This window comes from Chitinophaga sp. (assembly GCF_039596155.1).
In the GTDB taxonomy this organism is placed as follows: Bacteria; Bacteroidota; Bacteroidia; order Chitinophagales; family Chitinophagaceae; genus Chitinophaga.
This window is the reverse complement of the sequence record NZ_JBCNKF010000042.1, coordinates 1-57,671: the sequence shown is the minus strand read 5'-3', so window position 1 is coordinate 57,671 and position 57,671 is coordinate 1. Positions and strand designations below refer to the sequence as shown.

The window sequence follows — 57,671 nt, the reverse complement described above, 5'->3', positions numbered from 1 at the left end:
GGTGTTTAGAAAATTGACACTCAAAAGATTGCCCTTTTAGTCTAATTCCCTTAGGTTTGCACACCCTGCCGCATAAGCGAAAGGAGTGCAAAAATATTGAAAAAGTCAGAATGGCGAAGAATTACTGAAAAGCCGCTCCCAACTTCATCCTCATTGTCTGAATAGCCCCCCAGAAAGAATTTACTACTGCTGTTAAAGCATAAGCCCGGCACATGAAGAAGGTTAAATACTTTTATAATACTCAGACGCTCAAGTACGAAAAACTCGTAGTATCGCTGCGCGTCAAGGTATTACGTATCCTAGGATTTGTTTCAGCCGCCATTGTCACAGGATTTATTTTTCTATCCATATCTTATAAAGTCTTGGACTCCCCCAAAGAGAAAAACCTGCGCCGTGATCTGGAAGTGATGAACGAAAAATATGAGGAAATGCAAGGCCGCATGAAGGAAGTCAAATCCCAGCTGGCCGAACTGGAACACCGCGACAATGAGATTTACCGCGTCATATTTGAAGCCTCCCCGATCCCGGATAGTACCAGGGCCGGCAATATGGCAAAGGAAGAAGAACTCACCCAGATGGCCTCTTTCTCCAGCAGCGAAATCATTGCCAGTACCGGGTCCCTGCTCCAGGAACTGGTACATCGTATTAGCATTCAGGCTAAATCTTACGAAAAGATCGATGACCTGGTGAAGAATAAACAAAAAATGCTCGCGTCTATCCCGGCCATTCAGCCAGTGTCCAACAAGGACCTGAAGCGTATCGCTTCCGGTTTCGGATACCGGATCGATCCTATTTACAAAACTGTAAAGTATCACTCGGGACTTGACTTCGCCGCGCCCGCAGGTACCCCCATCTACGCCACCGGCGATGGTGTGGTGGAAGAAGCCAGCATGAGCGACGTAGGATATGGTAACCATGTAGTTGTAAATCATGGCTATGGGTACAAAACCCGCTATGGTCATATGCTCAGGATAAAAGTTAAGGCAGGCACCACCGTAAAACGCGGCGATGTACTCGGTTGGGTGGGAAGTACAGGTAAATCTACAGGCCCTCACTGCCACTACGAAGTGGAAAAGAACGGAGATAAGGTAGATCCCGTGTATTTCTTCTTCAACGACCTGTCTCCGGAAGAGTTTGACAGAATGCTGAAGATAGCAAGGTCCGGCAACCAATCATTCGACTAATAAATCCAATTCTTTCGAACAGATACCTGGAAAATCCGCCTCTGCTTCAGACAGGGGCGGATTTTTTAAGTATTACATACAGTCTCTTATTTTCGCATGCAATGCCGGAAAAATTCCCAGATACTTCACTAATGCCGGGAATGAATGGCTTGTAGCCGGTTTTAATTTCGAAATGAGTCACTGCCACTCCCCCGGAATTTTGTAATTTGGTATCCATATAATGGATATGATGCAACAGCTGGATCTATTTTCTAACCTGGAACCTAAAAAACCAGACCCTGCGCCCCCGCCAGTTCCTGAAAAGGAACCCGAGCCGGTGCCGCAGCAGAAACCAGTTGTGGAGCGACCTAAGATGGCAGAGATCAACGACTTACCAAACATGCCCAGCAGGATACAGGTACAGCTACCTCCTGATATACCACCACCCCTGGCGGTATCCAGCCAGTCTGTGACTGCTTCCCAGCCTCCCCAGAAGAAACGGGGACGCAAATCACTGAAAGAAGTGTCCGACGACCCCGATCTGATCAAGACATTGGAAACAGTGCCGCTGGATAAACAATACTACTCCATTAGTGAAGTAGCAACGATGTTCAAAGTAAATACATCGCTGATACGCTATTGGGAAAACGAATTCGATATACTACAACCCAAAAAGAATAGAAAAGGTGATCGCTTGTTCCGACAGGAAGATATCCAACACCTGAAACTGATCTACCATCTCTTGCGTGAGCGTAAGTACACGATCGAAGGCGCAAAGCAAAAGTTAAAAGAAGATCGTAAATTGGCAGCCCGTAATTTTGAAATGGTACAGGCTTTGCTGAAAGTAAAGGGATTTTTAACCGAACTGAAGGAACAATTATAAAAAAAAGTTATGCGATTGAAATTAATTCTCATGGGGGCATGCCTCCTGCTCGCCACAACATTATCTTATGCACAATCCACTGCTTCTAATGGAAGGAAGATTTTGAAAGGCAAGATTGAAATGAAAACATTGATGAATGATAGCGATATGGCATGGTTCTACGCTGGTGTAAACAAGTATCAGCCGAACGACAGAATGCTTGCTTATATCAAGGATAACCGCGGCAAATTCAATGTAGTAGCGATAATAGGTACCTTCGACGATGATAGCCGTCGCCTGTTGCCCGCCCTCTATAAGATCATGATACTGGCAGGTAGCCCCGATGAACAAATCCTCACTTATGGCGCTGACGAGAAATTGCAAACCGGTGCACAGGTAGGTTACCAGGCCAAAAAACTGCCTACCTTCATCATAGTGCGTGACGGTAAAGAACTGGGACGCATATCCGGAGATCTGGAAGATACACTCGAAGGTGATATCGCTAAAATCCTGCTCAAAGCAAACAGAAAAGATAAAGATTGATATAGACTGAAATAATAAAAAAGCCGTCTCGTTAATTTGAGACGGCTTTTTTTATGCACAGTGGATAACTTATTTCTCGTTAATTTCCACCTTCGTACTGGATAATTTAACACCGTGCTTTTCCAATATATTGATAAACCCAAGGTTCAATTCGCTACGCAACTGATTGTAAGGTACCCCCTCTATCACATTGGTGAGATATATCACCTGGATCACGAAAGTATCCTTCGTAAAATCATTGAGGTTGACAATAAAACCATCCGCTACCTTTTCCTGCTGTTGCAACAAAGCTTTGATATCCTGCAATACTTTCAGCAAACTATCCGCAGGGGTATCACCCGCTACCTCCAGCCTGAACGCTGCCCTCTGCTGCGTACGCAGCGAAATATTGTCCAGGATACTATCCACCATTTTCTTATTAGGCACCGTTACAAAAGTCTTGTCCTGCGTGCGGATACGGGTACTGCGCAAACCAATCTTTTCTACCGCACCCTGATAAGCATCCACCTTCACCGTATCTCCCACACGGAAAGGCTTGTCAAAAAAGATAATGAAAGAACAGATCAGGTTCTCGATACTCTCCTTGGCTGCCAGGGCAAGGGCCGCTGCACCTATTCCAAGACCCGCAATTATTTTGTTGACAAGCACCGCTCCAAATAGTATGCGGATAAAGGCAATCGCGCCAAAAATAAAAACGATCGCTTTGAAGAAATCCCGGAAAAAGACAATAAACTGGTTGTCCGTCTTGTCGTGTAGCAGATCCGCACTCTTACTGATCATCAGCGATACAAAATCGATCACACGCAGAATGATCCAGATAATAGATACAGTGAGCGCAAGCTCCAGCAATGTACCCAACACCGACTTCAGGCTAAATCCATTGTAAATCGTGATGTTTAGCTCCGGCGGAAAGTTCAGGTGGTCAATAGTCAGCATGAAGGCAACCAACAGGAAGAAATACTCCAATGGCCGCAACAGCATGTGGGAAAATTCCTGTTGACCAATATCAGGCGCCCACTTCCTGACTTCTTTGAAAAGGAGGTTGGCCAGCCATTGTGAAAGATACCGCTTGATCATGGACACAAACAGTAACACAAAAGCCAGAATAAAGTAATTCTGTATAGGGTTGCCAAGGATAACCTTGTCGAGCATGTTGTTCATATTATGCGAAATTACAATATTAGTGTATTCTTCGGCTTCCCTTATCAGTAATAACTATTACACCCGGTTGTTTTCCCTTTTCAAAACTACCATATCGGGCATTGATCCCCAATGCCCTGGCCCCGTTCAGCGTGGCCCATTGCAGTATTTCCTCCAATGGGATCTCCGGAAAATGCGTGCGTATGGCCTGTATCTCTTCCCAGATAGATAACTGGTGATTGGATGCCAGGCTATCCGTACCCAGGGCGATCGTACAGCCTTCACTGCGTAGCAACCCAATATCCGGCAAACGGTTTTCTATATACAGGTTGGCCAATGGGCATAAACACCAGTAGGCTGCAGGGGCATGCAGTTTTGTAAATTGTACATCCTCTTTCGTAGAAAAAGTGTTGTGTACAAGTATGACCGGCAGGTGCTTGAAATAGGGTAACCATGCAGGTAAACTGGTACCTCCTGTTGGCTCAAATGCAGATGCATCCATGCCGAAATGCTGGTAAAAATCCAGAAAGGCCCCGGTTTTATTCTTATATAATTGATTTTCAGCTGCGGTTTCCTGGTTGTGAATACTGATAGGCATATTGTCCGGCATCACGGAAAGCAATGAAAAAAGTGCCTTGCTCACCGAATAAGGAGCATGTGGTACTACAGAACAGGCATGCATATGATCATTCAAACGCCTGAACTGCTCCAGTACAGAAAGGCTGTAATCCAGCCTGCTCTGCGCTGCCCCTGGTACAAAGCCCATTGTTTCTACAAACGAATGGTAATAAATAGGTGCCCCCTGTTTTTGTTCGAGCGTGGCTGTGCCATTACAAATATCTCCAATTGCGGAAATCCCGCTCTCCCACATCGCCTCCGCAGCCGTTTTCATCGCTTCGGCATCCTGTGCCCCTCTTTTTTCCATTACCTGTGTCAGGAAAGCAGGCAAACCCGTGCCTTCCGGAATCACCCCTTTCATATGAGACAGTTCCAGGTGACAATGGGTGTTGACAAACCCCGGGCTGATGATTCCTTCCAATTCCTGTACACCGTCCCCGGCGAGTTCTGCGGGCACTATATCCACTACAGTGCCGTCTTCAGACAGGATCAGCACATTGTTCCCAGGTAATATTTTCCGCCCGTCAAAGACGGCTGTTCCTTTAAATTTTAGCTGTTGGGTCATAATTATCCTAAAGATGTTAATTTTGCCGGCAATTGATAAGTCGACAAGTCACCGACCATTCAACAAAGATAATTATGATAGATAAACTAGAAGCGATTAAAGGCCGGTTTGAACAGGTCTCCCTTGCACTTACCAACCCCGAAGTAGTGAGCGACAACAAGCAGTTCAGCAAACTGAGCAAGGAGTACCGTCAGCTGGAAAAGATCGTGAAAGCCTACGATACTTACATGAAACTGCTGGACAGCATTGCCTTTAACAAGGAAGTGCTGGAAAGCGGAGATGAAGAAATGAGGGAACTCGCCAAAGAAGAAACCGAAGCGCTGGCCAATCAGAAAATTGAGCAGGAGGAAAACATCCGCAACCTGCTGATACCAAAAGATCCACAGGATGAAAAGAATGCGATTCTTGAAATCCGTGGTGGTACAGGTGGTGATGAAGCAGCCCTCTTTGCCGGAGACCTACTGCGTATGTACCTGCGCTTTTGTGAACTAAAAGGCTGGACCACTAACATTATGAGTGAAACCCCTGGTTCTGTGGGTGGATATAAAGAGGTCGTTGTGGAAGTGAATGGGGACGACGTATATGGTACCCTGAAATTCGAATCAGGCGTACACCGCGTACAACGCGTTCCTGCTACAGAAACTTCCGGCCGTGTCCATACTTCTGCTGCTACAGTGGCGATCCTGCCCGAAGCTGAGGAAGTGGATGTGGATGTAAGAGAAGCAGACATCAAGATGGATACATTCCGTTCATCTGGTGCGGGTGGTCAGCACGTAAACAAAACTGAATCTGCAGTACGTTTAACACACATTCCTACCGGGGTGGTCGTAGAATGCCAGGAAGGACGCAGTCAACACTCTAACCGCGATATCGCTATGAAGATGTTGCGTACCCGTATCTACGAAGCAGCAGTACGTAAGCACGAAGACGCCATTGCTTCACAACGTAAGAGCCTTGTATCTACAGGTGACCGCTCCGCCAAGATCAGGACTTACAACTACCCACAAGGTAGGGTAACAGATCACCGTATCGGGATGACCGTGTATAACCTGGACGCTTTTACGAACGGCGATATCGAGGAGATGCTGAAAGCGTTACAGTTTGCGGAAAACGTAGAAAAAATGAAGATGGGTAGCTAAGCTACAGGTAATAATCATTCAACATGAGGAACGCTTTTGCCAGGTTGGTAAAAGCGTTTCCATTTGTACTGGAGCGCAGTCATTTTTTCACCGGCCCTGCTCTGCCATGTGTAACCTTTTTACCAGTAGCTGAAGTTTTAAACATTGGTAATTAGTCTTACATTTGTTTTTTCAATAATACTTATAGTCATGTCTGCCTTGGTTTACCAAATCTGGCAGCATATTTGCCTCGTATCTTTCAGTAATAAATATTCGTACAATGAAAAGAATCAGTCCTATCGTAGCAGTAGTATTGTCTGCCACCATGTTATTTAGCTGTAGCACCTGGAATGGAATGAACAACACCCAAAAAGGCGCGGCCATCGGTGTAGGTGGTGGTGCAGCCACAGGTGCAGTAATCGGTAAAGCCGCAGGTAACACTGCCCTTGGCGCTATCATCGGTGCTGCCGTAGGTGGTGGAGCTGGTGTACTGATCGGGAAAAAAATGGATAAACAGGCACAGGAAATCAAAACAACCGTACCAAATGCTACCGTTGAGCGTGTTGGTGAAGGTATCAATGTAACTTTCAACTCAGGTGTTCTCTTTGGATTTGATAAATCCGACCTGACCCCCGCTGCTCAATCAAACATCCAGCAGCTGGCTACCATCCTCAATAAGTATCCTGACACCTACGTACGTGTAGAAGGTCACACAGATACTACCGGTACAGATGCCTACAACTATGCACTCTCCGAAAGACGTGCAACCGCTGTAGCTAACTACCTGAAAACTCAGAATGTAGCTGCCAACCGTATCCAGACTTATTGGTATGGTTCTAAACAACCTGTAGTACCTAATACAACAGATGCTAACAGAGCCAAGAACCGTCGTGTGGAATTCGCAATCTATGCGAACGATAAGATGAAGCAGGATGCACAGAAAGAGTCAGGACAATAATAGGATTTCCTTCATACACATATAAATGAAGAGAGCCTGTATCTTATCCAGATACAGGCTCTCTTCATTTAGTAAATTACATTACTTTTTCAACCACCACTTCCGTACAAATAAGAAAGCAATAATTCCGCATATTGCACCGATTGAATCAGCTAAAGCATCCATCATATCAAAGCTGCGTTCAACCGCCCAGTATTTCTGAATGAATTCTATTGCAAGGCCATAAAATGAAGCCACCAGCCAAAATAGCGTCAGTGTCAGTATGGATATATGCCCCTTGCTTCTGTAATAGCCTATACATAATAAAAGCACTGTACAGCCAAACAATCCCAGGTGAACGATCTTATCCATATGTATCTTTTCAAAGAAGGGATTACTGGGAATATCTCTTCCGGGTAAAGTACATAAATAAAGTACCAGCAATATCCATAATATAGCAGGCCAATAGTATCTGATAATCCTCATCGCTGGCACGTCTGAATGTTTTTAAGGTGAATATTAATAATCATAAAGGTATAAGGTTCAAAAGTCGTTCCCAACTTTAGCACCTTATACCTTTACTTTTTTAAGCTTTTATTAAGTATTGTACTTATTCGCCAACAAGTGCACTATAGGCAGCTGCATCCAGCAGACCAGCTACATCTGCAGGATTCTTAACTGTCATCTTGATCATCCAGCCATCGCCGTATGGATCAGAGTTCACCAGATCCGGAGATGCATCCAGCTCTGCGTTGATTTCATTTACAGTACCAGCTACTGGCAGGAACAGGTCAGACACTGTCTTTACTGCTTCCACAGTACCGAATACTTCTTCTGCATCCAGTGATTTACCAACAGTAGGAATGTCTACAAATACGATATCTCCCAGTTCACGCTGAGCGAATTCAGTGATACCGATAATCGCTGTATTACCTTCCAGTAACACCCATTCGTGATCTTTGGTGTAACGCAGATTTGACGGAAAATTCATGGCAAGTTTGATTTTAGGGGGTAAAATTAAGGAAAACCTAAAAGAACAAAAATTTCTTCACCACTCTTATCTTCATCGGCACATCTTCCAGTGGCCTGTCATTTCCATCTGTCTTCATTCCTGCAATCTTATCAATCACCTCTAATCCTTCCACAACCTGTCCGAATACTGTGTAGCTTTGGTCCAACTGTGGCGTACCTCCATACTTCTTGTAGTACTCCCGCTGGTCTACAGGGATCTTCCTCCCTCCCAGCCGGCCTCTCTCCAGTTTATCCAATTCTTCATCTGTCCACACTTTTCCCTGCACAATGTAGAACTGACAACCAGAACTGGCCTTCGCCGGATTGTTATCTCTCGCTGCCGCCAGCGCACCTTTTTTATGGAACAGGTTCAGCTGAAACTCAGCCGGGATGGTATAATTCACATCTCCATTACCCAGCATCGCTCCCTTTGCCGCATGCTTTGACTCAGGATCGCCACCCTGTATCATAAAGCCCCTGATCACTCTGTGAAATAACGTGCTGTCATAAAAGTGATGCCTGGCCAGCCTGATAAAATTATCTCTATGCCTGGGAGTAACGTTATACAGTTCTATCACCATGGTACCATAGGGTGTAATGATCTTTACCTTCCGGTTTTTAGCAGCCATAGCGGGTAGTGTGAGTATTAAACACACAAAGAGGAGCCATCGTTTCATGGGGGGGTATGATTATTTTAGAGTTGTTTGCGCATCAGCCAGTCAGTATCTTCCTGATTACCCATCATGAAGATATGACTGCCAAATTTCTCAAAGCCGTTCTTCTCGTAGAAATGATAAGCTTTTGTATTGTACTCCCAAACCCCGAGCCAGATCGTCTTTATGCCATGCCGGACCGCTACTTCCTGTGCATAATCTAATAAGAACTGTCCGGCCTTCATACCCTGAAATGCTTTCAGTACATAGATCTTTTCAAGCTCCATTACCGGATCAGGGGCAAGGGGACCATTATGATCCGGCTGCTTGTGTAAGTTGAGTTTCAGGAAACCCGCCGGAGAAGTACCTTCGTACAGAATGTAATATAAACAGCCAGGGGCCGCCATTTCAGCTGTCAATGCCTTTTTGGACTTTTTCTCCTCCATAAAAGCGTTAAAATCCGCCGGGTTGTATTGATGAACAAATGTTTCAGTAAACGTCCGCTGCTCAAGCATCACCAGCAAATCAAGCAACTCAGTAGAAACGGGCACAACGTGTAATGATGTATCCATAGCCAGGGTGTGTAGTTTATATCAGGAAGGATTTTATCGTCCCTCCTGATCATCAAAGTATGCAATAATATGCTCCTGCAAAAATCTTTCCTGTTCCGGCATACTCATTTTGGGTACAGACTGTGCTTCTTTGAAGTGAGGCCAACCATCTTTGTCGTATCCCTCCAGTTCAAAATATCCACTTTGACTCAATAAAGTACATGTCGCCACATGCATCAGGTCCTGCTTCTGTTCCTTGGTGAACTTCTTTTTCATGTGCCCCAGTTCCTGTATGCCTATCAAAAATAGTATTGCTTCCATATTAGGAGTCTTCCCAAAACGCGCTGTGAGCATATCCAGCACCCTTTTCCATTGCTGCTCAAATTCCTCCGCCATTTTATAATGATTTAATTATGAACCTTCTATCCCTGCAAATGTACGTTATAAAAAAAGATGATATAAATATGCTGCGGCTTTATTAATTTGGGGCTCACATACGTGATTTATAGTGCAAGGATTACAGATTAAGAAATGTATGTATTTGAGAACCATATCGTAATTTCTAAATTTTAATTTGTAATCCTATTCTTAACAGCATTTTAACGGCCATATCAGCTTGTCTGACAGTGTTTTCCTGGCAGAAAGTTTTACTTTAGCAAACTTGTAAATTATAAATAAGCATGGAGAATACTTCGTATGATATCCGTCAACTAAATGAAAAAATCCATCAGGCGAGTGCATTTGTAGACCTGCTGAACCTGGAATTGGGCAAAGTCATTGTAGGACAGCGTTACATGGTGGAAAGATTATTGATTGGACTGCTGGCTCAAGGCCACGTATTGTTGGAAGGTGTACCCGGTCTGGCAAAAACCCTGTCCATCAAATCCCTGTCTTCTGCCATTAATGGTAAATTCAGCCGTATCCAGTTTACACCGGATCTGCTACCTGCAGATGTGATCGGTACTATGATATACAACCAGCAAAAGAATGAATTTGTGGTAAGACGCGGTCCTATCTTCGCCAACTTTATCCTGGCAGATGAGATCAACCGTGCCCCCGCAAAGGTGCAGAGTGCCCTGCTGGAAGCCATGCAGGAAAAACAGATCACCATCGGTGATAATACGTTCAAACTGGAAGAACCCTTCCTGGTACTGGCCACCCAGAACCCTATCGAACAGGAAGGTACTTACACACTGCCTGAAGCACAGGTAGACCGTTTCATGCTCAAAGTGGTGATCGGCTATCCTACCAAGGAAGAAGAACGCATGATCATCCGCCAGAACCTGAATCCTCAGCCTTCTCAGAAGATCAACCCTATCATTCAGCCTGCCGACATCATGAAGGCACGTGACCTGGTACGTGAAGTGTACATGGATGAAAAGATCGAACGCTATATCCTCGATATCGTATTCGCTACCCGTAATCCGGAAGAATATAAACTGCAGAAACTGAAACCACTCATCGCTTATGGTGGCTCTCCAAGAGCGAGCATCAACCTGGCGATGGCTGCCAAAGCTTACGCTTTCATGAAGCGCCGTGGTTATGTTATTCCTGAAGACGTTCGTAGCATTTGCTTTGACGTAATGCGTCATCGTGTAGGACTTACCTACGAAGCAGAAGCTGAAAACGTGACCAGCGAGAACATCCTGAGCGAAATTCTGAATGCTGTAGAAGTACCTTAATCGGCCCCCCTGTAGCAAACAGTTTTGTTAAAAGTTAATGTACAACCGGTGGATACTGCAGAAATACTTAAGAAGGTTAGACAGATAGAGATCAAGACCAAAGGTCTCTCCAATCACATCTTTGCAGGCGAATATCACAGCGCCTTCAAAGGTCGTGGTATGTCTTTCAGTGAAGTGCGCGATTACCAGGTGGGCGATGATGTGCGGGCGATCGACTGGAACGTAACCGCCCGTTTAAATCACCCCTTCATCAAGGTTTTTGAGGAAGAACGCGAGCTCACCGTAATGCTGCTGGTCGATGTGAGCGAAAGCTCCCTGTTCGGTACCGTACGGCAGAACAAACGGAGTATGATGACGGAGCTCTGCGCTGTACTGGCCTTCTCCGCTATCAAGAACAATGATAAAGTAGGTGTGATCTTCTTCAGCGACGGTATGGAAAAATATATCCCGCCTAAGAAAGGTAAATCCCATATCCTGTTTATCATCCGCGAGCTGCTGTCCTTTACACCAACCCGCAAAGGCACTAATATCAGGGAAACCCTGCGTTTCTTCAACAACGCTGCTAAGAAAAAAAGCATCGTATTCATGCTGAGCGACTTCCTGACCGGCGACTACCAGGATGCACTGAACATCGCCGCCAAACGCCACGATGTGGTAGGAGTACATGTGTATGACCAGCGTGACAAAGAACTGCCACCTGTAGGACTCATACAGATGCAGGATTCTGAAACGGGTGCACGCCAATGGGTAGATGCTGCTGACAAACAGGTGCAGCAGTATTACACCCAACAGTTTCAGCAGCACGTACAATATTGCCGCAATTCCTTCAAGAAAAGCGGTGCAGACCTGATCAGCATCCGTACAGATGAAGATTATGTAAAGGCGCTACGTGGCTTCTTTACAAACAGGTGATCGTTCAAAGATGAGCAAATTAACATGGGTAAACAGATCATAGTTAAAACACTTATTTTATTTGTAATGCTGGGTTGTGGGCTTGCTGCGCAGGCCCAGGTGCAGGTGAGCGCACGTGCAGACACCGATAGGATACTGATAGGTGAGCAGATTAAACTCGTATTGTCAGCTACTATACCTAACCAGGGTGCCGGCAATGTAGTCTTCCCTCAGTTACCCGATTCCTTCACCCACTGGGAAGTCGTAAGCCGTACCGGCCTGGATACTGCTGTATCCAATGGTAACAAGGTACTACAGCAAACCCTTGTGCTTACCAGCTTTGACAGTGGTGGATGGTACATCCCTTCCCTGAAATTTGATGTGTTGAATAACGGTGGGGTCACTGACTCTGCCTTCACCGATTCGCTGCGCATAGAAGTAGGTACCGTTGAGGTAGATACTACCAAAGCTTTCAAACCTATTAAAGGAATACGCACTGTCGCCTGGAACTTCTGGGATTACTGGCTGTACTTCGCTATCGGAATCACAGTGCTTATTATAGGTATTGGTGTAGGGGTTTACCTCCGCAGCCGTCCTAAAAAAGATGTGGTAAAACCAGCGCCTCCCGCTGTGCCTCCTTACGAGGCAGCCTTGCTGGCACTGAAACAACTGAAAGAAGAGAAGCTGTGGCAACAGGGAGATGTGAAGCAGTATTATACCCGCATCACCGATATCCTCCGCGCTTACTTCGAACAGCAATTCAATATCCCTGCCCTGGAGCAAACCAGCGAAGAATTGTTACAACATATCAAACCCGTGACGATCCTGAACCAGCAGCGCGACAGGTTGAGAGACCTGCTCAATGTAGCTGACCTGGCAAAGTTTGCTAAGCTGACCCCGACACCTGAAGAGCATGAAAGGGCACTGTCACAGGCATTTGAAATTTTGGAGTGGACAAAGCCCGCTGCAGAGAGAGCAAAAGAGGTCGAGAAGGGAAATGATGCAGGGAAAACTGAAGGAGCAGGCAACTAACTTGAACCAGGAAATTATTATTGATACATGGATTTTTCAGTCTGGAAAAATATTGAATTTGCCCACCCTGCCTACTTTGGCTTGCTGGTGCTGGTGCCTGTAATGATCTACTGGCATTACGCTAAGCAGCAAAAGCAACAGGTGGCTATGGATATGTCTTCCCTTCAGGGATTGAAGGGACTGCCGGTATCCTGGAAGGTGCGGTTCCGCCCCCTCCTGCTGATACTGCGCCTGCTGGCGTTTAGTGCGCTGGTAGTGGCATTGGCAAGACCACAGACAAGCAATACTTCTGAAAGTATAGACAGCGAAGGGATCGACATCGTGTTGGGTATAGATATCTCAGGTAGTATGCTGGCCGAAGACTTACAGCCAAACAGGTTGGAAGCGGCCAAAAAAGTAGCCAACGATTTCGTGGATCGCCGCATCAGCGACCGTATCGGCCTGGTGATCTTTTCCGGTGAAAGCTTTACACAATGCCCCATCACCACAGACCACGCTGTATTAAAAAACCAGATCGCTGCTATCAAAAGTGGTATGCTGCAGGATGGTACAGCCATCGGCATGGGTTTGGCTACAGCCGTAGACCGTCTTCGTAACTCCAAAGCAAAGAGCAAGGTGATCATCCTCCTCACAGATGGTGTGAATAACGTAGGGCTGATCGATCCGCTCACTGCCCTGGAAATCGCAAAAGCCTTCAAGACCAGGGTGTATACTGTGGGAGTAGGTACCATTGGAAAGGCGCCTTTTCCAATGACAATGCCGGACGGCAGTATACAGATGGCCATGCAGGATGTACAGCTGGACGAACCTCTCATGAAAAAGATCTCTACAGAGACCGGTGGTAAATACTTCCGGGCTACGAACAACAAAGACCTGGAAGGCATTTACAACGAGATTGACAAATTGGAAAAAACCAAAGTGGAAATCACTTCCTATAAAAGATTTGCAGAGCATTTCTTCCCGTTTGCCATGCTGGCGCTCGCTTGCATGCTGCTGGAAGTAGTATGCCGGTATACCATATTCAGGAGCCTGCCGTAAAGCAAGGCCTATCAAAAGAGCTGTCTGCGGCCCGTGCTATAGACAACTCCCTGCAAAAAACTCGCTTCAGCCAAGGGTAGAAGCGAGTTTTTTGTATTTTTACACCCTCTTAATTTCAAAACTTAGCATTTGCAGGCATTAATCTACAGATCTACCGGTAGCTGGTATACCGTAAAAACCACCGATACCGGCGAAACTTTTCAGGCGCGCATCAAAGGTGTACTGAAGCTGGATGAGGATATTACCTCTACCAATCCCATAGCCGTAGGCGATATCGTAGAGATCGTTCCTGAAGAGGGCGATGCCAATGCAAAGAATGCGATGATCACGGATATCGCTCAGCGACGTAACTATATTGTACGTAGCTCCCCACATAAAAAAGGAAATGCGAAACACATTGTGGCAGCAAACCTGGATCAGGCCATGCTCATCTGCACGGTAAAAGAACCAAGAACCTCCAATGGCTTCATGGACCGTTTCCTGGTGACAGCGGCAGCCTATCACATTCCGGTAACGCTGGTGTTTAATAAAAGAGATATTTACAAAGAAAAGGAGATTGACAGGTTCGCTGAATTAGCGGCCCTGTACGAAGATATTGGCTATACCGTGAAGCTGGTGTCTGCTGCCACCGGAGATGGCGTAGAAGAACTGGAGGCGATGATGAAAGATAAAACTACCCTGATGTCCGGGCATTCCGGTGTAGGAAAATCGTCATTGATCAACCGGTTGTTGCCCGGCCTGGACTTACGTACAAAAGCGGTGAGCGGCTGGAGCGGGAAAGGGTTACATACCACTACCTATGCGGAAATGTATGATCTGCCTATAGGTGGTAAATTGATCGATACCCCCGGCGTAAGGGAGTTTGGAATTGTAGATATTGAAAAGCCGGAACTGTCGCATTACTTCCTGGAGATGCAGCCTTATCTGTCACAGTGCCAGTTTAATAACTGCTTACATATCAATGAACCTGGTTGTGCGGTGAAAGCGGCCGTGCAGGCGGGAGAAATAGATCCGGAAAGGTATATCAGCTATGCTACCATCCTGGAATCCATACAGGACGACGATTACTGATCTAGTGCCTGTTCTTTTTATGATGCTTCCCCTGCATCTCATCCAGTATCTTCTCAGCACCCCAGTTACTCCTGGGCTGCGGACAGCCTGTCTTCCTTGTTCTACAGGAACTAAACCCCATCAGGACCAGCACGAACATGCAAGTAAAGTATGTACGTATCATTAGAATACCCTGTTAGACATTTGTTTGGAAGAATGCTTATTCTGCTTCACATTCCTGTTAGAATAGTAATTGCTGCTGGGACAGCCTTTTTGCTCTGACTGACAGCTGATAGCCATAATGCTACCCAGCACAAGGAGTACGATTAATTTCTGCATAGGGTAAGGATATTAAATGCAAGATAATTAAAATATGTCACTTATGTGTTATGCATTTGCGGAGCTTGGGGCATAGGCATCCTACGCTCAGCGGGTTTTGCACCGGGCAAAGCCTGTTAAGCTGCTAAACTGATCAACAACTACTTACTTCCCTTCTTCCGGCAAGTCCTTGAACCAGCTGGAATACATGTTGTAATTATTGGCGATCCTGTCGATCTCGCCACTGATCAATGACTCACTGATATTCTTCACTTTCTTTGCAGGCACCCCGGCGTAAATGGCGCCGGCTTCCACCTGTGTATTTTCCAGCACTACAGCGCCGGCAGCGATGATAGTATTACTCCCGATATGCACATTGTCCATCACAATAGCGCCCATCCCGATCAGCACATTGTCTTCCACCGTACACCCATGCACAATCGCATTGTGGCCAATAGACACGCTGTTGCCGATAATGGTCTTTGTCTTCTCGTAAGTACAGTGAATACATGCACCGTCCTGTACATTGACTTTATTGCCCATGCGGATGCTGTTTACATCCCCCCTGATCACAGCATTGAACCAGACGCTGCACCCCTCACCCATGATCACATCACCAACGATCGTCGCATTCGGGGCAATAAAACAATCTTTTCCCATTTCAGGCATGACTCCTTTTACCGGCAGTATGTATGGCATTTCCTTATATTTTGCCGGCAAATTACCACTTACTATTGATTTAAATAATGCTGCGGATCAGGTATACTTATTAATACGCAGGGGCATATCATTTTCGTATTTTTGCGGGCAAATGAATAACAGGCAACTTTTTTTAAGACACGTAGCGCAATTGTCAGACGCGCCGTTGGGAATAGAGATGGTGAAGGCATCAGGCATGTACATGTGGGATGTGGACGGCAAGAAAATATTGGACCTGATAGCAGGAATCAGTGTGTGTAATGTAGGGCATTGCCATCCTGCAGTCGTAAAGGCGATACAGGACCAGGCAGCCACTTATATGCACTTATTGGTATATGGAGAACTGGTGCAGTCACCTCAGGTAGCATTTGCTACTTTGCTCACACAGCACCTGCCTGCCACGCTGGATAGTGTATACTTTACGAATTGTGGATCTGAAGCCGTGGAAGGAGCGATGAAACTGGCGAAGCGTTTTACCGGCAGAACTGAGATAATTGCATTCGAAAATAGTTATCATGGTTCCACACAGGGAGCTATGAGCATCATGGGAGATGAAGCATGGCGGAATGCATATCGCCCTTTATTACCCGATATACAGCATTTGAAGTACAATACCTGGGAAGCAATAGAACGCATTACAGAAAGGACAGCCTGTGTGATAGCGGAAACTGTACAGGCAGAAGCCGGTGTGATCGTACCTTCGCAGGATTGGATGAAAGCCCTCCGGGAAAAATGTACCCAAACCGGTACCCTGTTAATCCTGGATGAAATCCAGTGCGGCCTGGGTAGAAACGGCTCTCTCTTTGGCTTTGAACAATTTGATATCGTGCCTGATGTGCTCCTGCTGGGCAAGGCATTAGGTGGTGGAATGCCCATGGGCGCTTTCATTGCCAACAAAGAGATCATGTGGACCCTCACGAACAATCCTGTTTTAGGCCACATGACTACCTTCGGCGGACATCCGGTAATCTGTGCAGCTGGTATGGCGGGTTTCAAAGTATTGCTGGAAGAAAAGCTGACAGATACTGTAAAGGCCAAAGAAGCCCTGTTCCATAAGTACCTTCAGCATCCCGCTATCAAAGCTATCCGCTCACAGGGTTTAATGATGGCTGTCGAACTCGAAAGCTTCGCGACAAACAAAAAAGTGATCGACGCCTGTATAGAAAAAGGCCTGATGACTGACTGGTTCCTGTTCGCACCACAATGTCTCCGTATCGCTCCTCCCCTCATCATCACTGAAGACGAAATCAAATTCGCCTGCGATACCATACTGTCAGTTTTGAATACTGTTGCATAATACAACCGGAACATAAAACCGTTCCCTTCCCCCAGTCGAAAATCGGGCTGGGGGAGTCTTTCTCAAAAAAATACCAATAAAATCTTTTTGTAATTCCAACCGAAATATTAACTTTGAATTCCAAAGTACTTTAGTATGACCGATCAGCAACACCTGAACACCCTTAGCGACATCAAGCGAATCATGGATCGCAGCAGCCGTTTCATCTCTCTCAGCGGGTTAAGCGGTGTATGTGCGGGCATCTCCGGTCTTGTAGGTGCTGCATTTGCCTATAGCTGGATTCATGACTATTATATCAGATGGGAAACTTCCGGCATCTTCGACAAAGAAGATTTCAACATACTAAAAATCAAACTCACCATTCTCGGACTCATCGTAATGGGCGTTGCCCTGGCTGGTGGCACTTATTTCACCTGGCGTAAAGCCAGGAAAGACGGTCTCCCCATCTGGGACAAAACCTCCCGCAACGTTTTTTACAGTGGGCTCATCCCCATGGTAGCCGGTGCAGCTTTCATTGCCGGAATGGTTTACAATAATCTGGAAGTACTGGTGGCACCTGCCTGCCTCCTTTTCTACGGACTGGCATTGGTCAACGCCAGTAAGTATACATTCAGAGATATCAAATACTTTGGGATCGCTCAAATCATACTGGGGATAATCAATGTTTTCTATTTGCGCCGCGGGCTGTATTTTTGGGCCTTCGGTTTTGGTGTGCTACACATCGTTTACGGCGCAATGATGTGGTGGAAGTATGAACGCAATGCACCGGAAGAGTAAGCTCCTGCTACCGGCATTGCTGAATTCGTGAAAGCAGTTATGCATGGCCGGCTCAGAAGGCCAGCTCCTTCTGAAAAAACAAGGCTTTAATTATTGAACTTTTGAATCTGGTAAGTAGTGGCGATAAACAATCCCATAGGTAATCTGAATAAAATCTTTGACAGCAGGATCCGTCTTGGCGTCATGAGCATACTTGTCGTCAATGAAGAGGTCAGCTTCAACGATCTCAAACAGATGCTGGAACTCACCGATGGCAACCTTGCCTCCCACCTGAATACGCTGGAGGAAAATGGGTACCTCAAAGTCCACAAAGGCTTCATTGGCCGAAAAACAAATACAACCTATCAAATCACCAAAGCCGGTGAAAAAGCCTTCAAAGGACACCTCGCCGCGCTTGAAAATATGATTCGCTCTATCGAGTAATTTTTTTTATCCCTATACTTTGAAATGCAAAGTACTTTAAAATAAAACAATCATGGAACATCAACATCTTGCAAATGCAGGACAGGAGAGCCATTCTCCTGACCCAAGGGAGGATTTTTCCAAAGAAAAACCATCCTTTATCAAGCGTTATGCCTACGCTATCAAAGCATTTACCATCTTCGTACTGGTCAACCTGCTGCTCATTCCTACCAGCCAGATCATGCAGCTGATTCAGGAAAGAGAACAGCGAAGCGATGAAGCTACCAGCGAAATCAGTAGCAAATGGGGCGGTTCACAAACCTTCACGGGCCCCATTATCATTGTACCTTTCATCGATACTTCCGCCCGTGGTGCTGCGAACCATCGCTCTTACGCGCTTTTCCTTCCAGATAAACTCAGTATTAATGGTGAACTCCTGCCTGAAACCCGCCATCGCGGTATTTACCAGACAGCTGTATATAGTTCCCACTTAAAGATCAACGGTAACTTCGCAGCGATTAATACAAGCATCCCTGCAGATCGCTTCCTGGTCAATGAAGCTGTCATTGCTGTTGGCGTCGACGACCTGAGAGGCATCAGCAACCAGCCGGAAATGCAACTCAATGGCCAGTCCCACATCTTTAGCCCCGGTGTGATGATTCAAAGTGTCTTCCACAATGGCATGCAGGCAAAAATACCCCTCACCAAAACAGACAGTGGCTGGACAGCAGGTGACTTCTCTATCGACCTCGACCTCCGTGGTTCCGGTGTCCTCTACTTCTCCCCTGTCGGTAAAACCACCGATGTCAATATTACCTCCAACTGGAAGAATCCCCAATTTGATGGGGCCTTTCTCCCTGTTAAATCCACCATTCAAAATACCGGCTTTACCGCTGCATGGCAGGTATCTCACCTGAATCGCAACTTCCCGCAGTCCCTGACTACCCTGGATGAAGTCAACCTGCGCACGGCAGATTTTGGTATCAAACTGTTCCTGCCGGTAGATGGCTATCAGCAATCGACCCGTGCTGTTAAATACGCTGTCCTCATCATCGGCCTTTCATTCCTTGTTTTCTATTTTATTGAATTACTCCAGCGTTTCTCTGTCCATCCCTTACAATATATCCTGATCGGGTTTGCCCTGTGTATCTTCTATACCTTGTTAATCGCCCTGGCAGAACAGCTGAACTTCAGCATCGCCTACCTGATCGCCAGCCTGATGACCATTGGCCTTGTCATTGCATACACAGCCAGTATCTTTAACAACTACCGTATTGCCGGTGGCATAGGTGGTGTACTCATCATCCTCTATGGATTTATCTATGTTATTATCCGTTCCGAAGATCAGGCTTTGCTGATGGGTAGCCTGGGATTATTCATTATACTCGCTATTGTAATGTACTTTAGCCGTAGAATCAGATGGAAAGAGTTGAAAGGAAATGATTAAGCTTGCTGTAAACATATGAGTTATCTCAAGAAACGACTGCGCAGTTTTGGATTTGCATTTGCCGGAATCATTGCGTTCGTACGCTCTGAACCACATGCCCTGCTGCATTTCATAGCGACCATCATCGTTGTCGCCGCCGGATGCTATTTTCATGTCACAGCCATGCAGTGGATCGCCCTGCTGATGGTGATAGGGATGGTTTGGATTACCGAAATGCTCAATACCGTCCTTGAAAAGGTCATGGATCATGTAGCACCCGATTATCATCCTCGGGTGAAATGGATAAAAGACGTTGCCGCAGGCGCCGTATTGATTGCCGCAATCATTGCACTGGCAGTCGGTGCAATCATCTTTATCCCTTTAATCATTGGCCATGAGATCTGCATATAGCCTTGTTCGGGGAAGCCACCTGTAAATAAAAAAGCTTTTGCCTAAGGCAAAAGCTTTTTTATTGCAATATTATCAAATGAATTAAAAGTCAACCCCCATACCGAAATACCAGATTGGTTTTCCTCTGAAGAATCCGATCGCAGGCCATCCCGCATCCACTCTCAGGAAATACCCCGCAATCGTCGTTCTCGCACCAAATCCATACCCTCCTACAAACGGCCCCAGGAAACCATCTTTCACTTTCACAGTAATCGTTCCATCACTGCCATTATAGTACGTATAATTTGCATCCTTGAAACTCAGCTTACCATTCCACGCAGTACCAATATCAATGAACTGTGTCAGCTGGAAGTTCCTCAGCAATGCCGAGTTAATCGGCCTTTGCAGGAATGTTGCAAACACTGGCAAACGTAACTCCGAGTTAAACACCATCACATTATTACCGTTCCTTGCATTCTGCTTATACCCACGCAGTGGCGTAGCCAGCGTCTGATAAGCATAACTTGCATTTGTAGCAACAGGGTTCTGCGTATTGATCTTAGGATTCAGCCAGTTGTCTGTACCACCTAAATAATACAACAGCTTTCTGTCACCCCATGATAAGTCGGCAGAGAAACGGGTGGCCCAGATGAAGTTGCGATAGATAGACTCATAGTGACGGGCATCGATACCCATATTATAAGTAAACCTACCCTTTCCGGTCGGGTCCGTAGTATTAAATACCTGATTGATATTACCCGCTACTTTCGCCCAGGCTTCACCATAGATCTTATATCGCGTACCATGCCAGATGTTGATGGCAGGATTGATCGTATTATCATACACATATTCCAGCCGGCTCAGTACATACTTATCAGTGTAATCAGGCATTTTCAGCGAGTTCTGATCAGAAGCCGCAATCACAAATTTATCTACACGGTATCCTACCTGCAGGCGAATGCTCCTGGCTTCGTCAAATGGATACTTCATTTCTCCCTGCCACAGGTTGGTTTTCATTTTGGCTGGGTATTCGATCAATACGTTACCAGAGCTATCTACACCAATACCGGTATATTTCGCCACCTTACGATAGTAAGTGAATTTATAGTCAAAACGTTTTTTCAGATAAGAAGCAGAAAGGAAGTACTCTGTACCATCCAGTGAAGAAGGAATACGGAAACCACCATTGATTTTGACATCTTCCATCATATCACTCACACCCAGCCGGATCAGACCATTCAACGGATCTGACAACTGGATTGGACCGGAAGGCTGGCCTGTAAATGGCTGATATTTATTCACCAACACAGAGTTATCCAGTTGCAGGATGAGGTAGTCAGACGCAAATTTCCACTTATAAGGCAGCAGTTTGGCTTTCTTCAGCAGCGGCTCAACCGGTAGCTTAATCGGGTTGCCATTGCCTGACATATCTGCGGCCGCATTGTTCCCCGCCGGATTGTTCGCTGCCGTATCCTTAGGATCATTGGCAAACTCACTCTGGAAGAAGTCGTTATGTTTCACCGTATCTTTCTTTGGTGCCTGCTGATAGGTAGGCAAGCCCAATTTGATACTATCCTGGTGCATCATATAAGCACGGTAAGCAGTGGGGCGATCGCTCACATTACGCTTTTTCAGTGCCACTGTATCCACTTTCAGTTTTTGCAGGATCTTATATCCATACTGCTGGATCACCTGAGATACCTCACTCTGGTCGCCGGCACCTCTTGTTTCCTTGATGCCGTAAGAATAGTTGCTCAGCGGGAAAGTATATGTAGAATCTTTTGTAATAGATACGGCCATTACACTATCAGGTGCACTGGCGCCATATTCCTGCAGGGCAGAATCCAGTTCCAGTGGATCCGGGTTGTGCAGGATTTCATTACCAACGAAGAAAAGAGAATCCACGCCAGCTCTTTCCGTCTTGAAGAAACCGGCATAACGGTTACGGATACCGTTAGCGTCAGATACAAACGTGAAGTGTGTGGTATTATATTGAAGCGGGTTACGGGCATCACCGTATTTCATGTTGGAAAGCTGGGTGATCTGCTTGTCCGCGCTCTTGTTCCAGTTATCAATCAGGAAAATGTTATAATGACCTGCAGGCAGGGTAGTATCACCACCTTTTGCAGTCGGTGAAGGCCTGTTGGAAGAGAAGATGATACCGCTCTTACCAGGGAAGGCTACAAAAGAAGGATCGAGGTCATCATACACATCGTTCGTGATCTGTTCAATACTATTCTTGTTAATACTGTAAACGTAGATATCGGTATGACCATTTTTTACTGCAGAAAGCAACAGGGAGTTATCAAATTCGAAGAAGTACTTCATATCGATCACCCTGTCGAATTTATTCAGGTCATATTTCATTCTTGTCCTGGTGATCAGGTCGTATACCATTAGCTTGGTCATCCCTTCCGATTCGTACACAATAGCAAGGCGGTTACCTTTCTGGTTCCATGCCAGCAGTGGATAGTTCGGGTCCATTTGATTGGCCTGCATACGCACCCCGTTTTTCAGCAATGTGGTGGGTTTGTCTTCGCCGGTTTGCAGCTGAACTTTATAGAATCCTTTGGTATAGGAAACAAGCGCAAAACTGGCATTCTTGGGGTTGGCCTGGAAACGGAAGTAATCGGTCTTTCCCAGTTCTTTTACGGCGATAGTACGGCCCCTGGTCGATTGGCGACGGCGGCGGTTATCATCCTGATAGCGTTTGGTATTGTAAACAAAGAAATCCTGCAGGGCAGCTTTAGGTTTGGTGTTCAGCACCTGCTCAAAACCTCTTTTCAGACCCCTGTTGATGCGGGAGATATACATGAGGTAAGGAACAGCGTCTTTACCATATTTACTTTCTACATAATACCAGAACGCGTGGCCAGCGAGCAACGGTTGATCGTAGGCAAACTGGTAGAAGTTTTTATATTTGTTAGACTGGATCGCATCCTTGAGTTGATCATCAAGGGTCGTATTCCAGTTCTCCGCAGCATATGCAATAAATCCATCTGTGTACCACTTAGGAAAGTCAATCAATACCGCATTACCCGCGAACTCCCCGATATCTTCTCCGAACAGGAGATTTTCGAGCATCACACGGGCAATACCCTGGCGGATGAGAGAGCGCAGGTGTTCATGATTACCATCAAAGTATACGATCAGCTTATTACCCACCAGCTTGGTAACACCACCGGTATTTTGCCATTCTACGCCAATGCCTATATTGGATTGTTTCATTTCCCCAAAGGAGTTGTATACAATGATGTTGACCTTCTGACGGAAGGTAAACTCCATAAACTCTTCCAGCTGGGGTAACTCCTTTTCTGCAACCTGAGCGACATATTTTCCCAACTCAAGACCGTTTTGGCTGAAATAAGTATTGAAATGGCTGGTTTGATAATAACGCCATTTAAAATTCTTATGCTGTATGCGGTTCTGTCCAAATTCCACGCTATTCGTCTGCGCCATGAGGAGAAACGGGCCAAGTAATAGGGTACCGGTAAATAATAACCTGGTAATAAGTCTGTTCATACAGAAAGTATTGATAATATTGCGTTCTTAATTAAAAGTAACAAAAATCGGTAACAATGCTTGAAATCAAACATTTCACCTTTAATCCGTTTCAGGAAAATACCTATTTACTCATAAACGAAAAAAAAGAATGTATAATTATAGACCCTGGCTGTTATTTTGAGTCGGAAAGAAAAGAATTACTAACATATATCGAAAAAGAGGGATTAAAAGTTACCCGCTTGTTGAATACTCATTGTCACCTGGATCACATTTTTGGTAATAAGCTGGTGGCAGATACATACGGCGTGGGGCTTGAGATCCACCAGCTGGATGCGGTCGTACTGGAGCGCTCACCGGAATTGGGTCAGATGTACGGGGTGCCTTTTGAGGCTTCTCCGGCTCCTGCCAGGTACATGGAGGATGGGGAGAAAATACAGTTCGGAGACAATGAGCTGGAAGTATTGCTGACACCTGGACACTCTCCTGGTAGTGTATGTTTTTACTGCGCAAAGCAGCAGTTTGTGATTGGAGGCGATGTACTCTTTTACCAGAGTATTGGTCGAACTGACCTGCCTGGCGGTGATCATCAAACATTACTTAACAGCATAGAGACAAAATTGTTCGTACTGCCGGATGAAGTGAGTGTTTGGCCCGGTCATGGAAAGGAAACGACCATTGGATATGAGAAGAAACATAACCCGTTCTTATAATTGGCGAAACGAACGCCCGGATTTTAGGGGGAAGAGCCGACTTATTCCCTGAAGGATCCAGCCCGCGCCCGGAGCTGACTGCACTCCCTGCATGCAGATCCGGGCACTATCATTTATAATTTCGCTATATACTTCCCTACTACCGGCAACCTGCCAAATTCCCGCTTTTCCATTTTCAATAAAAACCACACATATCCCAGGAATAACACGGTCGCCACCAGCAAATTCATCGGTTTCGCGGCGTAGATGTCTCCCGGAGACAGTATTGTCCTGTTCAGTAAATCAAACAGGTAATACACCAGCACTGCACTTCCTATATAAGTGATAATCTTTGGTAAATGGTAAGGAATCGGATAATGCCGCTGACCCCATGCATAACAGATCGTCATCTGGATAAAGTAACAGACCATTGTCGCCAGCGCCGCACCAAAATACCCGAAAACCGGTATCCACCACCAGTTAAAGAAGAACGTCGCCGCCGCAGTGATCAACGTAATGACGGCCCCGCTCTTCGTCTTGTCCGTCAGTTTAAACCAGATCGTCAGGTTATAATATATCCCCAGGAACATATTTGCCAGCAGCAACACCGGCACTATCTTCATACCTGGGTAGTACACCGGCTTACGCAGGAAAATCTTCCATATATTCAGATAAAGACTCACGAATAAGAACATAAAACACAATAGGATTACAAATAATTTCATAATCCTTGCATATATCTTCTGTGGGTCCTTGCCTTCTGCCTGCTTAAAAAAGAAAGGCTCTGCACCTAACTTAAAAGCTTGTATGAACATTGTGATAAGAATGGCCAGCTTATAGTTAGCCGCATAGATGCCGATCAGCTGCTTCTTCACCTCCATATTGTTGCCCGGCAAAAACTCCGGCAGGAACCATGCCCTGTCAAAAGTCTCGTTTACCATGCCCGCCATCCCGAAGATGACCAATGGTAAGGAGTAATTAAGTATTTTCTTCCATAGGGTTAAATCAAACTGAGGTTTGATCTTCAGCAACTGTGGTAAAAATAATAACAGGGTAACTCCACTCCCCAGCATATTACTCATGTAAATAAACCCTACCTGGTTGCCACTATTCACAAGGTTGGGCGAAAACTTAGGCAGTACAACCAGGAAGAAAATATTGAATAAGATGGTGGTCAGGATACCTGACAGGCGGATCATGGCATATTTAACAGGCCGGTTTTCCAGTCGTAACTGTGCAAAAGGAATGGCTGTGAGCGCATCAAATGCCATAATTAATACTACCCATGTATAAAACCAGGGATGTCCTTTCAGGCCACCCAGTGTACCCAGGTAAGAATTAATGACCGTTCCCTGCAGCAGGAGCAGTAATATGGTAAAACCGATCGTGGTAAAAATCAGGGATAGCATGGAGGTACTGAGCACCTGCGTTTTGTTCTCCTGCTTCGCAAAGCGGAAAAAGGCGGTCTCCATACCATACGTAAGAATAATATTCATGAAAGGCACATAGGCATATACTGTAGACATTTCCCCATATGCTGCCTGGGTCATTAATTCCAGGTAAAGGGGAGTCAAAAAGTAATTCAGCAACTTACTCGCTATGTTACTAAAGCCGTAATAGATGGTCTGTCCTGCCAGTGATTTAATACTACTCAATGCCCTGTATTTTTATCAAAAATAATTATTCCAGCCCTTTCCGGCGAAGCTGTTTTTTGTCAGACTGCTTTTTCTTCAGATTCAGCCGTTTTTCCCTGGCAGCCCTGGAAGGTTTGGTGGCGACCCGCTTTTTAGGTCGGATCATCGCCTTCTGCACCAGTTCGTTCATTTTTTTTATGACCAGCTGCTTGTTGCCCAGTTGGGTCCGTTCTTCCTGCGATTTTACCTGGAGGAGGCCTTCACCTGTGAGTCGGTGAGCTAATTTTTCTAATACAAGGGTTTTTTGTTCGGGGGTTAACAATTGGGATGCTGCCACATCAAAGTAGCCTTCAACCATCGTTTCTACCTTGTTCACATTTTGTCCGCCCTTACCTCCGCTGCGTGCAGTTCTGAAAGTAACCTCGGGCGTGAGATCGAGGTCCATTTAAATTAACTTTTCTTTATAACTGATTATTGTAATTTAATAAAGGTACAATCTTTCACTAAAACCCTTGACTATGACATTTTTCAACCCTGCCCAACTCCGCGTTCTGAAATCCGGCTGGATCATCGCCATCTTCGCATGGCTGCTGCTCTTTATTCCACATGCACCGGGTTATATAGTCAATACACTCACGATCACAGGTCTCCTAAGCTGGGAATTTATTGTCAGCCGCCGCTGGAAAGATTTTCTCATCATGGTATCGGTATCGGTCATTGCCTTTTCCCTGCAGCATGTATTGATGAGCCATTTGCCCGATGGCAATCCTGCCGCTGCCGGCGCATTATCGCACCTGAACCTGTTTGCCGCCTACCTGGTGGCCATTACCACCCACTATCACCTGATGGGGATAGACAATAAATTCGCTGCCGGGCTGCTGGCAACTGCTATATTTTACCTGTTGCCCAAAACCGGTAATCCTTTCAGCAGTAACTATCTCCTGACAGGCACCTTCATGAAAGAAGGCATCTACCTTGCCTCTTCACTGATCCTGCTGTATATGAAAGTCGTGTGCTATTACGTGATCATATTCCTGGTAGAAAATGGTTATCGCCTGCGCCATTTCCTGGAACGCCTGCCCTCTAAAGTACAGGTGTATACAAAGTGGGAATATCTCTTCATGTGGATGGTACTGTTCTTTGCATATATGGGATGTATCGGTGACCTGAGTACCCGGGTGCGCCTGCTTTTTGAAGGCGGGCAAATGCCGGAAGAATCTACCCCGATGAGTATTCTCTTTATGATTGCCACTGTCTTCTTTTTATACGTAGGTGCCATTATGCTACGCAATGTCATTATAGGCAGAGCGTTGACCATCGGCCAGTACAGCCCGTGGATGTTATTAGCGCATTTGCTGCCGGTCGTCAATATCATTGCAGCCATCACCTGTTTCTTCTCCCCTGAAAAAAGAGAGACGCATATGAAAAATGCAGCGGGCTACCTGCAGACAAAGCGGCAGTATGCACGTATTGCAATGATTGTACTGGGTATCGTCATCACAGCATACAATATTTACGTTATGCTCTTTGTACCCACAGGATTGCAGCTGGTGGCTATCGGCATACTGGCCGTTTTATACCTGCTCAAAATAGGTGCTTACCTGAAGCTCTCTGCAAGCAAGACCTTTGTATACATCGTAGTGGGGTTGAATATATTGACGGTGGCTTATGCTTTCAATGATTACTTTATATTTTATCTTGCACTGATATACCTGTATTATTATTTCTTAATTGAAACCTTCTATCCAGAACTGGAAGCAGAAGATATCATGGAAATTACAGACAGGGAGTAACTAAATAAATAACATTATGCGCGCAGTTATACAACGTGTGACCAGGGCTTCAGTGTCCGTGGATGGCAATGTTACGGGCAGTATACAATCAGGTTTGCTGGTGCTGATAGGAATTGAAGATGCTGATAATGCAGAGGACATTGTATGGTTGAGTAATAAACTCGTCAACCTGCGTGTGTTTGGCGACGATGAAGGCGTAATGAACCTGTCGGTAAAAGATGTGGATGGTGGCATATTATTGGTGAGTCAGTTTACATTGTTCGCTGCCACGAAAAAAGGCAACCGGCCTTCCTATATACGGGCAAGTAAGCCGGATATTGCAGTGCCATTGTACGAACAGATGATTCAGCAGGTGAGCCAGGACCTTGGAAAACCAGTAGCTACCGGGATCTTTGGCGCAGATATGAAAGTGGACCTGTTGAATGATGGGCCAGTGACTATTTTGATCGATACAAAAAATAAAGAATAACGCATTGCTTGTAAAGCCGGCGGGAATAATTTTCAAACACAACCTCCCAAATATGACTATCAAAGAAGCGCAGGATCAGATTGACCAATGGATCAAAACCGTAGGAGTCCGTTATTTCAGTGAGCTCACCAATATGGCTATTCTCACTGAAGAAGTCGGCGAAGTAGCCCGCATTATGGCCCGTAAATATGGCGACCAGTCTTCTAAACCCTCCGACCAGAAAAAAGAACTCGCCGATGAGCTGGCCGATGTGATGTGGGTGCTCCTTACAATCGCCAATCAAACCGGCATTGATATGACAGACGCCCTCTCTAAAAACTTCGAAAAAAAGAATATCCGCGACGCTACCCGTCACAAGGAAAACGAAAAACTGCATTAAGCGGTCAGGGGGAAACTGCACCAGGCAGTGATGTGTAAAACTGCGCTAAGCAGTGCTATGTAAAACCGCACTAAGCCATTTTTACATGCTACTGCTTAGCGCAACCTTTAATTAAAAAAATCGCAACTGCTCCGGTTAATAAAATCAAACCACTCTAGGCAGGTTTTTTGTTAAATCAACTATATGCAGAAACCCGGATTTTTTAAGAAATACTGGCAGATCCTGAAGCAAACCTTCAGCGACTTCATGGACGACAAGGTACTCAAGCTCAGTGCCGCCTTATCATACTATACGATCTTCTCTATCGCCCCCATGCTCATCGTAATCATCACACTATGCGAAGTTTTCCTGGGCAAAGATGCTATCGAAGGCAGCATCTATGGGCAAATCAATTCATTTGTCGGTAATGATGCCGCCCTTCAGATCCAGCAGATGATCAAAAATGCCGCCCTCTCCGGTGACTCTACCTGGGCCACCGCAGTAGGTATCATTACCCTGATCTTTGGCGCCACCGGTGTATTCGGGGAAATCCAGGATTCTATCAATTTTATCTGGCAGCTCAAAGCCAAACCTAAAAACGGCATTCTCAAAATACTGATCAACCGCCTCCTCTCCTTTTCCATGGTGATCTCTTTAGGATTTATCCTGCTGGTATCCCTGGCGCTGAACGGGCTGATCGAGCTATTCAGCTCCCAACTGGCCCGGTTACTCCCCGAAGTGACGGTGGTTTTGGTCTATGTGATCAACCTGGCCCTCACTTTTGGGGTCATCTCCCTGTTGTTTGCCATCATTTTCAAAGTTCTCCCGGATGCGAGGGTCAAATGGAAACATGTCATCGTAGGAGCGATGACTACCGCCGTTCTCTTTATGATAGGGAAATTTGCCATTGGCTTCTACCTGGGTGCCAGCAAGGTGGGAACTGCTTACGGTGCTGCCGGAAGTATTGTGATCATCCTGCTGTGGGTCTACTATTCCGCCATTATCCTCTACTTTGGGGCTGAGTTTACCCAGGTATATGTGCAATACCATGGGGAGCAGATCAGGCCCAATGAGTACGCAGTCTACTACAAGGAGGTCCCGGTAGAGCTGGAATCGAATCTGGCAGCGGCAGAAAAAAAGCCCCCGACACCATAAGAGCGGGCACAAAAAAGTTATATATATTTGCGCCATTATGGCAACAGATCAGAACAAATTCCAGGCGATCATTTCGCATTGTAAAGAATATGGCTTCGTTTTCCAGTCCAGCGAGATATATGATGGATTGAGTGCAGTATACGATTACGGCCAGAATGGAGCCCAGTTAAAGAAGAATATCCGCGACTATTGGTGGAAAAGCATGACCCAGATGCATGATAATATCGTGGGGATCGATGCGGCTATTTTTATGCATCCGACCACCTGGAAGGCGTCAGGGCATGTTGACGGTTTTAGCGATCCTATGATTGACAACAAGGATAGTAAAAAGCGTTACCGCGTAGACCATCTGATCGAAGGTCATGCTGAAACACTGGATGCCGCTGCAGGAGAAGAGCTGATTGCTAAAATGAATGCCCTTTTATCTGCTGATAATCTGGCAGGACTGAAAGCACTGATTGAAGAATATAAAATTAAATGTGCTGTCAGCGGCACTGTCAACTGGACCGATGTTCGTCAGTTCAACCTGATGTTCTCTACCCAGTTAGGTAGCGTCACCGACGAAGCAAGTGAAATATACCTCCGCCCTGAAACTGCTCAGGGTATCTTTGTAAACTTCCTGAACGTACAGAAAACCGGCCGTATGAAAATACCTTTTGGTATTGCTCAGGTAGGTAAAGCTTTCCGTAATGAGATTGTAGCCCGTCAATTCATTTTCCGTATGCGTGAATTTGAGCAGATGGAAATGCAGTTTTTCGTACGCCCTGGCACACAGAAAGAATGGTTTGAATACTGGAAGAACGAACGTATGAAATGGCATCTCAGCCTCGGCGCAGATCCGGCTAAGTACAAGTTCCATGAACACGAAAAGCTGGCATTCTATGCAGATGCTGCAGAAGATATTGAATTTGAATTCCCGATCGGCTTCAAAGAGGTTGAAGGTATTCACAGCCGTACAGACCACGATCTGGGCAGACATCAGGAGTTCAGCAAGAAGAAAATGCAGTACTTTGATACTGAAATCAATCAAAACTACATTCCTTATGTAATCGAAACTTCTATCGGTCTGGATCGTATGTTCCTCCTCACAGTATGCAATGCATACGCAGAAGAAGACCTAACTAAAGATGGTAAAGAAGATAGCCGCGTAGTATTACGTTTCCCTGCTAAATTGGCACCAACCAAATTGGCCATCTTCCCGCTTACCAAAAAAGACGGTTTACCAGAAATTGCAAAGGAACTGATGGATGTATGTAAGCCTCACTTCCATACCTTCTACGAAGAGAAGGATGCGATCGGTAAGCGCTACCGCCGTCAGGATGCGATCGGTACCCCTTTCTGTGTAACCATCGACCATCAGACGAAGGAAGATAACACCGTTACCATCCGCTACAGAGACTCCATGGAACAGGAAAGAATCCCATTGGAAAAAGTAAAAGAAATCGTGCTGAACAAGATTAACGAATAATACCAGACCTTATCATCCGGGCGTCAGCCCAAATGATAAGATCGCCAAAAAAAATGCTGGTACCGTAGGTGCCAGCATTTTTTTTACAATTTTATCTATCCATACAATTCCTGGTGAATATCATGCCTGTCATACCCCATCCCCAATATCTTTCCCTTCGCCTCATCAATCATATTCTTCCACCCACATAAAAAGAAATACGCTGGCTCCCTATGCAGCGCCAACAGCTCCTCATATATCATATGCACATACCCCCTTTTCCCCGTCCACCCATCTTCACACCTCGACAACGTCGGACTATAACTGAACCCTTCCATCTCCTTCTCCAACTGCCTCAACTCCTTTGCATATAACAAATCACACTCCTTCCTGCACCCATAAATCAAATGTATCGACTGATGCGGTATCTGGTGCGTATGGATATGATGCGCCATCGCCCTGAACGGCGCCACTCCCGTTCCCGTACAAATCAAATACAAATGCCTGTCCAGCGTTTGCGGCAACGTAAACACACCCAACGGCCCCTTCACCGGAAATGTACTCCCCACTTTCACCTCATTAAAAAGATACGTCGTTCCCGCACCACCCTCCAGCAGTACAATCACCAACTCTATCTCATTTGTACCATCCGGTGCAGATGCAATAGAATAACTCCGCCAGCGTTTCTTCTTTTCTTCATGAATAGGTAAGTCCAGGGTTACAAATTGCCCGGGTTGAAAATCAAACCGCTCCAGCTCCCTCAGCTGTATCCAGAACCGTTTTGTATTATGTGTCTCCTGCACTATGCGGGTCACATAACCAGTGTGCCAGTTGTCCTGCATAATTAGTGGAATTTGTTACTTAAATATCGCGAAAAAATGCCGCTCCTCCAATTAAACCATTGACCGGTGAATCACATACAGATCCCTTCCCTCCTACCCCTAAGTGAGGAGCATTACCCTTACACCATTGTATAAATTACTCACTATCCTTATCACCGTTTTCATCAGGTAGAAGAATGACCAATAATTCGTAACTTTGCTCCCCTCATGAATATACAGGCTGTATTACAACTGTACCAGCGAGACACCCGCCTGCAACAGCTGGTGAAAGGGATTCATTTGTCTAATCCACAGTATTTCCAACTAACAGGATTAACCGGTAGCACCCCCACATTTATCGCGGCAGGCGCGTGGGAACTGGCGTCTTCGGTCAATCACCTGTTCATTTTAAATGATAAAGAAGAGGCTGCATATTTCCATAACGACCTGGAACAACTCAGTCAGGCCCTTGATATCTTCTACTTCCCGGATTCTTTCAAAAAGGCAGGGCAGTTCAGCGATCTGAACAGCAGTCATAGCATGCTCCGCACTGAAGCCCTGATGAAGTTCTCCGGCGATAGTATCCATAAAAAGATCCTCGTCACTTACCCGGAAGCCCTCTGGGAAAAGGTAGCTGCCTCCGTCGCTTTCAATACCAACATGGTCCAGTTGAAAGTAGGCGATGTGCTCAAAGTGGATGACCTGCTGGAAAGGCTTGTCAGCTGGGGATTCAGCTTCACTGACTTCGTTTACGAACCCGGACAGTACGCCCTGCGCGGTGGTATCCTCGATATCTACTCTTTTGGTAATGAAAAACCTTACCGTATTGAACTCTTCGGAGAAGATATTGACTCTATCCGCATTTTCGATCCGGAAAGCCAGCTCAGTGAACGCAAACTCACACAGGTAACCCTGATCGCCAATATGGATACCCATAGCCTGGACCATCAGAAAACTTCCCTGCTGGAATTCCTGCCTGCCAATACCGTTGTCTGGATGAAAGATCCCGGTTATGTACAGGACGTTATTTTACAACTGGAAGAAAAACTCGACGCATTCCTGCAATCCGGCCAGCAGGTAAAAATTGACGAGGATGAGACAATGGAACTGAAGGAGGCGGATTTTGTAAAAGCACATACCCTCATGCAGCAGATCCTGCAAAGGCACTGCATCAACTTCGGCCATAAACTCTGGTGGGAAGAAACCAACCGTCCATTCACACCCCTCAACTTTGAAACACAGGAGCAACCCGTCTTTAACCGGCAGTTCGATCTGCTCATCAAAGACCTGGAAACGCACAACAAGAATAAATACAACCTCTTCATCTTCGCTGAAAATGCCCGCCAGCTCGAAAGACTGCGCAGCATCTTCGAAGACCTGAAGGCAACATTTACCTTCTACCCGATACCCGTACCGGTAAGCCACGGCTTTATTGATCACTCATTGAAGCTTGTATGCTATACAGATCACCAGATCTTCCAGCGTTATCATAAGTACAAGGTAAAGCAGGCGTACAACAAGAATAAGGCACTTACAATGAAGACCCTGCGCGAATTGCAATCGGGCGACTTCGTCACGCATATAGACCATGGTGTAGGTATGTACAGTGGCTTACAGAAGATTGAAGTAGGGGGTAAAATGCAGGAAGCCATTCGTATCATCTACAAGAACAATGACCTCCTGTATGTGAACATCAACTCACTGCACAAAATCAGTAAGTTCACCGGCAAGGAAGGACAGGAACCTAAGGTCAATAAATTGGGTAGTGATGCATGGGATAAACTGAAAGAAAAGGCCAAAACACAGGTAAAAGACATCGCCAAAGACCTGATTAGGCTGTACGCTGCACGCAAGGCCCAGAAAGGATTCCAGCATGCACCGGATACTTACCTGCAAACAGAGCTGGAAGCATCTTTTATCTATGAAGATACGCCAGACCAAAGCAAGGCAACGGCCGATGTGAAGCGTGATATGGAATCGCCCTCTCCCATGGACAGGCTGGTATGCGGCGACGTTGGCTTTGGTAAGACAGAAGTGGCCGTACGTGCAGCTTTTAAATCCGTTGTGGATGGCAAGCAGGCCGCGATCCTGGTACCTACCACGATCCTCGCTTTCCAGCACTACAAAACATTTGCAGAACGCCTGAAAGATTTTCCATGTACAGTGGATTATCTGAACCGCTTCAAATCAGCAAAAGAAAAGAAAGAAACATTACAGCGACTTGCTGAAGGAAAAATAGATATCATCGTTGGTACACATGCCCTGCTGAGCAAGGATGTGAAGTTTAAAGACCTCGGTGTGCTGATCGTGGATGAGGAACAGAAATTCGGCGTGGCAGCAAAAGAAAAGCTGAAACACATCAAGCTGAATGTAGATACACTTACACTAACGGCTACGCCTATTCCGAGAACGCTTCAGTTCTCCCTGATGGGTGCAAGAGATCTTTCTGTGATCAATACACCGCCGCCTAACAGACAGCCGATTGAAACAGAAGTACACGTGTTCGATCATGACATGATACGTGATGCCATCTACTTCGAAACAGAAAGAGGTGGACAGGTATATTTTGTTTACAACCGGGTGAAAGGATTGGGTGAAATCAGCAGCCTGATCAAAGGTCTTTGTCCTGACTTATCCGTCGCTACTGCACACGGACAAATGGAAGGTCACCAGCTGGAAGAAGTGATTCTTGATTTTATCGATCGCAAATACGATGTGCTGGTGTGTACGAATATCGTAGAAAGTGGAGTGGATATTCCCAATGCAAATACCATTATCATCAACAATGCTCATCACTTTGGATTGAGTGACCTGCACCAGTTACGTGGTCGTGTAGGCCGTAGCAACAAAAAAGCATTTTGTTACCTGCTGGCACCGCCTATGAGTACATTACCGGCTGATAGCCGTAAACGCCTGCAAACGCTGGAGCAGCATAGTGAGTTAGGAAGTGGCTTCCAGATTGCAATGCGTGACCTGGATATCCGTGGTGCCGGTAACCTGTTAGGTGGTGAGCAGAGTGGCTTTATGTCGGATATCGGTTTTGATATGTACCAGAAAATATTGGACGAAGCTATCCGCGAACTGAAGCAGAACGAATTCAGGGATCTCTTTAAAGAACAGCTGGAAGAGAAGAAAGATTATGTGAGCGATTGTACCATCGATACTGACCTGGAGATACTCATACCTGATAGTTACGTGGAAAGTATACAGGAGCGTTTGAACCTGTACCAGGAACTGGATAATATCACGTTGGAAAGTAAACTGGTGGCATTTGAAGAGGAACTGAAAGACCGGTTCGGACCACTACCTGAACCGGTACTGGAACTCTTATGCCTGGTGCGTTGTCGCTGGATGGCAATTAAGCTGGGTTTTGAGAAGATGATGCTGAAGAGTGAGACTTTGCGTTGTTATTTCATCAATAATCCTGATTCGCCATATTTTACTTCACCTACGTTTGATCATATCCTCAACTATGTACAGACGAGAGTGAATAATGCGAAGCTGAAACAACTGGGAACAAACTTTATGCTGGTAGCCACAAAAATTACCAACATGAATGATTTGTACAACTTCTTAAAGAACATGGAAGACGCCCGTTCATAAAGTTTACTTCCTCTGCCTGGCATTCCGGCCATAAGCAGAATATGCTCCGAATCCCAATTACTTTTGCCTTCGACTAAAGTAATTGGGATTCGCTTTTTATCTCACCAGCGTTACCGTTCCTTTCCGGCTGAATTTATGCCCTGTATAATCTGTGCCTGCTATCTGGTACACATACGTCCCAACAGGCGAATCCTGGCCCTTAGAAGTGCCATCCCACGCCCCTGTCAGTGAGCTTGTCCTGAAGATCTCCTTCCCCCATCTATCCCATACACATAAATAATCCAGTTGCGGTACGCCCGCTGCGATTGCTCTGAACAAATCATTCTTTCCATCATGATTCGGAGAAAAGGCACTGGGTACATAAAACTCCGGTCCTGTATACGCCTTCACAAACAAACTATCGACCTCCACGCATCCCTCCGGCGACGTCACCGTCAGCACATATTTCATATCCTGAAACAACACAGCCATTGGATCTGCTATCTGCGCATCATTCAGCCCCGTAGCCGGATACCAGCTGTAACTTAAATTATCTCCCGTTGCCACTGCATTCAACTGCAATGGCTGGCCTTTAGCAATCAATGTATCCCGCCCTGCATACAGTGCGATGTCTACTATCTTCACCGGGATCCGGAATGAATCAGACAAACATCCATCCGTACTCACTGCATATACTTCTGCTGTATAACTGCCTCCCGCTTTATAGGTATAATTAAGCTGCGGCAGTGTTGCCTTATTCCCATCTCCCAAAGACCAATGCCAGCCGGCGATTGACAGTGCAGGTGTAAGATTTGTCGCTGAAAAATCAATGGCATCTCCTATACAGGCATCACTCCCGCTGGCACTTATTACAGGTGTATTATACACGGATAACAACTGCACTGTATCATCCGTACATCCTTCCTTTGTCAATACCGACAAATGCACCGGATATGTACCCGGCGAAGTGAAATCAGCTACCACCTGCTGTCCGCTGCCTGTATGCCCGTTCAACTCCCAGTCCCACTCCGTCAGTGTGCCTACCTCCAGTGTAGTAGCATCTCTGATCGTGAGGGGTCTTCCTAAACATAACGGCGCCGCCGACATCTCCGCTACCGGGAATGTACCAATCGTCACCTGTTGATGCATGGTATCAGAAATGCACCCACTGTTATCTTCAATAACCATCGTCACATCATATATACCTGGTCTGGCATAATGATGCGTGCCAGGTTGTGATACCGTCGAAGTCGTGCCATCTCCAAAATTCCATAACCATCGCGTAATAGTGCCAAATGATTTGGATGAATCACTGAACACGATCGGATCACCGATACAAAAACGCTGGTCAGCACTAAATGCCAGCTCCGGCCTCAGTGCAGCGCAAAACTGCTGTATATTGTAAGCTCCTCCTGTAGACCCGGCAAATCCCCAGTATACAAGAGGACTGTTGTTGAATATATCGCGTACAATATCCTTTTGAAGAGACAATCTCAGCGCACCATCCATACTTACCGTCATCAGCATGGCGGCGGCATCCCACTTCACCCTGAAAATATGCCAGTTACAATCTTCGATGTTATCATTCCCATCTATGGCAGTCACAGGTCCTGCCAGGTTGTTCGGAGAATTATGATTTGTCACCCCGTTCATCTGGATGGCCAGGTGATCATAAGCCGGATCATTGTCAATCGAATTCTGCCAGGTGTCAATAATAATCCCCAGTGAGGGGCTGATACCCTCGAAGCCTATCCCGGAACCGGTAGCCCCTAAGTTCGTGCCCCTCGTCTGTAAGATAAAGCCGATCCCATCGGCCCCATCACTATCCTTACAGCCCAGGTTCACGTCAAAATAATAATCGAAGGAGTTGGTCAGATCAATCTGGTTCTTATTCCATACGGTCCCGCTGGAAGTATTTACATCCTGTGTTAATACATAACAGTTACAGGTGCGTTGGGTAGCACTGCCATTCAGGATATAAGGAGTCTGCACCTGCGCTTTGACAAGCAGTGACAGACAGAGTAGCGCCATGATAATACCCGTGGATGTTGGCATAGATACAGATGCGGTAAACTTAAATATACTCAAAAAACAACGGTTCGTATATGAATAATATTAAGCGCCCTTTTACTGCTGAGCCTGTGGGTTATAGATATAGGATATACCCGGAATATAAAATTTTTACGGGAGGTTATGGAATTTGATATTTCCACCGCATCATGTAAGAAAAATAGAAAACTATGAAGAAGGTATTATTAACACTGCTCGTTGTAGGTATGGCGATCACCGGATTTGCGCAGGATACGAATGACAAAAAAAGGAAGACGATCTCTGTAAACGGCGTATCTGAAATAGAGATCACCCCGGATATCATTTACCTGAACATCACCCTACAGGAATATCAGAAAGACAAAAATAATAAGGTAGACATTTCTACGCTGGAAGATCAGTTGACCAAAGCCATACAGAAAGCCGGGATTCCCGCTGAAAACCTGACTATTTCCAGTGTATCCGGTGAACAGTGGTGGAGAAAGAAAAAGAAAGATGCAGACTTCTATGCATCCAAGGAGTTCAGACTGAAACTGAGTACGCTTACTAAACTGAATACTATTCTGGATGGCGTGGAAGATGGTGGTATTACCAATGTGTATATCAGTGAGGTCACTTCCAGTAAGATAGAAGACTACCGCTTACAGGCAAAGATAAAAGCATTGCAGGCTGCTAAGGCAAAAGCAAATGCTATGATGGAAGGAATTGGTGAAAAGATAGGCGGCGTGGTAGAAGTAGTGGAAAATAGTGTGGACATAATACATCCTGTGTATGCTAATAATATGATCACCATAAGAGGCGTGAATGCATATGATAAAGGCGTTGCTGATACGAATATTGATTACCGCACTATTAAAGTGACAGCTGACATAAAAGCGGTTTTTGCTATTCAATAAAGCAATAAGAGCCTGTATCATTCATTTGATACAGGCTCTGTTTTTTCCAATTGCTATCTCAGATTTAATTACTGCCCATCCCACCACACTTTGTCCGTCAATTTCACTGATGGTACATTCGATCCATTGGTTGAGATCTCTGAATTAGGATACAGGAACCTTCTTGGCAAACTGGTAATATTATCATTCGCAATCAGCGATATCGCCGGATACCCCGTCCTGCGCCAATCTACCCAGTTCTCTGTAGAGAAATTATTGGCAATATTCTTTTCTTCAATGATCAGTTGCAGCGCATTTGCAGCTGTCAATGTTCCTCTTTTTGATAAATAATTCTGTGCAGCCGTGCTACTGGTATCGATGCCTAATTTCAGCATATTGTTCGTTACGGCTTTCCTGTAAATGGGTTGTGCCGCTGCATATCCTGATACGATGTAAGTGGCTTCTGCTTTCATGAAATCTGCTTCTGCTGCATTCAGTACATAACCGTTCGAAGCAATATCGCCGTAGAAGCTTCCTGGTACAGAAAAGAAATCAATATTACCTGCACCTGATCCGATCACATTACCGGTGTACAAACCTGATTCATTTGCTTTGCTCACCAGGTATGGCAAGCGGGGATCGGCTCTTGATACCAGTGAGTCTACATAATGAGATGCTAATACCAGTGTGGTCGTACTGAAGAAATGGAGGTACCATGGACTGGAAGAGGTACCACTACCTGCATATGGAAAATAGCAATCATCATCATTGCTGCTCATACCACTTTCCAGTGCCGTCAGTGCCAGGGAAGCCTGTGCAGCTGCGGTATGTCCGGGGGCTTTGGTGAGGTGCATATAGTATCTTGCTTTCAGGGTATATGCCATCTTCACCCACTTACTCATATCCCCGCTGTACATATAATCATCTGTACCTGGTTTGCTGCCTTTGCCCTCGTTCAATGCTGTAATAGCGCTGTCCAGCATTAACTGTATTGAATTGTAAATACTTTCCTGCGAATCAAATTTTGGTGTGCTGATACCGGTACCCTCAAATGATTCGGTATAAGGCAGATCGCCCCAGAAATCGGTTGCATTACCCAATGTGTAAGCCATTAATACTTTTGCAATACCTGCATACATACTATTGCCATTCGAAAGTGCCTGTAAGTTCAGCACATGCAGGTTATTCATTTCAACAGTATAAAATGAACCCCAGTAATCATCAAATGTCGAAGTAGTGACCAGGTAATTGGCCGTATTCGGCATGGGCTGATTGGGTACACAATACTGCATCCATTGATTGACCAGTACAGCAGCGTTCCCATTGGCGATATAGGTAGAAGCACCTGCTTCTACAGGGCCTAACAGCAGTTTTTCGGAGACGGTTACTGGCAGGTTGGGATTGTCGTTGACATCCAGGAACTTTTTACATCCCACCAGCATAGAAGCCGTGAAGATAGATATGACGAGGATTGATTTCTTCATGTTCAAGAATTTAGAAAGTAATTTTAAGCGTAGCATCGAATGAGCGGGAAGTCGGTGTGGTAAAGGAATACAGGCCTAAGCTGCTGTTGCTGTTACCCCATGAATTCGCCTCGGGATCAGGACCGGAGAAATTGGATGATTTATGGATCCAGAGATTACGACCTGTCAGTATGATGCTCGCATTTTTGAAAGGCAGATGACTCAGTGTTTTTTGACCTAATGAGTAGGAAAAACTTACATTGCGCAACTTGATATAAGACGCATCCTGTATCACCGCTTCAGTAATACCGCTGATCTGCTGGTAATATTGTTGCCCTGTAACAGACACTGTGTTCTGCTGGTCTGTTGCATCGCTGATGCCTTTCACGACCCTGTCCTGGCGGTTTTCAGTCACCTTTGACACACCATAGAACAGGTTGTATCCATCGTCTGCATTTTGCAACTGTCCTCCTTGCTTGGTATCGAAATAGAAGCTTAATCCGAACTGTTTAAAGCGGAACTGGTTGGTAATACTTCCCATCCATTTTGGAGTCACGTTGCCCAGTATATTACTACCGTCATCTGAGTAAGGTAAGCCAGAAGCATTGATGCGTAACTGGCCATCGGCAGTGCGGGCGAATTTGGTACCTTTCAGTACACCCCATGGCTGTCCGACAATTGCCCAGGTATTACCTAAGCTTGTCTGGTTTAAACCTGCTCCGATCTCTGTTACCTTGTTGTTCATTTTGGTATAAGACATGGTCACATCCCAGCTGAAATTTTTTGTACGGACAGGCGTAGCATTTACCAGTACTTCCAATCCCTTTGTCTGCATTCTGGCAGAGTTGATGGTCGTGCTACTAAAACCTGTCGAATTGGCCAGGGCAATACCCTGTACCAGTCCGTCAGACATTTTACGGTCGAACCAGGATGCTTCAAAACCTAATCTGTTGTCGAGGAATTTCATCTCCAGGCCAAACTCCAGTTCTTTCTGTAATTCATTTTTCAATTGGGCATTACCGAGCGCTGTGCTGATCAGGAAGCCATTTTGCCCGTTGTAAGGGAAGTTCAGGTTACTGCTCACGTCACCATAGATGATTGCCTGGTAGAAAGGGGTGTTTGTCGTATAGGCCCCTACATTATCATTACCTACTATTGCATAGGAGGCTCTGACCTTACCGAAGTTGATGGTCTTTTTAAGTTTGTCAGACAATACTTCTGAGAAGATGAAAGCCGCGGCAGCAGAACCATAAGGATAATACCGGTTGCTGGAAGATAATACGGAGCTACCATCATAGCGACCACTCAGGTTCAGGATCAGGGTTCTGTTATAATCAATTTCGCCTTGTGCGTAGAAACCTACTTTTCTAATGAGTGCAGATGATTCACTGTAGGTAACAGATGAAGCACTGGCCATATTGTAATAGCCGGGTTTTGCCAATCCCAGTCCTGTTGCAGACATAGCATCGTTGTATTTGGAATACACGTTGTTACCCAGCAGCAAACTGGTATTCAGTTTAGTACTGAAATCTTTTCTGAGTTGTACAATGAAGTCATGGTTAAACTGACGCAGGGTTTGATTCATAGATAACACCGCACCATTGGTATACGTTACATCACCTACGTTGATATGATAATGCAGCTGGTCCTGGTACATATCAGCGCCCATTCTTTCAGTAAATGAGAGCCAGTTGGTAGGTGAGTAAACAAAGGTGGCCACGGGCAGGTACCTGTTCACTACAGTTGTATTCAGGATATTGTCCAGCACCCAGTAAGGATTGTTACGTCCTGAACGGTACATGCGTTGCGTGCCATCAGCATTCAGGTAAGGTTTCAGGTTGTAGGAAACAGGCGCTGCGAAGATGGTCCAGAGTGGATTTTCCAGTCCCCATCCCTGTGGCATAATATTGTTTTTAACAGAGCTGTAAGTAAGCTGAAAAGTCGCAGACAGGTTACTTAAGATCTGTGTCGTGTATTTGGCGAAGAGGTTGTGTCTTGTATAGTCTGTATTGGGAATGGTACCCTGCTGGTTAAAATAGGTGTATGACAGGTAATAGCTTGAAGATGCATTACCGCCTTCAGTAGCAATCGTGTTATTGGTAGACACGCCTGTTTTAAAGAACTCTTTGGCCTGGTTATGAAAAGCAACTTTCTCTCCGTTCACACGAAGTGTATCCATGCGGGGACCCCATGAATTTTTATTTTGTGTAGCGGTGGTTAAACCGTCGAAGTAAATGCCGTGTTCACCTTGTGCATAGGACGTCTGGCGATCGGGGAGATAAGACTGTTCAAAGGAAAGCCCAGAAGATAAAGTCACGCTGGGTTTACGGTTAGTACCTCCTTTCCTGGTGGTGATCAGTACAACACCCCTTGCACCGGCAGAACCATAGAGGGCGGTAGCAGCCGCGCCTTTCAGCACGTTGATGCTTTCGATCACATTGGGGTCGATATCAGAAAGGCGATTGGAACCTGATCCGCCGTCTTTAGGGTTGTCAGTTTCATCATTGTTGACAGGTACACCATCCATTACGATTAAAGCCTGGTTTTCGCCATTTAAAGACGTAATACCACGTACTACGATACGGGAAGAGGAGCCGGGCATACCAGAGGAATTGGTGACCTGTACACCGGATACTTTACCAGCCAGTGTATTCACAATATTGGGCTCTCTGGAACGCAGGATCTCTTCACTCTTTACTTCCTGGGAGCTAAAAGTGAGATTACGTTTTTCTTTCTTTACACCCAGTGCTGTTACCACGACTTCATTGAGGTCGCTGGCGCTTTCAGAGAGAACGATCTGCAGCGTGGAGCCGGTGCCTACACCCACTTCTTTGGTGAGAAAGCCTACAGCTCTTACGACGAGGGTCGCAGATGGTTTGACTTCAAGTGAAAATACACCATTCTTGTCTGTCACTGTCCCTTTGTTTGTGCCTTTGATGTTCACTGTAACGAAGGCGAGGGGGCTTTTGTTTTCATCGGTCACTGTGCCTTCTATCACCCTGCTTTGCGCAAAGGTGAGGGCACTAAATAGCAATCCCGCCAGCATAGCTGACAGGTAATATGAAAATCTCTTCATATAACGGATGTTAGAAATTGGTTTTTAACTGAAATAAAACTCTCTACAGACCATCTGCGCAAATGGCCTTCAATATTATTGTTCCTGTTTATGATGTACGACTTAGACTCACTTCAAATGTAATAGGTGGGAATTCTTATCTTTTTATCGCAATTAACTATCTATGTTCGGATATTAACCAGAATGGGGTAAAAACAAAAAGTCCCGCTTTAATAAGCGGGACACGATGGAAAAAGATTTCAAAAAAAACGATGATCAATAAATGTTGACTTTAAATATTCCGTCCGTTAATGGCTCTTCTTTCTCGCCATTTTTTAAAATGCCGGCAAATGTGCCTTCGGCATACTTACTATTTATGCTTGTAATTTTAATTGTCGCTGTAGTACTGAGATAAGATGCAACATTGGCAGATAAAGACGGGGACCAAAGTATGAAGGCGCCGCTTTCCTGTGTATAGGTCCCTACCGCAAGGCTATCAGGGAATATAACAGTGAGTGCAATGTGCTTGGTAAGGTTACTGGTCAGACCTTCAATGGTGAGGACTTTCTTGCCTATTACTGTGGTATCGGCAGCATAACCAGTCGCGGTGTTTGCTGAATAAGCAGTGCCATCAAACGCGAAAGTTAATGATCCCGATGTTAGCACTGCTTTGTCTTTCTGACATGCGCAAAAAGAAAGCAACAGGCACAGAAGTCCCAGGAGGGAACTAGGTTTCATAGGATAGTAAAATTTCAATAGGTATAGAGATAAATAGGACTGCAAAATACATAGAAATCGGATGAATTAAATAAAAGATTTATAAGTTTTTTAACAGGTATGTTCACAATAAGGGCGAACTGGTTGTAAATGAGAGAGAAACAAAATTGTCCACACTTTCCACAAATTGGTATGAAATTAACCTTTTGTGATGATTTCTGAGTTTAACTAGATAATTTTATCAAAATGCCAGCGATATTATTCAATAAAAAAGACTGGCCGGAACCAGTCTTTTTCGATCTATATAGATTTTAACTTAGGCGTCAATCTTTGCATACTTGGCGTGAGATTCGATGAATTCTCTACGTGGAGGTACTTCATCGCCCATCAGCATACTAAACACGCGATCTGCTTCGGCAGCACTTTCGATAGTAACCTGCTTCAGTGTACGGTTCTCGGGATTCATAGTAGTTTCCCACAGTTGTTCTGCGTTCATTTCACCCAAACCTTTATAACGCTGGATAGTCACGCTATCTTCCTTACCGTTAGCCAGTTGCTGGATGGCTGCTTTACGGTCTTCTTCTGTCCATGCATAGATCTGTTCCTTGCTTTTCTTCACCAGGTACAGGGGTGGTTGTGCAATGTACACATAGCCTTGTTCTACCATCGCCTTCATGTAGCGGAATATGAACGTGAGGATCAGTGTCGCAATGTGGCTACCATCCACATCGGCATCCGTCATGATGATCAGCTTGTGATAGCGGAGTTTAGCGAGGTTCAGTGCTTTATCATCTTCTTCAGTACCGATGGTCACCCCAAGGGCGGTGAAGATATTCTTGATTTCTTCGTTTTCGTAGATCTTGTGCTCCATGGCCTTCTCTACGTTCAGGATCTTACCACGCAGGGGCAGGATGGCCTGGAAACTACGGTTACGACCTTGTTTCGCCGTACCACCCGCGGAATCACCCTCGACCAGGTACAGTTCACATTTCTCAGGATCATTCTCAGAGCAGTCTGCCAGTTTACCAGGAAGGCCGCTACCACTCAGTACACTCTTACGCTGTACCATCTGCCTTGCTTTACGTGCAGCTTCACGGGCCTGGGCAGCGAGTACTACCTTGTTGATAATGGTTTTGGCTTCACGTGGATGTTCTTCCAGATAAGCATCGAGTACTGCAGCTACAGAACTGTCTACCACACCCATTACATCGGAGTTACCCAACTTGGTTTTGGTCTGGCCTTCGAACTGTGGTTCAGGTACTTTCACGCTGACGATGGCACTCAACCCTTCACGGAAGTCATCACCGGTTACCTCAACCTTGGTCTTCTCGAACATTTTGTTCTTATCACCATAGCTCTTGAATACACGGGTGATAGCACGGCGGAAACCGGCTACGTGTGTACCACCTTCAATGGTATTGATATTATTTACATAAGAGAAGATGTTCTCAGAGAAGGAGTCATTATAGATCACCGCTACTTCTACAGCTACATTGCTGGAAGGATCGTGTGCTTCAATAAAAATAGGCTCGGGCAACAGGCCATTGCGGCGACCATTGCGATCCAGCATAGATACGAACTCGATGATACCACCTTCACTGTAGAAGGTTTCGCTCACAGAGTTACCCTGGTCATCTTTCTCACGGTCATCCGTCAGCACGATGCGAATCTTTCTGTTCAGGTAAGCCAGTTCACGCAGACGGCCAGCCAGGATCTCCCTGTTGTAGGTAGTATCCTTGAAGATCTCGCCATCTGGTTTGAAATGTACAGTGGTACCGGTTTCTTCGGAAACACCGATTTCACGTACCGCATATTGAGGTATACCGCGGGAATATTCCTGTTCGAACAGTTTACCTTCACGTTTTACAGTCACATGCAGCAGGGTACTCAGTGCGTTTACGCAACTCACACCCACACCATGCAAACCTCCGGATACCTTATATGTATTCTTGTCAAATTTACCACCTGCGTGCAGTACAGTCATTACCACTTCCAGTGCCGAACGGCCTTCTTTGGTATTCATCCCTGTAGGGATACCACGACCATCATCCACAACCCTGATCGAGTTGTCCTCGCAGATAGTGACTTCGATATTTTTACAATAACCTGCCAGTGCCTCATCGATCGAGTTATCCACCACTTCATATACAAGGTGGTGAAGACCTTTTACGCCAATGTCACCAATGTACATCGCAGGGCGTTTACGCACCGCTTCCAAACCTTCCAGTACCTGAATGCTATCCGCATCATAGCCGCCTTGGGCTGGACTAGTTACTTGCGCTAATTCGTCGCTCATATTTGGGTGAAAATGTAGTTTAGAGTTGAATTCTCGTGAATTGTGCAAAAATACGAAAAATGAGCCTTATTTCAATGTTTAATGTGCGAATTAAATGATGTATCGATGGGTTATTTTTCCACCTCGTTTATTCACATGTTAATTATTATATAGGCGAGTGCTCGCCGAGCACGGTTTCCTTGATTCCTGTAAAAAGAGTCTTCCACACCAGGTTAAAGAACGATTTATTAGGATCCCTGGTATAATGGGGATGTGCAATTCTTGTTTCCCCCTTGCCCGGATTCTCGTCTTTGATAACCAGCATGTTGGCTATAAAACTAATCAGGCCCTTCCTTTTAAACTCATGGCTGCCGTCTTCTTTCTTCAGGATATTGACCTTCAGGTCTGAGTAAAGGAACTTTACTTCGCCGGTGGTACCCTGCTCATTGCCTGTCATACTAAAGCTGAGGTCGTTGATCTTGCAGGATTTTACTTCCACCATACCCAGTGGTTTCATCACGGGGTTCAGTTCCCTGCCGTCCATATTGGTTACCTGGCCGGTTACCGAGAAGGCGCCATTGTTATTTTTCAGTCCAAAGCCAAAGTGCGCTTTCAGTTTGCCACTCTTCATCAGCACGGCATCCAGGTCGATTGTGAGCATGGGCCTGCGGGCAATGACGGTGTCTATATTAGTAACGTTCCGGAAAATGCCATGCACCTGTTTGAAACTGAGTTTCCCTGCTTCCTGGGACTTTGGATTGATCTCTGTGTACAGGATATCGGTTCGCTTGCCAATAATGGTATCTATATTAATAGGTAGCGCTACTTTTAGCAGTATCTGGTTCGGGAATTTCCCGAGTTTGTTTCCGGGAGACGGGGGAAGATTCCGGTTATGGTAAATGTCCAGGTTCCCGCTGTTGATAACCACCTTCCCTGCCTGAAATACCTGGTTCTCAAGGAGCAACCTGGGCTCCAGGTTGGTAATGTCAATATCGTTCAGGTGTACATCGAAACGGTCCCGCTGGTAAACGGATTTGATGTCGAACTGTTCCCTGTTATACCGGGGATCGACCTGGAACTGCCCTATTTTGATGCTTCTGTCTTCCGCACTGTAATGTACATCTCTCACATGCATCCAGTAAAGGCTGTCCGGGGTCCGGTACTGGTAATTTTTCAGATCAATAATATAGTTACGGGCATACAGGAAACGGGTAGGGTCCTGCAGCGCTACTGAGTCGATCAGGAAATCCTTGATCTGTACACTCAGTTCATTGAGCTGTGTATAAATAAGGCTACTGTCCTTTTTGATATAGGTATACTTCAGGTTGGTATTGTCAAGTTGAAGATTGCCCAGGTGAATGGAGGATATCTTGTCGGAAATGTTCTGATAGGCATTCCGGGGTTTGGTGGTATCGATGTTCCGGGTGTTGAGTTCCAGTACGATACTTGGATTTCGCAGGATCAGCGAGGTCGCACTCAGTTGCTTTTTGTGGAAGTACCGCCATACTTTGAAGTATTTCAGGTTGACTTCGTCAGCACTGAGGGTATAGAGGAACCGGGGAGCCCTGTGTTGTTGCTGTAAGCGGGCATAGACAGCGGAATCTCTGACCAGGCTTACTTTTTCAATACCCAGGCTACCTGTAATGAGGTTCAGGTGCAATTTATCGTACTGGAGGTTATACAGGCTATCAGACATCTCGAGCACATAACTCTTGAGCTGCACACGGATCTGGTGGTCCCAGCGGTGGGCCAGGTACCAGGCGGTTGCCATAACTAACAGGATAAAGCTGGCCAGGATGATCAGGGCTTTCTTCCAGAATCTTTGTATAAAGGATTTTCTTTCCATTAGGGATGTGTGAACGAATTTCATACCAGTAACCCACTCAAAGATAAAAGTAGTGGATGTTATCTTAAGGCTATTTCCATTTTATCTCTGGGAAATATGGATAACCCCGGGGTTTCCCGTAAATATCCCATAGATATTCCGTAGATAACCCGCCTCTTATTAGATGCAGGTTATTGGCGGCTTATATGCGGGTTATAGGCGGGATATCTGCGGGTTATCTGCGGGATATCTCTGAAGAAGCGCTATAGATCTGTTATTGGAGGAGACCATATACATAATCGCCCAATCCGGGGGTTTCCAAAAGGAAACTACGTGTTTTGGTCACCTCACTGTCATAATCGTTTCCATTAAAATATGATTGACTATTTTTGTCAGGATTTTAACATTAGATCAGGAAATTGAAAGAGTTGCAGGACATATTAGCATTGGCTATCCGCCAGCCGGCGATGAGCGACCAGCTTGAGTTGGTTGTATCTGATAGTGTGGCTGTACCTGACTGTCTCGATTTCACCTTGCAGCGGTTTACATATGACCGCCCTTTGCCGGTAGACGATATTGCGATGGTGGTGTATCAGCCGGCTAAAAGAGGTCAATCTGCTGCTGTGGAGCTACGCTATTGTGTAGCTGGAAATAAATATTGTCAAAATCCAGGATGTACAGACCAGGTATGCGCACATAAAAAAGATAACTGTAATCAAAAGCAGCCATCGATCGACATGATCACAGTGCGTTTCCAGCCGTCGTTTATACAGACCCTGCAGAAGGGGTCTACGACCAGTACCCTGTTTGACATGCAGTCACGTAAGCCATTCGTCAAGACAATAGCTCCCAGTACCAAGTCGAAACAGGTATTGGAGCAGATGGTACATCATAACTATGATGGGGCTTTGAAGAATATCTTTTTGCAGAGCAAGGCGCTGGAGTTGTTATTATTCAGCTCTGACCAGTTTGTGCAGAATGACACAGATGACCGTTTTGGTTGTCGTTTCCTCACCCACATGGAAGACCGTGGAAAGATTGAGAAGGCAAAGGATATCCTGCTGGAGCAGCTGGATGCGCCTATTACCATTCGTGATCTGGCCCGTAGGGTGGCGATGAACGAGTGTTACCTGAAGAAGGGATTTAAGGCGATGTATGGTACCACTATATATGACTATTTCCAGAAGGAAAGAATGGAAAAGGCGAAAGGACTGCTGTACGAAAAGGGAATGAGTGTGAGTGAAGTGGCGATCCTGATGGGGTATTCCTGTATTTCCCATTTCTCCACTGCGTTTAAGAAGCATACCGGATTAAAGCCTTGTGAGTTGTTATTGCGTTAATAATCAATTTATTATATAAAGAAGCCTCCTGTCATACAGGGGGCTTTTTTTTTCTGAAGATGGTTGTCATCCCTGTTGATGAATGCTGTTTTTCGGGCATGTTTTAAACGGGAGAAGAGGTTTTCCCTTTTTGATCATTACTTTTCCCGAATTGAAAAAGGAAGTGTGGAAGATTGATGCATCTTTGTATCACGATCGGCAGATATCTATCCTGATCCTCCTTATAAGCTTCCTTATCAGATTTGACCATGGGGAAGGCTTACCGGGCAAAAAAATTGAGTAAAGCCATTATTTTGCACCTCAAACACCATATTTGACCTTTTGAAAGTGCGTTTTTTGTCAGGTAAGTCTTCTACCGTAATTACATAAAGCCGTCTCGTATTATACGAGACGGTTTTTGTTTCTAATTTTAGATGCAAAAAAAAGGGTTCACCGCAGGTGAACCCTTTTTTTTCGCCGCATGGTTGTAGACCATTGGCTGACTTAAGTATCTTGACGCAGGAGGATAACCGGATGACTAAAAAAAGAAAACCCCGCCCAAAAGAGCAGGGTCTGTCCTATTTATCCCTATACCTATGAAATACTAATTAGTGAAAGTAATCATTCTGCAATGGTACCAGCCTCATTAATCAACACTGCTTTTTGTGTACCGTTGTCCTGAATATTTACCTTGTAATAAGAGGCAATATCTGACCTTTCAATTTTCCAGCCATCTTTGATGGTGGCGGTCGGATACTTAGCTTTTACACCTGTTGCAACTGCTTGTGGCAGGGTTGCTTCTGTATAATTGCTGCGGGTTGCAATCCATTTACCATCTTTATCAAACTCCGCGGTTGTCTTCACTTCATTTCTGGTAAAGTTAGCTACCCAATTGCCTCCGTAGTTTTTAGTCCACCTGGCGTCCGTACCTGCAAAGTTCTGTTGAAAAGAATCTTTTACAACTGCCGGAGCTGCCATTTCTGTCTTAGCAACTACTTTCTTTGTTTTTTTTGCTGATTTTTTTTGTGCAAAAGTTGTGCCGGAAGTAACAAGTGCCACAAAAAATATAAAAACTAACTTTCTCATAATTGATCAGATATGGTTACAATTTCTGGTTTATCAATCTTTTGGGTTAAGTTTTTCAACTTATGTTTTTCTTCCGACGTTAGTTACCAAAACAATGCCAAGATTCAGTGGCGAATCAATGCGTTGTAAAAGTACAAAAAATATTCAGCAATTAAAATCAAATGGTTTACTTCTTTGTTTTTAGTCCTTATTTCCTTATAAGAGCCGGCTAAAATCCGTAACTTTGCAGAATTTTAATCAACATACTTATTAACGTCAAAGGGCGCATAATTGTTTTATGAGCAGCAAATATCAGGAATATAATCAGCTGAATTTACCGCAGATAGCGAAAGATGTATTGGCTCGCTGGGAGCAGGAGCAGGCTTTTGAGCAGAGTGTATCGCTGCGGGAAGGCGCGACCCCCTTCGTTTTTTATGAAGGTCCGCCAAGTGCTAACGGCTTACCGGGCATTCACCACGTCATTAGCCGTACGCTTAAGGATCTTGTGTGCCGTTATAAGACGATGCGTGGCTTCCAGGTGAAGCGCAAAGGCGGTTGGGATACCCACGGTCTGCCTGTGGAATTGGGTGTAGAAAAAACGCTCGGCATTACGAAAGAAGATATTGGAAAGACGATTTCCATTGAAGAATATAACAGGACCTGTCGTACTGAGGTATTAAAATATAAAGATAAATGGGATGACCTGACACGCCAGATGGGGTATTGGGTAGATCTTCAGCAACCCTATGTTACTTTCGAGAACAATTACATTGAAAGTCTCTGGTGGTGCCTGCAGACATTATATAAGAAAGGACTCCTGTACAAGAGTGTAAGCATTCAGCCTTATTCTCCTGCTGCGGGTACGGGTCTGAGTTCTCATGAATTGAATCAACCCGGTACTTACAAAGACGTAAAGGATACGACAGTCGTAGCTACTTTCAAAGCAATTGAATCAGACAGATCCGCTTTCCTGTTCGAGATTGCCCGTAAAGTTGATCCTGCTGCCGAAGTGTTCTTCATGGCCTGGACCACTACCCCCTGGACTCTGCCTTCCAACCTGGGCCTGACTGTAGGTGCAAACATCGAGTATGCACTGATCCGTACTTTCAATCCTTATACCGGCCTCCCACAGTTTGTCGTAATGGCAACTGCCCTGACCGGTAAGTACTTTAAGAAAGAAGGTGAAGACGGTGATTTCGCTGCCTATAAAGAAGGTGATAAAGTCATTCCATGGCAGACGCTGGCAGTTTTCAAGGGCAGCCAGCTGGAAGAAATCCGCTATGAGCAGTTATTACCTTACGTGCAGCCTGAAGAAGGCGATCCTTTCCGTGTGATCCTGGGCGATTTCGTTACCACCGAAGATGGTACCGGTATCGTGCATACCGCCCCTGCTTTTGGTGCGGACGATAACAAGGTAGGTAAGAAGTATGGCCTGGGTATCCTGACGCTGGTAGATCGTCAGGGTAAATTCCTGGATACTGTAGGGGAATTCGGTGGCCGTTATGTGAAAAATTATAAAAGCGATCCGGATTATAAAGATGTCGATGTTGATATCGCTGTCAAACTGAAGAAAGAGAACCGCGCTTTCAGGGTGGAGAAGTATGAACATACATACCCTCACTGCTGGCGTACAGATAAACCTGTATTATATTATCCGCTGGATGCCTGGTTCATCCGTACCACTGCGATGAAAGACAGGATGGTAGAGCTGAACAAAACGATCAACTGGAAGCCTGCTTCTACAGGTTCCGGACGTTTTGGCAACTGGTTGGAAAATATGGTAGACTGGAACCTGAGCCGTAGCCGTTATTGGGGTACCCCGCTGCCGGTTTGGCGTACAGAAGACAATGAGGAAGAAATCTGTATTGGTTCTGTGGCAGAACTTCGTGAAGAGTTGTCAAAGTCACTGGCTGCTGGTATTATGCAGGTACCTGCTGATCAGAAAGATGCCGCTGCTTACATCGAGCACCTGACTTCTGATCTGCACAAGCCATTTGTAGATAATATCATATTAGTAAGTGCATCTGGTAAACCCATGCGCCGTGAGCCTGATCTGATCGATGTATGGTTCGATAGCGGTGCCATGCCTTACGCACAATGGCACTTCCCATTCGAGAACAAAGAAACTTTTGAGCAGAACTTCCCCGCCGACTTCATCGCTGAAGGGGTGGATCAGACCCGCGGATGGTTCTATACCCTGCATGCACTCGGTGCGATGTTGTTTGACAGCGTAGCTTACAAAACTGTGGTCTCTAACGGACTCGTCCTGGATAAGAATGGCAACAAAATGAGTAAAAGGCTCGGCAATGTGGTCAATCCATTCGAAACACTGGAGTCTTTTGGTGCAGATGCTACCCGTTGGTACCTCATAACCAATGCTTCTCCATGGGATAGCATGAAATTTGATATTGAAGGCATCCGTGAAGTACAACGTAAGTTGTTCGGCACCTTGTACAATACCTATAACTTCTTTGCCATGTATGCGAACCTGGACAACTTCGGGTTCAAAGAAGCATACATCCCGCTGGAGCAGCGCCCGGAAATCGACCGCTGGATCATTTCCCTGCTGAATACGCTGGTAAAAGATGTTACAGGATTTTTTGATGAATACGAGCCTACTCAGGCTGGAAGGGCTATACAGAGCTTCGTAGACGAACATCTGAGTAACTGGTATGTACGTCTCTGTCGCCGTCGTTTCTGGAAGGGGGAATACGAACACGACAAGATCTCTGCTTATCAGACCCTGTTCGAATGTCTCGAAACCCTGTCCAAACTGATGGCGCCGGTATCACCGTTCTTTGCAGACTGGTTATTCAACAACCTGAATCAGGTAAGTAAACGCAGTGACAGGGTATCTGTACACCATGTAGATTTCCCTGCCGTCGTAACTACAGCAATCGACGCGTCACTTGAAGAAAGAATGCAGCTGGCACAGGATATCAGCTCCCTGGTGCTGTCTCTCCGTAAAAAGGTAAATATTAAAGTACGTCAGCCGTTACAGAAAATATTGATCCCTGTACAGGATGGACACCTGAAGGACCAGGTGGAAAAAGTGGCTCACCTCATAAAAAGTGAAGTCAATGTGAAAGGTATTGATTATCTTACGGAAACCGCCGGTTTCATCAAGAAAAAGATCAAGCCAAACTTCAAATCCCTGGGTAGTAAAATGGGGGCAAAAATGAAAGCAGTGGCAGCAGCTATTACCGCTTTCACAGATGCAGATATAGCAGTATTAGAAAGGGACGGACAGTTTAACTTGCTGATCGACAATGAGCAAATGCCTATAGTGTTATCTGACGTTGAAATCATTTCAGAAGACATTCCTGGTTGGACTGTAGCTAATAAAGGCGCCTTAACGGTTGCGCTGGATATTACTATTACCCCCGAACTGCTCGATGAAGGCAATGCCCGTGAATTGGTAAACCGTATCCAGAAAATCAGGAAGGATAATGATTTTGAACTGACTGACAGGATACAGGTAAAAATGGCGGTTGCAGATAGCCTCAAGTCCGCGATTATTAACTATAATGACTATATTTGCACGGAAATTTTGGCAGATAGTGTGGAATTAGTGCCGGAATTACAGGATGGAGTTGAAATTGAAGTTAATGATTTGACATTTAATGTATTAGTTAACAAAAAAAGCTAATCCCCATGGCAACAGGCAAAAAAGTTGCTATTAGTAAGACCCGTAAGGCAGTACCGGCTTCAAAAGCTACGGTAAAGCAGGCTACACCCGCAAAGAATGCGGCTCAGGCATCTTCTGCTAAAAAGGCAGCGGTCCAGGCTGAAAAATCTACTGCGAAGACTGTAACGTCGAAAGCCCCTGCAAAACCCGGAAAAACGGTGGCTACCCCAAAGGCTGTTGCCAGTAATAAAACAGTTACAAAAGCATCCCCTTCCAGCAAATCTGTAGCGAAACCAGCACCTGCCCCGGCTGCACCCACAGCTAAGCAGCCCGTTAAAGCAGCTAAGGCGCCCGTTAAGCCGGCAGCTGCGAAAGTGACTGATACAAAGCAGAAAGTGGTTGCGCCCGCCGCACCTGCTGAAAAAGAAAAACTAATTTCCAAGCCAGAAGAAAAAGAAGTAATAATGCCAGTAAAGAATAATAAAGAAAAAGAAGAGAAGGAAAAGGCAGTAGCAAAAGATGCCGGCAAGAAAACAGCTGAAAAAGCGCCTGCGAAAACAGAAAAAGCACCTGTAAAGGCTGAAAAACCTGTTGAACGTGTGGAAAAAGCTGATAAGAAAGCCGGTTCCAAAGCGAACACCCTGGTTACTTACCAGCCAGAATTCACTAAGTCCGTATTGGACCAACCTGAACAGCCTTCCGGACCGATCTATCGTTACAGCGATGCAGACCTCCAGGAATTCAAAGACCTGATCACCAAAAAGCTGGAAGCAGCGAAGAAAGAACTGGTTTACCTGCAAGGCCTGATCACCCGCAAGGATGAAGCTGGTACTGACGATACTGAAAACAAATACATGAGCATGGAAGATGGTTCCGGTTCTCAGGAAAGAGAACAGCTGAACCAGATGGCCAGCCGCCAGATCCAGTTCATCGATCACCTGGAGAAAGCAATGATCCGTATCGAGAACAAAACTTATGGTATTTGTCGTATGACCGGTAAGCTGATCGATAAGGCAAGGCTGCGTGCAGTTCCTCATGCTACCCTGAGTATCGAAGCTAAATTGGCTAAGAGCAAGTAATTTTCTCTTCTATAAGATAAAAAGAAAGCCCGGATGTACCATCCGGGCTTTTGCTTTGCAATATTATCGCGGTAACTGAACTATACCAGCATTCACCTATTTGAATTCCTGCATTTCTACCAGTTTCTTGTAAATCCCATTCACTGCGATCAGCTCTTCGTGCGTACCCTGCTCTTTGATCTCTCCCTGGTCCATTACCACAATGATATCTGCATGCTGAATGGTGGATAACCTGTGTGCGATCACGATAGTCGTACGATTTTCCATCAGCTTGTCCAGTGCATCCTGCACCAGTTTTTCTGATTCGGTATCCAATGCAGAGGTGGCCTCATCCAGGATCAGGATCGGTGGATTCTTGAAAATGGCCCTGGCAATGGTGAGACGCTGACGCTGCCCGCCACTCAGTTTCATCCCCCTATCTCCTATCACGGTATCATATCCTTCTTCCTGTTTAATAATGAACTCGTGTGCATTGGCAATCTTTGCCGCCCTGATCACTTCTTCCTTGTCTGCATTTTCCTGTCCGAAGGCGATGTTATTGAAGATCGTGTCGTTAAAAAGGATAGCTTCCTGCGATACCATACCCATGAGTGCGCGGAGGTCGTGCATTTTCACATCACGGATGTCCTTGCCATCTACCATGATCTTGCCCCCCTGTACATCGTAAAAGCGCGGCAGCAGATCTGCCATCGTGGTCTTTCCTGCACCACTCTTACCTACCAGCGCCACCATCTTCCCCTTCGGAATTTTGAGGCTTACGTTTTTGATAACAGGTGCTTCGTTATACCTGAAAGTGATATTGTCGTAAACAATGCTATCGTTGAAGGCAGTTAGTGACTGCGCATCCGGTTTGTCCTTGATCGGATTGTCAAGATCAATGATACGCAGTACTCTTTCTCCGGCAGCAAGGCCTTTGGGAAGTGCTGTAAACGCAGACCCAATGTTCTTGGCAGGCGCTAGGATCTGGAAATACAGGGCCAGGTAACCAATGAACATACCCGGATCGAGATTACTCCTATGATTCAGGATCAGGTAACCACCATATAGCATGATCACCACAACCACGAGTACCCCAAGAATTTCGGATACAGGAGATGCCATTTCTCGCTGGTTTTGTATATTCTTAACTGTTTGTGCAAAAGCAGCGTTATCGTTATCAAACTTCTCCCGAATGAACTTTTCCCCGTTGAAAGCTTTGATGATGCGTATACCAGACAGCGTTTCTTCTGTCACATTCAATAACCTACCCAGCAAACCCTGGCTGATATTGGACTGTCTTTTCAGTTTCTTGGATACGCTGCTGATCAGCCAGCCGGAGATGGGGAAAAACAGGATACAGAAAACGGTTAGCTCTTTCGAAATTACGAACAGTGCAATAAAAGTAGAGATGATCACCAACGGATCCCTGAAGAGCGTTTGCAACGAGGTAGCCACCGAGTTTTCTACTTCTACCACATCAGAACTGATCGTGGAGAGCAGGTCACCCTTCCGCTCATCGTGAAAGAAACGAAGAGATTGTGTGCTGAACTGATCAAACAGCCTTTCGCGCATTTTCTTCACCATGCTGACACGCATACGTGTCAGTACCTTCTGGCTCAGGTAGCCGAAAATATTTTTGAGTACGATGGTAGCAAACAGCACAATACATACATATACCAGTACGCCGAATTTCCCCGCCTCTGTCGTTAGCTGCTGGTTCAGGTAATAATAGAAAACATCTTTTACATATCCAAAGCTCAGGGAGAACTCCGGTAAATGAGTGACCACTGCCTGGTGGCCTGTGTCAAACAATGCATTCATCATGGGAATGAGGAGGGTAAAGTTCATGATTCCCAGTATGGAATAGAGGATGATATAAACAATGTATTCCGGAACGTAGTGGTGATAAGGTCGGGATAAATCCAGCAACCTAAAAAATGTCTTCATCTTTTACTTTATTTTATATCGTATCGCGCATGCGTGTTTCCGTATCTTTGCGGGAGAGACGAGAAACAGGGCTGCAAGTTACTACAATATTAATAGTGATGTTCCCCTGGTTTCTTTACATCTCAATATTAACAATTCGTATAATATGCAGGAAAGCAAGAGACAGAAACAAATAGGACAACTGTTACAAAAAGAACTGAGTGATATATTTCAGCGTCATGGATTCAATGTGATAGAAGGGGGCATGATCTCCATCTCCGCAGTGCGTGTGACCCCGGATCTGCTGGAGGCGAGGGTATACCTGAGCATGTTCCAGATCAGGGATAACCACGAAATGATCAACAGGATCAAAGAACAGATGGGTGTGATCAAGAGAGACCTGGGCAATCGTGTAGGCAAGCAGTTGCGCCGTATTCCGGAAATTACCCTCTTCCTGGACGACACGCTGGATTACGTGTTCAAAATGGAAGAACTCTTCAAGAAGATTAACGATGACGATGCCGGGAAGGAAAACAAATAGGAATTTCAGCTAAAAGTATGATCTGGCAGTTCGCATCCCGGTATTTCAGGGCCAAAAAGAGTACTAACGCCATTAATATTATTGCATGGGTGAGCGTATCGGCTATAGCAGTCGGTGTGGCTGCCCTGATTATTATCCTCAGTGTATTCAACGGTTTTGAAGGGCTGGTGAAGTCTCTCCCACGCGGAACGCAACGCCCGTTATCCCGATAGTCGACGAGCCGACGCAGCCCATCCGACCGGTCGCGCCGTGCTGTTCGC

50 protein-coding genes are annotated in these 57,671 nt (G+C 45.5%); 28 read left to right on the top strand and 22 right to left on the bottom strand.

What is annotated here, in order from left to right:
• The first annotated feature begins 212 nt into the window (after positions 1 to 212).
• The 3 genes from ABDW33_RS28600 (at position 213) to ABDW33_RS28590 (ending at position 2,568) form a co-directional block, all read left to right on the top strand.
• Positions 213 to 1,184 carry a M23 family metallopeptidase gene (locus tag ABDW33_RS28600; RefSeq protein ID WP_343693512.1) on the top strand — a complete coding sequence of 324 codons (972 nt, stop codon included), beginning with the start codon at positions 213 to 215 and terminating at the stop codon, positions 1,182 to 1,184.
• Positions 1,185 to 1,410: 226 nt separating this feature from the next.
• Positions 1,411 to 2,046 (top strand): MerR family transcriptional regulator, encoded by a 636-nt coding sequence (locus ABDW33_RS28595; RefSeq protein WP_343693511.1) that lies wholly within the window; start codon positions 1,411 to 1,413, stop codon positions 2,044 to 2,046.
• A gap of 9 nt (positions 2,047 to 2,055) precedes the next feature.
• The gene (locus ABDW33_RS28590; RefSeq protein WP_343693510.1) at positions 2,056 to 2,568 is read left to right on the top strand and encodes a hypothetical protein; all 513 of its coding nucleotides are present in this window, start codon (positions 2,056 to 2,058) and stop codon (positions 2,566 to 2,568) included.
• Positions 2,569 to 2,637: 69 nt separating this feature from the next.
• Here the strand turns inward: ABDW33_RS28590 and ABDW33_RS28585 are convergent, their stop codons facing one another.
• Positions 2,638 to 3,729 carry a mechanosensitive ion channel domain-containing protein gene (locus ABDW33_RS28585; protein ID WP_343693509.1) on the bottom strand — a complete coding sequence of 364 codons (1,092 nt, stop codon included), beginning with the start codon at positions 3,727 to 3,729 and terminating at the stop codon, positions 2,638 to 2,640.
• Between the two features lie 19 nt (positions 3,730 to 3,748).
• Complete coding sequence (locus ABDW33_RS28580) at positions 3,749 to 4,891, bottom strand: amidohydrolase family protein (protein ID WP_343693508.1); 1,143 nt, start codon at positions 4,889 to 4,891, stop codon at positions 3,749 to 3,751.
• Positions 4,892 to 4,965: 74 nt separating this feature from the next.
• Here ABDW33_RS28580 and prfA point away from each other — a divergent pair, with 74 nt between their 5' ends.
• Both prfA and ABDW33_RS28570 read left to right on the top strand, forming a co-directional pair.
• Positions 4,966 to 6,030 (top strand): peptide chain release factor 1, encoded by a 1,065-nt coding sequence (gene prfA / locus ABDW33_RS28575; protein ID WP_343693507.1) that lies wholly within the window; start codon positions 4,966 to 4,968, stop codon positions 6,028 to 6,030.
• A gap of 259 nt (positions 6,031 to 6,289) precedes the next feature.
• The gene (locus tag ABDW33_RS28570) at positions 6,290 to 6,967 is read left to right on the top strand and encodes an OmpA family protein (protein ID WP_343693506.1); all 678 of its coding nucleotides are present in this window, start codon (positions 6,290 to 6,292) and stop codon (positions 6,965 to 6,967) included.
• 81 nt (positions 6,968 to 7,048) lie between these two features.
• On the opposite strand, the gene ABDW33_RS28565 is transcribed toward ABDW33_RS28570, so the two are convergent.
• The 5 genes from ABDW33_RS28565 to ABDW33_RS28545 all read right to left on the bottom strand — a co-directional run bounded on the left by ABDW33_RS28565 (position 7,049) and on the right by ABDW33_RS28545 (position 9,557).
• A complete protein-coding gene (locus ABDW33_RS28565) occupies positions 7,049 to 7,318 on the bottom strand; it encodes a VanZ family protein (protein ID WP_343693505.1) in 270 nt (89 codons plus the stop codon).
• Positions 7,319 to 7,556: 238 nt separating this feature from the next.
• Positions 7,557 to 7,937, bottom strand: a complete 381-nt coding sequence (gcvH, locus tag ABDW33_RS28560) for a glycine cleavage system protein GcvH (RefSeq protein ID WP_343693504.1) — start codon at positions 7,935 to 7,937, stop codon at positions 7,557 to 7,559.
• 37 nt (positions 7,938 to 7,974) lie between these two features.
• Positions 7,975 to 8,634, bottom strand: coding sequence for a peptidylprolyl isomerase (locus tag ABDW33_RS28555; RefSeq protein WP_343693503.1), 660 nt, complete (start codon positions 8,632 to 8,634; stop codon positions 7,975 to 7,977).
• 17 nt (positions 8,635 to 8,651) lie between these two features.
• On the bottom strand, positions 8,652 to 9,182 hold the full coding sequence (locus ABDW33_RS28550) for a GNAT family N-acetyltransferase (protein ID WP_343693502.1): 531 nt from the start codon (positions 9,180 to 9,182) through the stop codon (positions 8,652 to 8,654).
• A 33-nt stretch (positions 9,183 to 9,215) separates the two neighbouring features.
• Positions 9,216 to 9,557 (bottom strand): hypothetical protein, encoded by a 342-nt coding sequence (locus ABDW33_RS28545; protein WP_343693501.1) that lies wholly within the window; start codon positions 9,555 to 9,557, stop codon positions 9,216 to 9,218.
• A gap of 284 nt (positions 9,558 to 9,841) precedes the next feature.
• On the opposite strand from ABDW33_RS28545, the gene ABDW33_RS28540 reads away from it, so the two are divergent.
• The 5 genes from ABDW33_RS28540 (at position 9,842) to rsgA (ending at position 14,875) form a co-directional block, all read left to right on the top strand.
• Positions 9,842 to 10,843 (top strand): MoxR family ATPase, encoded by a 1,002-nt coding sequence (locus tag ABDW33_RS28540; protein WP_116852763.1) that lies wholly within the window; start codon positions 9,842 to 9,844, stop codon positions 10,841 to 10,843.
• 24 nt (positions 10,844 to 10,867) lie between these two features.
• Positions 10,868 to 11,755, top strand: coding sequence for a DUF58 domain-containing protein (locus tag ABDW33_RS28535; protein ID WP_343693500.1), 888 nt, complete (start codon positions 10,868 to 10,870; stop codon positions 11,753 to 11,755).
• Between the two features lie 24 nt (positions 11,756 to 11,779).
• Complete coding sequence (locus ABDW33_RS28530) at positions 11,780 to 12,766, top strand: hypothetical protein (RefSeq protein ID WP_343693499.1); 987 nt, start codon at positions 11,780 to 11,782, stop codon at positions 12,764 to 12,766.
• 27 nt (positions 12,767 to 12,793) lie between these two features.
• Positions 12,794 to 13,804 carry a VWA domain-containing protein gene (locus ABDW33_RS28525; protein ID WP_343693498.1) on the top strand — a complete coding sequence of 337 codons (1,011 nt, stop codon included), beginning with the start codon at positions 12,794 to 12,796 and terminating at the stop codon, positions 13,802 to 13,804.
• A 129-nt stretch (positions 13,805 to 13,933) separates the two neighbouring features.
• Positions 13,934 to 14,875: a ribosome small subunit-dependent GTPase A gene (gene rsgA, locus ABDW33_RS28520; protein ID WP_343693497.1), complete on the top strand. Its 942-nt coding sequence runs from the start codon at positions 13,934 to 13,936 to the stop codon at positions 14,873 to 14,875.
• Between the two features lies 1 nt (position 14,876).
• Here rsgA and ABDW33_RS28515 read toward each other — a convergent pair whose 3' ends face one another.
• The 3 genes from ABDW33_RS28515 to ABDW33_RS28505 form a co-directional block, all read right to left on the bottom strand.
• On the bottom strand, positions 14,877 to 15,038 hold the full coding sequence (locus ABDW33_RS28515; RefSeq protein ID WP_343693496.1) for a hypothetical protein: 162 nt from the start codon (positions 15,036 to 15,038) through the stop codon (positions 14,877 to 14,879).
• The gene (locus tag ABDW33_RS28510) at positions 15,038 to 15,193 is read right to left on the bottom strand and encodes a hypothetical protein (protein WP_343693495.1); all 156 of its coding nucleotides are present in this window, start codon (positions 15,191 to 15,193) and stop codon (positions 15,038 to 15,040) included. The genes ABDW33_RS28515 and ABDW33_RS28510 overlap by 1 nt, the downstream gene beginning before the upstream one ends.
• Before the next feature lie 144 nt (positions 15,194 to 15,337).
• Positions 15,338 to 15,871: a gamma carbonic anhydrase family protein gene (locus ABDW33_RS28505; protein ID WP_343693494.1), complete on the bottom strand. Its 534-nt coding sequence runs from the start codon at positions 15,869 to 15,871 to the stop codon at positions 15,338 to 15,340.
• Between the two features lie 112 nt (positions 15,872 to 15,983).
• Here ABDW33_RS28505 and ABDW33_RS28500 point away from each other — a divergent pair, with 112 nt between their 5' ends.
• The 5 genes from ABDW33_RS28500 (at position 15,984) to ABDW33_RS28480 (ending at position 20,184) form a co-directional block, all read left to right on the top strand.
• Positions 15,984 to 17,168, top strand: coding sequence for an aminotransferase class III-fold pyridoxal phosphate-dependent enzyme (locus ABDW33_RS28500; RefSeq protein WP_343693493.1), 1,185 nt, complete (start codon positions 15,984 to 15,986; stop codon positions 17,166 to 17,168).
• 135 nt (positions 17,169 to 17,303) lie between these two features.
• Positions 17,304 to 17,945, top strand: coding sequence for a hypothetical protein (locus tag ABDW33_RS28495; RefSeq protein WP_343693492.1), 642 nt, complete (start codon positions 17,304 to 17,306; stop codon positions 17,943 to 17,945).
• A 117-nt stretch (positions 17,946 to 18,062) separates the two neighbouring features.
• Positions 18,063 to 18,368, top strand: a complete 306-nt coding sequence (locus ABDW33_RS28490; protein WP_343693491.1) for a transcriptional regulator — start codon at positions 18,063 to 18,065, stop codon at positions 18,366 to 18,368.
• Positions 18,369 to 18,420: 52 nt separating this feature from the next.
• Complete coding sequence (gene creD, locus ABDW33_RS28485) at positions 18,421 to 19,794, top strand: cell envelope integrity protein CreD (protein ID WP_343693490.1); 1,374 nt, start codon at positions 18,421 to 18,423, stop codon at positions 19,792 to 19,794.
• A 15-nt stretch (positions 19,795 to 19,809) separates the two neighbouring features.
• Positions 19,810 to 20,184, top strand: coding sequence for a diacylglycerol kinase family protein (locus ABDW33_RS28480; RefSeq protein WP_343693489.1), 375 nt, complete (start codon positions 19,810 to 19,812; stop codon positions 20,182 to 20,184).
• 81 nt (positions 20,185 to 20,265) lie between these two features.
• Here ABDW33_RS28480 and ABDW33_RS28475 read toward each other — a convergent pair whose 3' ends face one another.
• Positions 20,266 to 23,685 (bottom strand): hypothetical protein, encoded by a 3,420-nt coding sequence (locus tag ABDW33_RS28475; RefSeq protein WP_343693488.1) that lies wholly within the window; start codon positions 23,683 to 23,685, stop codon positions 20,266 to 20,268.
• Positions 23,686 to 23,741: 56 nt separating this feature from the next.
• On the opposite strand from ABDW33_RS28475, the gene ABDW33_RS28470 reads away from it, so the two are divergent.
• Entirely contained in the window at positions 23,742 to 24,377 is a 636-nt protein-coding gene (locus ABDW33_RS28470; protein ID WP_343693487.1) for an MBL fold metallo-hydrolase, read from the top strand.
• A gap of 113 nt (positions 24,378 to 24,490) precedes the next feature.
• Here the strand turns inward: ABDW33_RS28470 and ABDW33_RS28465 are convergent, their stop codons facing one another.
• Both ABDW33_RS28465 and arfB read right to left on the bottom strand, forming a co-directional pair.
• On the bottom strand, positions 24,491 to 26,011 hold the full coding sequence (locus ABDW33_RS28465) for a polysaccharide biosynthesis C-terminal domain-containing protein (RefSeq protein WP_343693486.1): 1,521 nt from the start codon (positions 26,009 to 26,011) through the stop codon (positions 24,491 to 24,493).
• Between the two features lie 25 nt (positions 26,012 to 26,036).
• Positions 26,037 to 26,435 (bottom strand): alternative ribosome rescue aminoacyl-tRNA hydrolase ArfB, encoded by a 399-nt coding sequence (gene arfB, locus ABDW33_RS28460; protein ID WP_343693485.1) that lies wholly within the window; start codon positions 26,433 to 26,435, stop codon positions 26,037 to 26,039.
• Between the two features lie 73 nt (positions 26,436 to 26,508).
• Between arfB and ABDW33_RS28455 the strand changes: the two genes are divergently transcribed.
• From ABDW33_RS28455 to ABDW33_RS28435, 5 genes are all read left to right on the top strand, one after another.
• On the top strand, positions 26,509 to 27,783 hold the full coding sequence (locus ABDW33_RS28455; RefSeq protein ID WP_343693484.1) for a hypothetical protein: 1,275 nt from the start codon (positions 26,509 to 26,511) through the stop codon (positions 27,781 to 27,783).
• A 16-nt stretch (positions 27,784 to 27,799) separates the two neighbouring features.
• Positions 27,800 to 28,252, top strand: a complete 453-nt coding sequence (gene dtd, locus ABDW33_RS28450) for a D-aminoacyl-tRNA deacylase (RefSeq protein WP_343693483.1) — start codon at positions 27,800 to 27,802, stop codon at positions 28,250 to 28,252.
• Between the two features lie 52 nt (positions 28,253 to 28,304).
• Positions 28,305 to 28,631: a nucleotide pyrophosphohydrolase gene (locus ABDW33_RS28445; protein ID WP_343693482.1), complete on the top strand. Its 327-nt coding sequence runs from the start codon at positions 28,305 to 28,307 to the stop codon at positions 28,629 to 28,631.
• 183 nt (positions 28,632 to 28,814) lie between these two features.
• Positions 28,815 to 29,765, top strand: coding sequence for a YihY/virulence factor BrkB family protein (locus ABDW33_RS28440; RefSeq protein ID WP_343693481.1), 951 nt, complete (start codon positions 28,815 to 28,817; stop codon positions 29,763 to 29,765).
• 37 nt (positions 29,766 to 29,802) lie between these two features.
• Positions 29,803 to 31,233, top strand: coding sequence for a glycine--tRNA ligase (locus ABDW33_RS28435; RefSeq protein ID WP_343693480.1), 1,431 nt, complete (start codon positions 29,803 to 29,805; stop codon positions 31,231 to 31,233).
• Positions 31,234 to 31,328: 95 nt separating this feature from the next.
• Here ABDW33_RS28435 and ABDW33_RS28430 read toward each other — a convergent pair whose 3' ends face one another.
• Complete coding sequence (locus ABDW33_RS28430) at positions 31,329 to 32,054, bottom strand: FAD-binding oxidoreductase (protein ID WP_343693479.1); 726 nt, start codon at positions 32,052 to 32,054, stop codon at positions 31,329 to 31,331.
• Between the two features lie 207 nt (positions 32,055 to 32,261).
• Here ABDW33_RS28430 and mfd point away from each other — a divergent pair, with 207 nt between their 5' ends.
• Positions 32,262 to 35,636: a transcription-repair coupling factor gene (mfd, locus tag ABDW33_RS28425; RefSeq protein ID WP_343693478.1), complete on the top strand. Its 3,375-nt coding sequence runs from the start codon at positions 32,262 to 32,264 to the stop codon at positions 35,634 to 35,636.
• Between the two features lie 96 nt (positions 35,637 to 35,732).
• Here mfd and ABDW33_RS28420 read toward each other — a convergent pair whose 3' ends face one another.
• Entirely contained in the window at positions 35,733 to 37,670 is a 1,938-nt protein-coding gene (locus ABDW33_RS28420) for a PKD domain-containing protein (RefSeq protein ID WP_343693477.1), read from the bottom strand.
• A gap of 185 nt (positions 37,671 to 37,855) precedes the next feature.
• On the opposite strand from ABDW33_RS28420, the gene ABDW33_RS28415 reads away from it, so the two are divergent.
• Positions 37,856 to 38,560, top strand: a complete 705-nt coding sequence (locus ABDW33_RS28415) for an SIMPL domain-containing protein (protein WP_343693476.1) — start codon at positions 37,856 to 37,858, stop codon at positions 38,558 to 38,560.
• 68 nt (positions 38,561 to 38,628) lie between these two features.
• Here ABDW33_RS28415 and ABDW33_RS28410 read toward each other — a convergent pair whose 3' ends face one another.
• The 5 genes from ABDW33_RS28410 to ABDW33_RS28390 all read right to left on the bottom strand — a co-directional run bounded on the left by ABDW33_RS28410 (position 38,629) and on the right by ABDW33_RS28390 (position 47,895).
• Complete coding sequence (locus tag ABDW33_RS28410) at positions 38,629 to 40,023, bottom strand: SusD/RagB family nutrient-binding outer membrane lipoprotein (protein WP_343693475.1); 1,395 nt, start codon at positions 40,021 to 40,023, stop codon at positions 38,629 to 38,631.
• Positions 40,024 to 40,033: 10 nt separating this feature from the next.
• Positions 40,034 to 43,078: a SusC/RagA family TonB-linked outer membrane protein gene (locus tag ABDW33_RS28405; RefSeq protein ID WP_343693474.1), complete on the bottom strand. Its 3,045-nt coding sequence runs from the start codon at positions 43,076 to 43,078 to the stop codon at positions 40,034 to 40,036.
• Positions 43,079 to 43,333: 255 nt separating this feature from the next.
• A complete protein-coding gene (locus tag ABDW33_RS28400; RefSeq protein ID WP_343693473.1) occupies positions 43,334 to 43,795 on the bottom strand; it encodes a hypothetical protein in 462 nt (153 codons plus the stop codon).
• A 295-nt stretch (positions 43,796 to 44,090) separates the two neighbouring features.
• Positions 44,091 to 46,070 (bottom strand): DNA topoisomerase (ATP-hydrolyzing) subunit B, encoded by a 1,980-nt coding sequence (gene gyrB / locus ABDW33_RS28395; protein WP_343693472.1) that lies wholly within the window; start codon positions 46,068 to 46,070, stop codon positions 44,091 to 44,093.
• Between the two features lie 145 nt (positions 46,071 to 46,215).
• Entirely contained in the window at positions 46,216 to 47,895 is a 1,680-nt protein-coding gene (locus ABDW33_RS28390; RefSeq protein WP_343693471.1) for a hypothetical protein, read from the bottom strand.
• A gap of 407 nt (positions 47,896 to 48,302) precedes the next feature.
• Here ABDW33_RS28390 and ABDW33_RS28385 point away from each other — a divergent pair, with 407 nt between their 5' ends.
• The gene (locus ABDW33_RS28385) at positions 48,303 to 49,214 is read left to right on the top strand and encodes an AraC family transcriptional regulator (RefSeq protein WP_343693470.1); all 912 of its coding nucleotides are present in this window, start codon (positions 48,303 to 48,305) and stop codon (positions 49,212 to 49,214) included.
• A 600-nt stretch (positions 49,215 to 49,814) separates the two neighbouring features.
• Here the strand turns inward: ABDW33_RS28385 and ABDW33_RS28380 are convergent.
• Entirely contained in the window at positions 49,815 to 50,279 is a 465-nt protein-coding gene (locus ABDW33_RS28380; RefSeq protein WP_343693469.1) for a PepSY-like domain-containing protein, read from the bottom strand.
• A gap of 277 nt (positions 50,280 to 50,556) precedes the next feature.
• On the opposite strand from ABDW33_RS28380, the gene ileS reads away from it, so the two are divergent.
• Complete coding sequence (ileS, locus tag ABDW33_RS28375) at positions 50,557 to 53,907, top strand: isoleucine--tRNA ligase (RefSeq protein ID WP_343693468.1); 3,351 nt, start codon at positions 50,557 to 50,559, stop codon at positions 53,905 to 53,907.
• A 5-nt stretch (positions 53,908 to 53,912) separates the two neighbouring features.
• A complete protein-coding gene (locus tag ABDW33_RS28370) occupies positions 53,913 to 54,965 on the top strand; it encodes a TraR/DksA C4-type zinc finger protein (protein ID WP_343693467.1) in 1,053 nt (350 codons plus the stop codon).
• A 96-nt stretch (positions 54,966 to 55,061) separates the two neighbouring features.
• On the opposite strand, the gene ABDW33_RS28365 is transcribed toward ABDW33_RS28370, so the two are convergent.
• On the bottom strand, positions 55,062 to 56,891 hold the full coding sequence (locus ABDW33_RS28365) for an ABC transporter ATP-binding protein (RefSeq protein ID WP_343693466.1): 1,830 nt from the start codon (positions 56,889 to 56,891) through the stop codon (positions 55,062 to 55,064).
• A 145-nt stretch (positions 56,892 to 57,036) separates the two neighbouring features.
• Here ABDW33_RS28365 and rbfA point away from each other — a divergent pair, with 145 nt between their 5' ends.
• Both rbfA and ABDW33_RS28355 read left to right on the top strand, forming a co-directional pair.
• Positions 57,037 to 57,411 carry a 30S ribosome-binding factor RbfA gene (gene rbfA / locus ABDW33_RS28360; RefSeq protein ID WP_116852728.1) on the top strand — a complete coding sequence of 125 codons (375 nt, stop codon included), beginning with the start codon at positions 57,037 to 57,039 and terminating at the stop codon, positions 57,409 to 57,411.
• 17 nt (positions 57,412 to 57,428) lie between these two features.
• On the top strand, positions 57,429 to 57,623 hold the full coding sequence (locus tag ABDW33_RS28355) for a hypothetical protein (RefSeq protein ID WP_343693465.1): 195 nt from the start codon (positions 57,429 to 57,431) through the stop codon (positions 57,621 to 57,623).
• Positions 57,624 to 57,671 lie beyond the last annotated feature (48 nt).

What these genes read in the sequence shown, in the direction of transcription:
- ABDW33_RS28545 (WP_343693501.1), bottom strand. Translation starts at nt 9,557, where the DNA reads ATGGCGGAGGAATTTGAGCAGCAATGGAAAAGGGTGCTGGATATGCTC.
- ABDW33_RS28365 (WP_343693466.1), bottom strand. Translation starts at nt 56,891, where the DNA reads ATGAAGACATTTTTTAGGTTGCTGGATTTATCCCGACCTTATCACCAC.
- ABDW33_RS28495 (WP_343693492.1), top strand. Translation starts at nt 17,304, where the DNA reads ATGACCGATCAGCAACACCTGAACACCCTTAGCGACATCAAGCGAATC.
- ABDW33_RS28505 (WP_343693494.1), bottom strand. Translation starts at nt 15,871, where the DNA reads ATGCCATACATACTGCCGGTAAAAGGAGTCATGCCTGAAATGGGAAAA.
- ABDW33_RS28475 (WP_343693488.1), bottom strand. Translation starts at nt 23,685, where the DNA reads ATGAACAGACTTATTACCAGGTTATTATTTACCGGTACCCTATTACTT.
- ABDW33_RS28455 (WP_343693484.1), top strand. Translation starts at nt 26,509, where the DNA reads ATGACATTTTTCAACCCTGCCCAACTCCGCGTTCTGAAATCCGGCTGG.
- ABDW33_RS28515 (WP_343693496.1), bottom strand. Translation starts at nt 15,038, where the DNA reads ATGATACGTACATACTTTACTTGCATGTTCGTGCTGGTCCTGATGGGG.
- ABDW33_RS28555 (WP_343693503.1), bottom strand. Translation starts at nt 8,634, where the DNA reads ATGAAACGATGGCTCCTCTTTGTGTGTTTAATACTCACACTACCCGCT.
- ABDW33_RS28415 (WP_343693476.1), top strand. Translation starts at nt 37,856, where the DNA reads ATGAAGAAGGTATTATTAACACTGCTCGTTGTAGGTATGGCGATCACC.
- ABDW33_RS28440 (WP_343693481.1), top strand. Translation starts at nt 28,815, where the DNA reads ATGCAGAAACCCGGATTTTTTAAGAAATACTGGCAGATCCTGAAGCAA.
- ABDW33_RS28580 (WP_343693508.1), bottom strand. Translation starts at nt 4,891, where the DNA reads ATGACCCAACAGCTAAAATTTAAAGGAACAGCCGTCTTTGACGGGCGG.
- arfB (WP_343693485.1), bottom strand. Translation starts at nt 26,435, where the DNA reads ATGGACCTCGATCTCACGCCCGAGGTTACTTTCAGAACTGCACGCAGC.
- ABDW33_RS28540 (WP_116852763.1), top strand. Translation starts at nt 9,842, where the DNA reads ATGGAGAATACTTCGTATGATATCCGTCAACTAAATGAAAAAATCCAT.
- ABDW33_RS28470 (WP_343693487.1), top strand. Translation starts at nt 23,742, where the DNA reads ATGCTTGAAATCAAACATTTCACCTTTAATCCGTTTCAGGAAAATACC.
- ABDW33_RS28530 (WP_343693499.1), top strand. Translation starts at nt 11,780, where the DNA reads ATGGGTAAACAGATCATAGTTAAAACACTTATTTTATTTGTAATGCTG.
- ABDW33_RS28600 (WP_343693512.1), top strand. Translation starts at nt 213, where the DNA reads ATGAAGAAGGTTAAATACTTTTATAATACTCAGACGCTCAAGTACGAA.
- ABDW33_RS28565 (WP_343693505.1), bottom strand. Translation starts at nt 7,318, where the DNA reads ATGGATAAGATCGTTCACCTGGGATTGTTTGGCTGTACAGTGCTTTTA.
- ABDW33_RS28390 (WP_343693471.1), bottom strand. Translation starts at nt 47,895, where the DNA reads ATGGAAAGAAAATCCTTTATACAAAGATTCTGGAAGAAAGCCCTGATC.
- ileS (WP_343693468.1), top strand. Translation starts at nt 50,557, where the DNA reads ATGAGCAGCAAATATCAGGAATATAATCAGCTGAATTTACCGCAGATA.
- ABDW33_RS28435 (WP_343693480.1), top strand. Translation starts at nt 29,803, where the DNA reads ATGGCAACAGATCAGAACAAATTCCAGGCGATCATTTCGCATTGTAAA.
- ABDW33_RS28590 (WP_343693510.1), top strand. Translation starts at nt 2,056, where the DNA reads ATGCGATTGAAATTAATTCTCATGGGGGCATGCCTCCTGCTCGCCACA.
- ABDW33_RS28355 (WP_343693465.1), top strand. Translation starts at nt 57,429, where the DNA reads ATGATCTGGCAGTTCGCATCCCGGTATTTCAGGGCCAAAAAGAGTACT.
- ABDW33_RS28595 (WP_343693511.1), top strand. Translation starts at nt 1,411, where the DNA reads ATGATGCAACAGCTGGATCTATTTTCTAACCTGGAACCTAAAAAACCA.
- ABDW33_RS28570 (WP_343693506.1), top strand. Translation starts at nt 6,290, where the DNA reads ATGAAAAGAATCAGTCCTATCGTAGCAGTAGTATTGTCTGCCACCATG.
- ABDW33_RS28405 (WP_343693474.1), bottom strand. Translation starts at nt 43,078, where the DNA reads ATGAAGAGATTTTCATATTACCTGTCAGCTATGCTGGCGGGATTGCTA.
- gcvH (WP_343693504.1), bottom strand. Translation starts at nt 7,937, where the DNA reads ATGAATTTTCCGTCAAATCTGCGTTACACCAAAGATCACGAATGGGTG.
- ABDW33_RS28380 (WP_343693469.1), bottom strand. Translation starts at nt 50,279, where the DNA reads ATGAGAAAGTTAGTTTTTATATTTTTTGTGGCACTTGTTACTTCCGGC.
- ABDW33_RS28525 (WP_343693498.1), top strand. Translation starts at nt 12,794, where the DNA reads ATGGATTTTTCAGTCTGGAAAAATATTGAATTTGCCCACCCTGCCTAC.
- ABDW33_RS28445 (WP_343693482.1), top strand. Translation starts at nt 28,305, where the DNA reads ATGACTATCAAAGAAGCGCAGGATCAGATTGACCAATGGATCAAAACC.
- ABDW33_RS28430 (WP_343693479.1), bottom strand. Translation starts at nt 32,054, where the DNA reads ATGCAGGACAACTGGCACACTGGTTATGTGACCCGCATAGTGCAGGAG.
- ABDW33_RS28510 (WP_343693495.1), bottom strand. Translation starts at nt 15,193, where the DNA reads ATGCAGAAATTAATCGTACTCCTTGTGCTGGGTAGCATTATGGCTATC.
- mfd (WP_343693478.1), top strand. Translation starts at nt 32,262, where the DNA reads ATGAATATACAGGCTGTATTACAACTGTACCAGCGAGACACCCGCCTG.
- ABDW33_RS28410 (WP_343693475.1), bottom strand. Translation starts at nt 40,023, where the DNA reads ATGAAGAAATCAATCCTCGTCATATCTATCTTCACGGCTTCTATGCTG.
- gyrB (WP_343693472.1), bottom strand. Translation starts at nt 46,070, where the DNA reads ATGAGCGACGAATTAGCGCAAGTAACTAGTCCAGCCCAAGGCGGCTAT.
- dtd (WP_343693483.1), top strand. Translation starts at nt 27,800, where the DNA reads ATGCGCGCAGTTATACAACGTGTGACCAGGGCTTCAGTGTCCGTGGAT.
- prfA (WP_343693507.1), top strand. Translation starts at nt 4,966, where the DNA reads ATGATAGATAAACTAGAAGCGATTAAAGGCCGGTTTGAACAGGTCTCC.
- ABDW33_RS28370 (WP_343693467.1), top strand. Translation starts at nt 53,913, where the DNA reads ATGGCAACAGGCAAAAAAGTTGCTATTAGTAAGACCCGTAAGGCAGTA.
- ABDW33_RS28420 (WP_343693477.1), bottom strand. Translation starts at nt 37,670, where the DNA reads ATGCCAACATCCACGGGTATTATCATGGCGCTACTCTGTCTGTCACTG.
- ABDW33_RS28480 (WP_343693489.1), top strand. Translation starts at nt 19,810, where the DNA reads ATGAGTTATCTCAAGAAACGACTGCGCAGTTTTGGATTTGCATTTGCC.
- ABDW33_RS28550 (WP_343693502.1), bottom strand. Translation starts at nt 9,182, where the DNA reads ATGGATACATCATTACACGTTGTGCCCGTTTCTACTGAGTTGCTTGAT.
- creD (WP_343693490.1), top strand. Translation starts at nt 18,421, where the DNA reads ATGGAACATCAACATCTTGCAAATGCAGGACAGGAGAGCCATTCTCCT.
- ABDW33_RS28500 (WP_343693493.1), top strand. Translation starts at nt 15,984, where the DNA reads ATGAATAACAGGCAACTTTTTTTAAGACACGTAGCGCAATTGTCAGAC.
- ABDW33_RS28585 (WP_343693509.1), bottom strand. Translation starts at nt 3,729, where the DNA reads ATGAACAACATGCTCGACAAGGTTATCCTTGGCAACCCTATACAGAAT.
- rbfA (WP_116852728.1), top strand. Translation starts at nt 57,037, where the DNA reads ATGCAGGAAAGCAAGAGACAGAAACAAATAGGACAACTGTTACAAAAA.
- ABDW33_RS28400 (WP_343693473.1), bottom strand. Translation starts at nt 43,795, where the DNA reads ATGAAACCTAGTTCCCTCCTGGGACTTCTGTGCCTGTTGCTTTCTTTT.